This is a genomic window from Lapillicoccus sp., assembly GCF_025353065.1.
Taxonomy (GTDB): domain Bacteria; phylum Actinomycetota; class Actinomycetes; order Actinomycetales; family Dermatophilaceae; genus Lapillicoccus.
In genome coordinates, this window is the sequence record NZ_JANXRJ010000295.1 from 1 (window position 1) to 53,724 (window position 53,724).

The 53,724-nt window shown below is 70.8% G+C and carries 52 protein-coding genes and 3 pseudogenes; 24 read left to right on the forward strand and 31 right to left on the reverse strand.

The annotated features are described in order from the left end of the window. Both Q0R63_RS21590 and Q0R63_RS21595 read right to left on the reverse strand, forming a co-directional pair. A partial coding sequence (locus Q0R63_RS21590; protein WP_295702035.1) for a YhgE/Pip domain-containing protein occupies positions 1-818 on the reverse strand: 818 nt, incomplete at its 3' end. Beyond that, positions 815-1,441 carry a hypothetical protein gene (locus Q0R63_RS21595; RefSeq protein ID WP_295702037.1) on the reverse strand — a complete coding sequence of 209 codons (627 nt, stop codon included), beginning with the start codon at positions 1,439-1,441 and terminating at the stop codon, positions 815-817. The genes Q0R63_RS21590 and Q0R63_RS21595, both read right to left, overlap by 4 nt. Before the next feature lie 112 nt (positions 1,442-1,553). Here Q0R63_RS21595 and Q0R63_RS21600 point away from each other — a divergent pair, with 112 nt between their 5' ends. Beyond that, entirely contained in the window at positions 1,554-2,186 is a 633-nt protein-coding gene (locus tag Q0R63_RS21600) for a TetR/AcrR family transcriptional regulator (protein WP_295702039.1), read from the forward strand. A gap of 24 nt (positions 2,187-2,210) precedes the next feature. Here the strand turns inward: Q0R63_RS21600 and Q0R63_RS21605 are convergent, their stop codons facing one another. Both Q0R63_RS21605 and Q0R63_RS21610 read right to left on the reverse strand, forming a co-directional pair. Then, complete coding sequence (locus Q0R63_RS21605; protein ID WP_295702041.1) at positions 2,211-2,936, reverse strand: HAD family hydrolase; 726 nt, start codon at positions 2,934-2,936, stop codon at positions 2,211-2,213. A 73-nt stretch (positions 2,937-3,009) separates the two neighbouring features. After that, positions 3,010-3,945, reverse strand: coding sequence for a 2-hydroxyacid dehydrogenase (locus tag Q0R63_RS21610; protein WP_295702043.1), 936 nt, complete (start codon positions 3,943-3,945; stop codon positions 3,010-3,012). Positions 3,946-3,988: 43 nt separating this feature from the next. On the opposite strand from Q0R63_RS21610, the gene Q0R63_RS21615 reads away from it, so the two are divergent. Beyond that, positions 3,989-5,230 carry a PQQ-dependent sugar dehydrogenase gene (locus Q0R63_RS21615; protein WP_295702045.1) on the forward strand — a complete coding sequence of 414 codons (1,242 nt, stop codon included), beginning with the start codon at positions 3,989-3,991 and terminating at the stop codon, positions 5,228-5,230. A gap of 127 nt (positions 5,231-5,357) precedes the next feature. Here the strand turns inward: Q0R63_RS21615 and gatB are convergent, their stop codons facing one another. The 5 genes from gatB to Q0R63_RS21640 all read right to left on the reverse strand — a co-directional run bounded on the left by gatB (position 5,358) and on the right by Q0R63_RS21640 (position 10,189). Further along, complete coding sequence (gatB, locus tag Q0R63_RS21620) at positions 5,358-6,914, reverse strand: Asp-tRNA(Asn)/Glu-tRNA(Gln) amidotransferase subunit GatB (protein ID WP_295702047.1); 1,557 nt, start codon at positions 6,912-6,914, stop codon at positions 5,358-5,360. Position 6,915: 1 nt separating this feature from the next. Then, the gene (gene gatA, locus Q0R63_RS21625; RefSeq protein ID WP_295702049.1) at positions 6,916-8,463 is read right to left on the reverse strand and encodes an Asp-tRNA(Asn)/Glu-tRNA(Gln) amidotransferase subunit GatA; all 1,548 of its coding nucleotides are present in this window, start codon (positions 8,461-8,463) and stop codon (positions 6,916-6,918) included. Between the two features lie 97 nt (positions 8,464-8,560). Beyond that, positions 8,561-8,854 carry an Asp-tRNA(Asn)/Glu-tRNA(Gln) amidotransferase subunit GatC gene (gene gatC / locus Q0R63_RS21630; protein ID WP_295702051.1) on the reverse strand — a complete coding sequence of 98 codons (294 nt, stop codon included), beginning with the start codon at positions 8,852-8,854 and terminating at the stop codon, positions 8,561-8,563. Positions 8,855-8,875: 21 nt separating this feature from the next. Continuing rightward, positions 8,876-9,445, reverse strand: a complete 570-nt coding sequence (locus tag Q0R63_RS21635; RefSeq protein WP_295702054.1) for a hypothetical protein — start codon at positions 9,443-9,445, stop codon at positions 8,876-8,878. 213 nt (positions 9,446-9,658) lie between these two features. Continuing rightward, positions 9,659-10,189, reverse strand: a complete 531-nt coding sequence (locus Q0R63_RS21640; protein ID WP_295702056.1) for a hypothetical protein — start codon at positions 10,187-10,189, stop codon at positions 9,659-9,661. A gap of 113 nt (positions 10,190-10,302) precedes the next feature. Between Q0R63_RS21640 and Q0R63_RS21645 the strand changes: the two genes are divergently transcribed. The 4 genes and pseudogenes from Q0R63_RS21645 to Q0R63_RS21660 form a co-directional block, all read left to right on the forward strand. Further along, positions 10,303-10,701, forward strand: coding sequence for a metalloregulator ArsR/SmtB family transcription factor (locus Q0R63_RS21645; protein ID WP_295702058.1), 399 nt, complete (start codon positions 10,303-10,305; stop codon positions 10,699-10,701). Next, a complete protein-coding gene (locus tag Q0R63_RS21650; RefSeq protein ID WP_295702060.1) occupies positions 10,698-10,826 on the forward strand; it encodes a hypothetical protein in 129 nt (42 codons plus the stop codon). The genes Q0R63_RS21645 and Q0R63_RS21650 overlap by 4 nt, the downstream gene beginning before the upstream one ends. A 48-nt stretch (positions 10,827-10,874) precedes the next feature. Beyond that, a pseudogene (locus tag Q0R63_RS21655) lies at positions 10,875-11,096 on the forward strand (hypothetical protein); the annotation flags it as partial. Between the two features lie 58 nt (positions 11,097-11,154). Then, positions 11,155-11,559, forward strand: a pseudogene (locus Q0R63_RS21660) (SRPBCC domain-containing protein); the annotation flags it as partial. Positions 11,560-11,566: 7 nt separating this feature from the next. Here Q0R63_RS21660 and ligA read toward each other — a convergent pair. Continuing rightward, entirely contained in the window at positions 11,567-13,648 is a 2,082-nt protein-coding gene (gene ligA / locus Q0R63_RS21665) for an NAD-dependent DNA ligase LigA (RefSeq protein ID WP_295702119.1), read from the reverse strand. Positions 13,649-13,797: 149 nt separating this feature from the next. Here ligA and Q0R63_RS21670 point away from each other — a divergent pair, with 149 nt between their 5' ends. Then, positions 13,798-14,673: an NAD(P)-dependent oxidoreductase gene (locus Q0R63_RS21670; protein WP_295702062.1), complete on the forward strand. Its 876-nt coding sequence runs from the start codon at positions 13,798-13,800 to the stop codon at positions 14,671-14,673. A 190-nt stretch (positions 14,674-14,863) separates the two neighbouring features. Next, positions 14,864-16,099: an Ig-like domain-containing protein gene (locus Q0R63_RS21675; protein ID WP_295702064.1), complete on the forward strand. Its 1,236-nt coding sequence runs from the start codon at positions 14,864-14,866 to the stop codon at positions 16,097-16,099. 35 nt (positions 16,100-16,134) lie between these two features. Here Q0R63_RS21675 and Q0R63_RS21680 read toward each other — a convergent pair whose 3' ends face one another. From Q0R63_RS21680 to Q0R63_RS21705, 6 genes are all read right to left on the reverse strand, one after another. Continuing rightward, a complete protein-coding gene (locus Q0R63_RS21680) occupies positions 16,135-17,097 on the reverse strand; it encodes a DMT family transporter (RefSeq protein ID WP_295702065.1) in 963 nt (320 codons plus the stop codon). Positions 17,098-17,107: 10 nt separating this feature from the next. Then, positions 17,108-18,169: a methionine synthase gene (locus Q0R63_RS21685; protein ID WP_295702066.1), complete on the reverse strand. Its 1,062-nt coding sequence runs from the start codon at positions 18,167-18,169 to the stop codon at positions 17,108-17,110. Positions 18,170-18,270: 101 nt separating this feature from the next. Further along, positions 18,271-18,477, reverse strand: a complete 207-nt coding sequence (locus Q0R63_RS21690) for a DUF2945 domain-containing protein (protein WP_295702067.1) — start codon at positions 18,475-18,477, stop codon at positions 18,271-18,273. Between the two features lie 92 nt (positions 18,478-18,569). Continuing rightward, positions 18,570-19,097: a 2'-5' RNA ligase family protein gene (locus Q0R63_RS21695; protein ID WP_295702068.1), complete on the reverse strand. Its 528-nt coding sequence runs from the start codon at positions 19,095-19,097 to the stop codon at positions 18,570-18,572. Between the two features lie 27 nt (positions 19,098-19,124). Further along, entirely contained in the window at positions 19,125-19,454 is a 330-nt protein-coding gene (locus Q0R63_RS21700) for an MmcQ/YjbR family DNA-binding protein (protein WP_295702069.1), read from the reverse strand. Between the two features lie 218 nt (positions 19,455-19,672). Beyond that, positions 19,673-20,140 carry a PPOX class F420-dependent oxidoreductase gene (locus tag Q0R63_RS21705; RefSeq protein WP_295702070.1) on the reverse strand — a complete coding sequence of 156 codons (468 nt, stop codon included), beginning with the start codon at positions 20,138-20,140 and terminating at the stop codon, positions 19,673-19,675. An 18-nt stretch (positions 20,141-20,158) separates the two neighbouring features. On the opposite strand from Q0R63_RS21705, the gene Q0R63_RS21710 reads away from it, so the two are divergent. Further along, entirely contained in the window at positions 20,159-20,857 is a 699-nt protein-coding gene (locus Q0R63_RS21710) for a hypothetical protein (protein ID WP_295702071.1), read from the forward strand. A gap of 147 nt (positions 20,858-21,004) precedes the next feature. Here the strand turns inward: Q0R63_RS21710 and mnmA are convergent, their stop codons facing one another. The 3 genes from mnmA to Q0R63_RS21725 all read right to left on the reverse strand — a co-directional run bounded on the left by mnmA (position 21,005) and on the right by Q0R63_RS21725 (position 24,503). Continuing rightward, positions 21,005-22,099 carry a tRNA 2-thiouridine(34) synthase MnmA gene (gene mnmA / locus Q0R63_RS21715; RefSeq protein ID WP_295702072.1) on the reverse strand — a complete coding sequence of 365 codons (1,095 nt, stop codon included), beginning with the start codon at positions 22,097-22,099 and terminating at the stop codon, positions 21,005-21,007. Further along, positions 22,099-23,277: a cysteine desulfurase family protein gene (locus tag Q0R63_RS21720; protein WP_295702073.1), complete on the reverse strand. Its 1,179-nt coding sequence runs from the start codon at positions 23,275-23,277 to the stop codon at positions 22,099-22,101. The genes mnmA and Q0R63_RS21720 overlap by 1 nt, the downstream gene beginning before the upstream one ends. A 668-nt stretch (positions 23,278-23,945) precedes the next feature. After that, positions 23,946-24,503, reverse strand: a complete 558-nt coding sequence (locus Q0R63_RS21725; RefSeq protein ID WP_295702074.1) for a GNAT family protein — start codon at positions 24,501-24,503, stop codon at positions 23,946-23,948. A gap of 105 nt (positions 24,504-24,608) precedes the next feature. Here Q0R63_RS21725 and Q0R63_RS21730 point away from each other — a divergent pair, with 105 nt between their 5' ends. Further along, the gene (locus Q0R63_RS21730; protein WP_295702075.1) at positions 24,609-25,466 is read left to right on the forward strand and encodes a class I SAM-dependent methyltransferase; all 858 of its coding nucleotides are present in this window, start codon (positions 24,609-24,611) and stop codon (positions 25,464-25,466) included. Between the two features lie 150 nt (positions 25,467-25,616). Here the strand turns inward: Q0R63_RS21730 and Q0R63_RS21735 are convergent, their stop codons facing one another. From Q0R63_RS21735 to Q0R63_RS21765, 7 genes are all read right to left on the reverse strand, one after another. Continuing rightward, on the reverse strand, positions 25,617-26,573 hold the full coding sequence (locus Q0R63_RS21735) for an electron transfer flavoprotein subunit alpha/FixB family protein (RefSeq protein WP_295702076.1): 957 nt from the start codon (positions 26,571-26,573) through the stop codon (positions 25,617-25,619). Between the two features lie 76 nt (positions 26,574-26,649). Continuing rightward, entirely contained in the window at positions 26,650-27,432 is a 783-nt protein-coding gene (locus Q0R63_RS21740; protein WP_295702077.1) for an electron transfer flavoprotein subunit beta/FixA family protein, read from the reverse strand. A gap of 147 nt (positions 27,433-27,579) precedes the next feature. Then, the gene (xylB, locus tag Q0R63_RS21745; protein ID WP_295702078.1) at positions 27,580-28,998 is read right to left on the reverse strand and encodes a xylulokinase; all 1,419 of its coding nucleotides are present in this window, start codon (positions 28,996-28,998) and stop codon (positions 27,580-27,582) included. 17 nt (positions 28,999-29,015) lie between these two features. After that, positions 29,016-30,494, reverse strand: a complete 1,479-nt coding sequence (locus Q0R63_RS21750; protein WP_295702079.1) for a mannitol dehydrogenase family protein — start codon at positions 30,492-30,494, stop codon at positions 29,016-29,018. Positions 30,495-30,561: 67 nt separating this feature from the next. Further along, the gene (locus tag Q0R63_RS21755; RefSeq protein ID WP_295702080.1) at positions 30,562-31,521 is read right to left on the reverse strand and encodes a carbohydrate ABC transporter permease; all 960 of its coding nucleotides are present in this window, start codon (positions 31,519-31,521) and stop codon (positions 30,562-30,564) included. Continuing rightward, positions 31,518-32,465, reverse strand: coding sequence for a sugar ABC transporter permease (locus tag Q0R63_RS21760; protein ID WP_295702081.1), 948 nt, complete (start codon positions 32,463-32,465; stop codon positions 31,518-31,520). Before Q0R63_RS21760 ends, Q0R63_RS21755 begins: the two co-directional genes overlap by 4 nt. A gap of 9 nt (positions 32,466-32,474) precedes the next feature. Beyond that, positions 32,475-33,827 (reverse strand): sugar ABC transporter substrate-binding protein, encoded by a 1,353-nt coding sequence (locus Q0R63_RS21765; RefSeq protein WP_295702083.1) that lies wholly within the window; start codon positions 33,825-33,827, stop codon positions 32,475-32,477. 277 nt (positions 33,828-34,104) lie between these two features. Between Q0R63_RS21765 and Q0R63_RS21770 the strand changes: the two genes are divergently transcribed. After that, the gene (locus Q0R63_RS21770; protein ID WP_295702085.1) at positions 34,105-35,091 is read left to right on the forward strand and encodes a sugar-binding domain-containing protein; all 987 of its coding nucleotides are present in this window, start codon (positions 34,105-34,107) and stop codon (positions 35,089-35,091) included. Positions 35,092-36,040: 949 nt separating this feature from the next. Here Q0R63_RS21770 and Q0R63_RS21775 read toward each other — a convergent pair. From Q0R63_RS21775 to Q0R63_RS21795, 5 genes and pseudogenes are all read right to left on the reverse strand, one after another. Beyond that, positions 36,041-36,304, reverse strand: a complete 264-nt coding sequence (locus Q0R63_RS21775; RefSeq protein ID WP_295702087.1) for a type II toxin-antitoxin system RelE/ParE family toxin — start codon at positions 36,302-36,304, stop codon at positions 36,041-36,043. Next, the gene (locus tag Q0R63_RS21780) at positions 36,301-36,564 is read right to left on the reverse strand and encodes a type II toxin-antitoxin system Phd/YefM family antitoxin (protein ID WP_295702089.1); all 264 of its coding nucleotides are present in this window, start codon (positions 36,562-36,564) and stop codon (positions 36,301-36,303) included. Before Q0R63_RS21780 ends, Q0R63_RS21775 begins: the two co-directional genes overlap by 4 nt. Before the next feature lie 117 nt (positions 36,565-36,681). Then, a complete protein-coding gene (locus tag Q0R63_RS21785; protein ID WP_295702091.1) occupies positions 36,682-37,128 on the reverse strand; it encodes a hypothetical protein in 447 nt (148 codons plus the stop codon). Then, positions 37,125-37,903: pseudogene (locus Q0R63_RS21790) on the reverse strand (enoyl-CoA hydratase-related protein). Before Q0R63_RS21790 ends, Q0R63_RS21785 begins: the two are co-directional and overlap by 4 nt. A gap of 2 nt (positions 37,904-37,905) precedes the next feature. Then, positions 37,906-38,520, reverse strand: a complete 615-nt coding sequence (locus tag Q0R63_RS21795; protein ID WP_295702093.1) for a hypothetical protein — start codon at positions 38,518-38,520, stop codon at positions 37,906-37,908. Between the two features lie 34 nt (positions 38,521-38,554). Here Q0R63_RS21795 and glgX point away from each other — a divergent pair, with 34 nt between their 5' ends. From glgX to Q0R63_RS21860, 13 genes are all read left to right on the forward strand, one after another. Beyond that, positions 38,555-40,702, forward strand: a complete 2,148-nt coding sequence (glgX, locus tag Q0R63_RS21800; protein ID WP_295702095.1) for a glycogen debranching protein GlgX — start codon at positions 38,555-38,557, stop codon at positions 40,700-40,702. Positions 40,703-40,877: 175 nt separating this feature from the next. Next, the gene (locus tag Q0R63_RS21805; protein ID WP_295702097.1) at positions 40,878-42,443 is read left to right on the forward strand and encodes an ABC transporter substrate-binding protein; all 1,566 of its coding nucleotides are present in this window, start codon (positions 40,878-40,880) and stop codon (positions 42,441-42,443) included. Positions 42,444-42,445: 2 nt separating this feature from the next. Next, complete coding sequence (locus Q0R63_RS21810; protein ID WP_295702099.1) at positions 42,446-43,405, forward strand: ABC transporter permease; 960 nt, start codon at positions 42,446-42,448, stop codon at positions 43,403-43,405. Continuing rightward, positions 43,402-44,286, forward strand: coding sequence for an ABC transporter permease (locus Q0R63_RS21815; protein ID WP_295702101.1), 885 nt, complete (start codon positions 43,402-43,404; stop codon positions 44,284-44,286). The genes Q0R63_RS21810 and Q0R63_RS21815 overlap by 4 nt, the downstream gene beginning before the upstream one ends. 2 nt (positions 44,287-44,288) lie before the next feature. Beyond that, entirely contained in the window at positions 44,289-45,317 is a 1,029-nt protein-coding gene (locus Q0R63_RS21820; RefSeq protein WP_295702103.1) for an ABC transporter ATP-binding protein, read from the forward strand. Further along, entirely contained in the window at positions 45,314-46,465 is a 1,152-nt protein-coding gene (locus tag Q0R63_RS21825) for an ABC transporter ATP-binding protein (RefSeq protein ID WP_295702105.1), read from the forward strand. The genes Q0R63_RS21820 and Q0R63_RS21825 overlap by 4 nt, the downstream gene beginning before the upstream one ends. Continuing rightward, positions 46,462-47,295: a M55 family metallopeptidase gene (locus tag Q0R63_RS21830; protein ID WP_295702107.1), complete on the forward strand. Its 834-nt coding sequence runs from the start codon at positions 46,462-46,464 to the stop codon at positions 47,293-47,295. The genes Q0R63_RS21825 and Q0R63_RS21830 overlap by 4 nt, the downstream gene beginning before the upstream one ends. Next, positions 47,296-48,246, forward strand: coding sequence for an isoaspartyl peptidase/L-asparaginase (locus tag Q0R63_RS21835; RefSeq protein ID WP_295702109.1), 951 nt, complete (start codon positions 47,296-47,298; stop codon positions 48,244-48,246). A gap of 57 nt (positions 48,247-48,303) precedes the next feature. After that, complete coding sequence (locus Q0R63_RS21840; protein WP_295702111.1) at positions 48,304-49,215, forward strand: MurR/RpiR family transcriptional regulator; 912 nt, start codon at positions 48,304-48,306, stop codon at positions 49,213-49,215. Continuing rightward, entirely contained in the window at positions 49,212-49,910 is a 699-nt protein-coding gene (locus tag Q0R63_RS21845) for an SDR family NAD(P)-dependent oxidoreductase (protein ID WP_295702113.1), read from the forward strand. The genes Q0R63_RS21840 and Q0R63_RS21845 overlap by 4 nt, the downstream gene beginning before the upstream one ends. A gap of 12 nt (positions 49,911-49,922) precedes the next feature. Next, positions 49,923-51,641 carry a DUF885 family protein gene (locus Q0R63_RS21850; RefSeq protein ID WP_295702115.1) on the forward strand — a complete coding sequence of 573 codons (1,719 nt, stop codon included), beginning with the start codon at positions 49,923-49,925 and terminating at the stop codon, positions 51,639-51,641. After that, on the forward strand, positions 51,638-52,591 hold the full coding sequence (locus Q0R63_RS21855; protein ID WP_295702117.1) for a 2-dehydropantoate 2-reductase N-terminal domain-containing protein: 954 nt from the start codon (positions 51,638-51,640) through the stop codon (positions 52,589-52,591). Before Q0R63_RS21850 ends, Q0R63_RS21855 begins: the two co-directional genes overlap by 4 nt. Before the next feature lie 223 nt (positions 52,592-52,814). Beyond that, positions 52,815-53,660, forward strand: coding sequence for a zinc-binding dehydrogenase (locus tag Q0R63_RS21860; protein WP_366521194.1), 846 nt, complete (start codon positions 52,815-52,817; stop codon positions 53,658-53,660). The last annotated feature ends 64 nt before the right edge of the window (positions 53,661-53,724 follow it).

The window sequence follows — 53,724 nt, forward strand, 5'->3', positions numbered from 1 at the left end:
CCCGCGGCGAGCATCGCCGTCTGGGAGGGCAGGGACCCGGTCCCCGCGTCGAGCGTGCCGAGGCCGGTCGCCAGCGTGGAGGCACCCGACGCGAGCCGCGTCGCGCCCCCCGACGCGGTGCCGGCACCGGATGCGAGAGCAGCCGACCTGTCGACGAGCTTCTGTTGGCCGGTCGTGAGCGACGAAGCTCCAGAGGCCAGCTGGTCGGATCCGGTCCTTGCCGAGGCGATCCCGCCCTGCAGCTGGGTCGCCCCGTCGACGGCCTTCGCGACGCTGCTATGGACTGTGGTGAACCCGAGGAGCAGCTGCTGCGCGGTTGTCGAGCTGACCTGTCCTGCAACCGACTTCGTGACCTGCGCGACGAGCTGGTTGGCGATGGTCCGGGCCAGGTAGTTGTTGGCGTCGTTGGTCACCAGCTCGAGCCGAGCCTGGCGCGGGGTGAACTGCGCGCTCGAGGCGAGGTCGGCCGAGAACGTCGGAGGCACGACGATCGCGAAGTCGTAGGCGCCGGAGTCGACCCCCGCCTCCGCCTGGGAGCGCGAGACCTGCTGCCAGGCGAAGGACCTGGACGTCACCAGGTCATGGGCGACATGGGCTCCGACCGCCATCCGCTCGCCGTTCGCGAGGGTCGTGCCGCTGTCCTCGATGACGACGGCGGCAGGGACGTTGGGCAGGGAGCCGTAGGGGTCCTTGTTGGCGTAGAGATACAGACCCGCATAGATCATCGGGATGGTGATCATCGCAACGAGCGCGGCCCGGGCGAGCCGGCCGGCGGTGAGGCGTCGGAGCTCGGCCAGACCGAGTCGGAGGAAGGTCATGCTGCTGCTCCCGTTCGGGCGGTGTGCGAGGCGTGGATGTGGGTGGCCGAATCGGCACTGCAGAGCACGACGACGGTGAAGACGTCGGCGGCGGTGCGCTGCGCGGCGGCATACCAGTCCCGAGCCTCGCCTCCGTGACGGTCGGGGCCGGCGAGGACGATGACCTGCGTGGCGGGTCGGCGGGTCGCCAGCTCGAGCAGGATGTCGGTGCGTGTCCCCGCAGGGACGTGGTCCCAGCGCAGGCTGTGGTCGCGCACGTCGTGGGCATCGAGGAGCCGCTGGACATCGCGGCGGCGCGAGCCCTGGCGAGCCAGGGCGAGCTGCTCCTGGACGACGGCCCGCACCGACAGGGCGTCCTCCGGCGCGGTGATCCCTTCGACGTCGACGAGCGCCACGTGCTTCTGGAGGACCCGCGGGTCCGTGCTGCCCCAGAGGTCGACGGACCCGGCCGCGAGGGTCACGGCTCCACCGAGGGCGAGCGCGAGCGCAGTGATCGGCACTCCGGGGTCGCTCGCCACGACCGTCACCTCGCCCGGCTCGGCGACGAAGCTCGTCGGTCCGACGAGGAGGTCGCCGCGGCCGCTGGGGCCCGGGACCGAGAGGGTGTCGACGGTGAGCCGCATGGCTCGCTCCTTCCGAAGGGCTGAGGTGCGGATGCACTTGCATTTTGGATACACATATGTATTCAATACGAAAGTGTATGCTGATGAAATGACCGTGTCGAACCGTGGCAGCATGACCCGCATCACCCCGACCACTCCCCCGATCACCCGCCGCCGGGCCGCGACGCGGGACCGCCTGGTCGGGGCCGCGCAGGAGGTGTTCGCCGAACGCGGCTTCCACGGCGCCAGCGTCGAGGACATCTGCGAGCGCGCGCAGTTCACCCGCGGCGCCTTCTACTCGAACTTCTCCTCCAAGGACGAGCTCGTCGTCGAGATCGCCGCGCGATACTCCGAGCGCCTCCTGGCCGGCATCGCCGAGATCGCCGAGCGCGATGACCTCGACCTGGCCCAGATCGTCGACGCGGTGCTCGAGGTGTGGACGAGCGACCGCCGCGAGCGCGAGATGTGGTTCCTCCTGCACACGGAGTTCACCCTCTACACCATTCGCGACCGTCCGGTCGGGCGCTCCTGGGCGCGGCAGCAGGCCGGTGTCCGCAAGAGCCTGGCGGCGCTCATCGACCAGATCTGTGCGCGCCGGGGGCTTGCGCTCGACGTCGGGTCCGAGCAGATCGCGCGGGTCGCCATGGCGCTGTTCTCGTCAGGCACCTCGCAGCATCTGCTCGAGCCGCGCGCCATCGCCGATGGTGCCCTCGGAAGCACCTTCCTCCCGCTCATCCTCCAGGCAGTGGCCCACCCGCTCGCCTGATTTCGGCCTGCGCGAGAGCGCCGCTCAGCCCCGTGACCCGAGGACGAGGTCAGGCACCTCCGTGAGGTCGTCGACGGCATACGCCGGCTCCTGGGTGTCGGCGTCGACCCGCAGGTGCTCGACGCCGTATGCCGCGTTGCGCACGAGCACGGTCGTCATCCCGAGCCGGTTGGCGCCCCACAGCTCGCGGCTGCCGCCGTCGCCGACGTACCAGCAGTCGGCCGGGGCGACGTCGAGCGCCGACGTGACCTCGAGGAAGGCGCGGGGATCCGGCTTGCGGACGCCGAGGCGCCAGGAGAAGACGGCGGCGTCCATCCGCGCGGCGTAGGGCGTCGTCTCCCACGCCTCGGCCAGCTCGCTGCTGCAGTCGCTCAGGAGCCCGATCTGCAAGCCCGCCAGACGAATTCGGTCGAGTACCGCGAGCCCGCCGGGGCGTGGTGACCGCAGGGTCGCGGCGGTCCCGAGGTGGAGGACCAGCGCGTGGTCGAGCTGGTCCTCGCTCGGCCGCGAACCGCAGCGCAGAGCGATCGCGGCCAGCGTCTCGCGGGTGCCCCCGAGGCCGCCGACCACCCGCTCGGGGAAGCTCGTCCACATCTCGTGCCAGAAGTCGTCGCCGTCGACCCCGAGCGCACGACCCGTCGCGGCATACGCTGCGGCGCGGTCGAACTCGACGTGGGGATCGCTGAGGGTGCCGTAGAAGTCGAAGACCACGGCCTTGCCCTGCCCGGCCTCCAGTCGCTCTGCCGCCATGTCCCCAGTATCCCAGCCGGGCCCGAGGCCGCACCCCTCCCCCCCGCGCCCTCCACGTGCTCCTCGTGCGACCTCAGCGGGGGAGCACGACGTTGGCGAGCGGTGAGCCCGCGGCATACGCCTCGAGCTGGGCCCGCACGAGCCGCCGGGCCCGCGGCAGGAAGGCGCTGCTCGCGCCGCCGACGTGGGGGCTGACGAGGACGCCCGGCGTCTGCCAGAGCGGGTGGTCGGCCGGCAACGGCTCGGGGTCGGTGACGTCGAGGGCGGCGCGCAACCGACCGGACCGCGTCTCGGCCAGCAGGGCGTCTGTGTCGACGACCTTGCCGCGGGCGACGTTGACCAGGAGCGAGCCGTCCGGCATCGCCGCGAGGAAGGCGGCGTCGGCGAGGCCGGTGGTCGACGCCGTCAGCGGGACGATGAGGATGACGACGTCGGCCGCCGGCAGCAGCTGCGGCAGCTCGTCGATGCCGTGGACGATCTCGACGAGGTCGTCCCCGTCGCGCGAGCGGCTCGCGACCACGGCGACGTCCACCTCGAAGGGGAGCAACCGCTCGACGATGGCTCGACCGACGTTGCCGTAGCCGACCACGAGCACCTTGCGGTCGGCGAGAGCCGGCCACTCGCGGATCGGGAGCCACGTCGAGTCCTGTTGCGCCACAACGAACTCGGGTATGCCGCGGAGCGAAGCGAGCGTGAGGGCGAGGGCCAGCTCCGCGGTGGAGGCGTCGTGGACGCCGGCCGCGTTGCAGAGCCGGATGCCGTCGGGGACGTGGGGAGCCACGGACTCGTAACCTGCGGTGAGCAGCTGCACCACGGACAGCAAGGGCAGCGCCGCGAGGTGGGAGAGGTCGACGGCACTGTCGAGGTAGGGCGGGACGACGACCTCGATCTCGTCGGCTCGCGCCGGAGTCGCGTGGAGGTCCCAGGGGACGATCTCCAGCCCCTCGACCGGGCCGAGCCCGTCGAGCCAGCTCCGGTCGGGCAGCGTCACGAGGGGCAGGCGAGGCATGAAGGGAAACTACGCCGCACAGGAAACTTTCAGACACTGGGGTGTGACCGCCCCTCCGAGACGCTCCCGGCACCGGCCCGACGTCACCCTCGACCCGGCCCGCGCGGCCGCCAGGACCGTTACCGAATCCCTCTCGCGGCGCACGCTGCTCGCCGGGTTGGTCGGCGTGACCGGCGCCGGTGCCCTCGCCGCCTGCGGCGCGACGACGCAGGCGACAGGGAGCATCCCCTCCGGCATCTCGCCCGCGCCCACCACCGCCGGCAGCCCGACGACGCCGCTCCCGACCTCCGCCGCAGGCACACGCGTCGCCCTGACCGCTGCCGTGGACGTCGCCACGGGGCTCAAGGTCCCCTGGAGCGCGATCGTCCTGCCCGATCGCAGCGTCCTGCTCAGCGAGCGCGACACCGCCATGGTCCGCCGGATCGCGCCCGACGGATCCCTCGCCGACGTCGGCGCCGTCCCGGGGGTCAGCCCGAGCGGGGAGGGTGGGCTCCTCGGCCTCGCCATCGACCCACAGACCTTCACGACGACCCCGGTGCTCTACGCCTACTACTCCGCCGACGGAGAGAACCGGGTCGTCGCGATGCCGTATGCCGCGGGCGGACTCGGTGAGCAGCGGACGGTGCTCGGCGGCATACCGCGGGCGGGCAACCACAACGGCGGGCGGCTGCGCTTCGGGCCCGACGGCTACCTCTATGTCACGACGGGCGACACCGGCGAACGCGACCGGTCGCAGACGCGGGAGCAGCTCGGCGGCAGGATCCTGCGGGTCACGACGACGGGCGCGGCCGCGCCGGGCAACCCGTTCGGCACCGCGGTGTGGAGCTGGGGCCATCGCAACGTGCAGGGCATCGCGTGGAGTGCGGCCGGGACGATGTGGGCGAGCGATTTCGGGCAGGACACGTGGGACGAGCTCAACGTGATCACGCCCGGCTCGGACTACGGCTGGCCCACGGTCGAGGGCATCGCCGGCAGAGGCGGATTCACCGATCCGGCCCGGCAGTGGCGGACGAGCGACGCCTCCCCCAGCGGCATCTGCGTCGGTCCCGACGGGGCGGTCCTGATGGCCGCCCTCAGGGGCGAGTCGCTCTGGAAGATCCCCCTTGCTCCGGACGGGACGACCGGTGAGCCGCAGCGGCTGCTCCAGGGGACCTACGGGCGGCTGCGGGACGTCCTCGTCGGCCCGGACGGCAACGTGTGGGTCGTCACCAACAACACCTCGCGGGGCACACTGAGCGACGGCGATGACCGGATCGTCCGGCTCCCCGAGTCGCTGACCGGCTGACCCGCCCCGTCACGCGCCCACCCCTCCTCGTTCCAAGCACACGTTTTGTCAAGTCTCGGGGGCGGCTGCGCCGGAAAACTCAACAAAACGTGTGTTCGGAACGGAAGGGGTGTAGGGGGCGGATGGGTCAGGAGGCGCCGAGCTTGGCGAGGATCAGCTCCCGTGCCTTGGCTGCGTCGGCCTGCCCCTTCAGCTCCTTCATGACCTGGCCGATGAGGGCACCGGCGGCCGCCACCTTGCCCTCGCGGATCTTGTCGGCGACGCCGGCGTTGGCCGCGATGACCGCGTCAACGGCGGCCTCGAGGGCGCCGTCGTCCTGGACCAGCTCGAGACCGCGGGCGTCGGCGACCGCGGTCGGCGTGCCCTCGCCGTCGAGGACCCCGTCGAGGACCTGCCGGGCCATCGAGTCGTTGAGCCGGCCGCTGGCGACGAGCCCGTCGAGCTCGGCGATGTGCGCCGGCGTCACCCCCCGCTCCGCCGCGTATGCCGTGACGTCCATCGCGTCCGCGCTGGCCCGCCGGGCGATCTCGCCGAGCCACCACTTGCGGGCGGCGGTCGAGGACGCCCCGGCGGACACGGTCTCCTCGATGACCTCGAGCAGACCCGCGTTGACGACGTCCCGCATCTCGAGGTCGGCGTAGCCCCACGCGCTCTGGAGACGTTTGCGTCGGGCGGCCGGGGGCTCGGGCAACGTCGCCCGCAGCGCCTCGACCATCTCCGGGGTCGGCGCGACCGGCACGAGGTCGGGCTCGGGGAAGTAGCGATAGTCGTCGGCGTCGGACTTCTCGCGACCCGAGGTCGTGACACCGGTATCCTCGTGCCAGTGCCGCGTCTCCTGCAGGACCCTGCCGCCCTCGGCGAGCACCGCTGCGTGCCGAGTGATCTCGTAACGGACGGCGCGTTCGACGGACCGGAACGAGTTCACGTTCTTGGTCTCGCTGCGGGTGCCGAGCGGCACCGCGAGCTGGGCCTCCCCGGTGGCGTCCGCCGCCACCTTCGGCCGGAGCGAGAGGTTGACGTCGGCCCGCATCGACCCCTCCTCCATCTTCACGTCGGAGACGCCGAGCGACTTGAGGATGTCGCGGAGCGCCGAGACGTAGGCACGAGCGACCTCGGGCGCCCGTGCCCCGGCTCCCGGCATCGGCTTGGTGACGATCTCGATGAGCGGGATGCCGGCGCGGTTGTAGTCGACGAGCGAGTGGTCGGCGCCGTGGATGCGGCCGGTGGCGCCACCGACGTGCAGCGACTTGCCGGTGTCCTCCTCCATGTGCGCGCGCTCGATCTCGACGCGGTAGTAGGTGCCGTCCTCGAGCTCGACGTCGAGGTGACCGTCGACGGCGATCGGCTCGTCGTACTGCGAGGTCTGGAAGTTCTTCGGCATGTCCGGGTAGAAGTAGTTCTTCCGGGCGAACCGGCTCCACGGCGCGATCTTGCAGTCGAGCGCGAGCCCGATGCGGATCGCCGACTGCACGCCGATCTCGTTGACGACGGGAAGCGCGCCGGGCAGGCCGAGGCACACCGGGCAGACGTGGGTGTTGGGCGGCGCACCGAACTGGGTCGAGCAGCCACAGAACATCTTGGTCCGGGTGCCGAGCTCGACGTGCACCTCGAGGCCCATCACCGGGTCGAACTGCTCGAGCGCCTCCTCGTAGGAGAGGACGGGCTCCGCTGCGTGGGAGGACATCTCACGCCTCCTTCGGGTCGGCGGTCGGGTGGGCGGACGGGTGCGCGGTCAGGTCGGGAGCGCGGTCGAGCAGGGGGCCACCCCACTGCTCGACGAGGGCGCGCTCGAGAGCGGAGCCCACGGCATACAGGCGCTCGTCCATCGTTGCGGGAGCGAGGATCTGGATGCCGGTCGGCAGCCCGTCCTCGTCGGCGAGGCCGCTCGGCAGCGACATGCCGGGAACGCCGGCGAGGTTGGCCGGGATCGTCGCGACGTCGTTGAGGTACATCGCCATCGGTTCGTCGAGCTTCTCCCCGATGGGGAAGGCGGTCGTCGGCGCGGTCGGCGAGACGAGGACGTCGGCGACCTCGAAGGCCCGCGAGAAGTCGTCGGCGATGAGGCGGCGCACCTTCTGGGCCTGGCCGTAGTAAGCGTCGTAGTAGCCGGACGAGAGCGCGTAGGTGCCGAGGATGATCCGGCGCTTGACCTCGTCGCCGAAGCCGGCGTCCCGCGAGGCCGCCATGACCTGCTCGGCGCTCGGGTCGTCGACGCCTTCGGGGCGCACCCGCAGGCCGTAACGCATCGCGTCGAACTTCGCGAGGTTGCTCGACGCCTCGCTCGGGAGGATGAGGTAGTAGGCCGCGAGGGCGTAGTCGAAGTTGGGGCAGTCGACCTCGACGACCTTCGCACCACGGTCGACGAGCAGCTGCACCGACTCGTCGAACCGCGCTCGGACGCCGGCCTGGTATCCCGCGCCGCCGAGCTGCTTGACGACGCCGATGGTCAGGCCGGACACGTCGGCGGTCCGCGCGGCCTCGACGACGGGCGGCACGGGGGCATCGATCGACGTCGAGTCGCGCGGGTCGTGGCCGCCCATCACCGCGTGCAGCAGCGCCGTGTCGAGGACGGTCCGCGCGCAGGGTCCGGCCTGGTCGAGGCTGGACGCGAGCGCGACCAGGCCATATCGCGAGACGCCGCCGTAGGTCGGCTTGGTGCCGACCGTGCCTGTGACAGCGGCCGGCTGGCGGATCGACCCGCCGGTGTCGGTGCCGATCGCGAGCGGCGCCTGGAATGACGCGACGACGCTCGACGACCCACCGCCCGACCCACCGGGGATGCGGGTGAGGTCCCACGGGTTGTGGCTCGGGCCCCAGGCCGAGTGCTCGGTCGAGCTCCCCATCGCGAACTCGTCCATGTTGGTCTTGCCGAGGATCGGCATACCGGCGGCGCGCAGCTTGGTCACGAGCGTCGCGTCATAGGGCGGGATCCAGCCCTCGAGCATCTTCGAGCCGCAGGTCGTGGGAAGGCCCTTGGTGGCCATCACGTCCTTGACGGCGATCGGCACCCCGGCCATCAGGTGGAGGTCGGCGCCCGCGGCTCGCTTTTCGTCGACGGCCTTCGCCGCGGCGAGCGCGCCGGCGGTGTCGACGTGGAGGTAGGAGTGGACGGTGCCATCGACGGCGGCGGTGCGGTCGAGGTGCGCCTGGGTCAGCTCGACGGAGCTGATCTCCTTGCGGGACAACAGGTCTGACATCTCGGAGGCGGTCAGGCGGGTGAGGTCACTGGTCATCGGTGGTGCTGCCTTCGTGGTGGGTCGGCGAGTGGAGGTATGCCGGGTGGAGGCGATGCGGCCGGCCCGCGGCAGGGGCGGCGCGGCATCCGGGCGGCTAGTCCTCGGCGAGGATGCGCGGCACGAGGAAGCGTTGCTGCTCCTGCTCGGGGGCACCCGAGAGCGCCTCCTCGGCGGTGAGGCCGGGGCGCGGAACGTCGGGGCGCGTGACGTTGGTGAGGGGCAGCGGGTGCGACATCGGCTCGACCCCATCGGTCGGCGCCTGTTGGACCAGGGCCACCGCGTCGAGGATGACGGTGAGCTCGCCGAGCATGCGGTCGAGCTCGGCCTCGCTGAGGTCGATGCGCGCCAGAGAGGCGAGATGGGCCACGTCGTCGCGGGTGAGGGACATGTCCGGCAGTCTATGGGGTGCTCAGACGCCTCTCGGCGGGCCGTCGGTGAGCAGCCGGACGCCTTCCGCGCCCGAGAGCAGCAGCCGCGCCGCGGGGTAGTCGACGAGGTAGTCCAACGCCGCCGCCACCGCCGTCGGTGACCGCAACTCGTGGGCCTCGGCGAGAATCAGGAGGTGGCGCCGGGTGAGGTTGGCCAGTCCGGCCCGCACGGGCGCCAGACCCTGCACGTTGTCGAAGTCGGTGACCCGGACCGCGAGGAAGTTGAGGCTCCGCGGCTCGCCCAGCGGACCGGTGCCGATCGAGAAGCGGACGACCTTCTCGATCGAGCCCCACGGCACGGCCAGGTCGCCGGTGTGCAGGTGCGTCGTGGTCAGGGCGAGCGCGCCGGTGCGCCGGCTCCCGGCGACGACCACGCCGCTGCTGTAGAGCACGACGCCCCCGAAGCCGGCCGCGAGCACCCCTGGACCCCAGGCCGAGTGAGCCAGGCCCTGGACGGTCCACGAGAGGGCCATCACCCCCGGGAAGCCCATCCGTCCCAGCGCCAGGCGCCGGAACCCGAACTGCGTCGCCGGCGGGGACGTCTTGGGCACGAGGACACCGCGCCGCGACGGATCGCCGTGGGGTGCCGGTTGGGCCGACGGTCCGAGAGAGGTCAGCGGTCCGACGGACTTCCGTAGCTCGGGGGGTCTCGGTGGGCTGAGCGCTCCCAGCTCGGGTGGCCCGGCGGTGACCGAGCGACCGGGCGTGCGCCACCCGTTGCCGTCCGGGTCGCGTCGAGGGAGCCATTCGATGCTCACAAGGCATCAACGCTCCAGAGGTCGCGGGAGTGTCACCCGCGGTCGACGGAGGTCGTGACGATCGTCACCCACCGCATCGGTGGCGAGCGACCGCACAGGGATGGCTACGGCGGCCAGCACGGCGGTCAGCCCGGCGCTGCCTCCCGGCGGCGCCGGGACGACCCGCGTCCCGACCGACACGGCATACGCGATCTCGGCCTGGGTGCCGTCGGCCGGCGTCCCCGGTGGCGTGAGGTCGATCAGGACGTCCGCCATCTCGACCGCCGCGTCGTTGACCCGCTGGGCCTGCTCGCTCCAGGCTCCCTGCCAGGCCCGGTGGGGGCTGTAGACGAGGTGGCCCGCCTTGACGCAGGCGACCCGCACGGCATCCCGCCACTCGACATAGAGCCGGTGCGCGTCGGTGTCCCACATCCCCGGCTGCCACCACACCTTGATCGGCCCGGCGAGCATGACGATCAGGGGCTCCGTGGGGGGGAGGTCGACCTGGACGGCTCCCTCTCCCTCGCGGGCGAGCACGACGGGATCGAAAGCGCTCACCCTCACAGAGCCTACGTCGGGTGACCGGGTTTCGCCCGGGTGCTGTCGAAGTCCCCAACTCAGCTTAATTTCGCGCTCGACTTATTTACGCACAATTTGAAATACTCACACCCGTGCACGCCTTCGACGTCCTCGGTGACCCGGTCCGCCGGCGCATGCTGGAGCTCCTCGCCACGACCGGCGACCTCGCCGCCGGCGACATCGCCGCCACCATCCACGACGAGTTCGGTATCAGCCACCCCGCCGTCTCGCAGCACCTCAAGGTCCTGCGCGACGCCGGGTTCGCGACGGTGACGGTCGCCGGCACCCGCCGCCTGTATGCCGTGGGCGCCGAGCCATGGCGCGAGATCGACACCTGGCTGGGCAGCTACCGCAGGTTCTGGACCGGCCGGCTCGACGCCCTCGACTCGGAGGTCGCCCGCGGAAAGCGGACGCGGCCCCCGACACCCAGGGCGCCGACACCCAGGGCGCCGACACCCAGGGCGCCGACACCCAGGACACCGACGCCATGACAGCCTCGGAGGATCAGATGACGACGACCCACGACCGTAAGGACCTCACCGGGTTCGCTACCGGGACCACCCGCGAGATCACCACTGCCGCAGACTGTTTCGGGCTCAGTGTGAGCCGCACCTAGACGACCGACGTCCGGGACCTGTGGTCCGCCTGGACCGACCCGGACCGGCTGGCCCGCTGGCTCGGGCGATCCTTCGGGGAGCTCCGGGAGGGCGGCTCGGTGCGACTCGTCATGGCCGGGCCCGACTCGGTCGAGCCCCCGCCCGGTGTCACCGACTCGTGCGCCGACATCGTCGTCCTCCACTGCCGGGCTCCCGAACGACTCACCGTCCGCCGGGCCTGGGGCGACGAGCCGGCCTCGATCGTGGACCTCGTCCTCACGCCGGTCGACGCCACGAGCACCGTGCTGCAGCTCGACCACGTGGTCCTCGAAAGGGACGACGCCCCACGGACTGCGGCGGTGGGCCGTCCACGAGGTCACGGGCACCCTGTCCCCCGGGGACAGCTTCCGGTGCGTCTTCGACCAGGGCGCCGCGAGCGGCGAGATCCTGCGCTGCGACCCCCAGCACGAGCTGTCGGCGAGCTGGCAGTGGGACGGGACCGACCGGGCCTCACGGATGACGGTCACCCTCACCCCCGAGCGGCGGGACGGGGCCCTCGGCACCCACGTCGTGTGGCGCGAGGACGACGCGACGGGCGACGTCGCGGCATACACGGCCGGGCTGCACGCGCACCTCGCGGGTCTCGACCGAGCCGCCCGGGGCCTGCCCTCGACCGTCACCCGCTGGGGCGCCGACCTCGTCATCGCCCTCAGTGAGCTGCAAGGTCGTTATATCGCCCCCCGCATCGGCTGACGGCGGGTCAGTCGGCCGACCCGGTCTCGAGCAGCCGGCGGAACCCGTCCTCGTCGAGCGTGGTCACCCCGAGCTCCTGCGCCTTCTCGGCCTTGGTGCCGGCGTTCTCGCCGACGACGACGTAGTCGGTCTTCTTCGACACCGACCCGGACGCCTTGCCGCCGCGGCTCAGGATCGCCTCCTTCGCCTCGTCGCGCGAGAAACCCGGAAGGGATCCGGTGACGACCACCGTCTTGCCCTCCAGGGTCCGGGGAGTCGACTCGTCGCGCTCGTCCGCCATCACGACGCCGTCGCGCTTCCAGTGATCGACGATCTCCGCGTGCCACTCGACGTCGAACCACGCGACGACCGCCTCGGCGATGATCGGCCCGACGCCCTCCGTGTCCGACAACGTCTCGGGGCGGTCGCGCACCGCCTCTCGCAGGGCGTCCATCGTGCCGAACTCCTGCGCGAGCGCCCTTGCCGCCGTAGGCCCGACATGCCGGATCGACAGCGCGACGACGACCCGCCAGAGCGGCTGCTTCCTTGCTTTGTCGAGGTTGTCGAAGAACCGCTCGCCGTTGGCCGAGAGCACCTTGCCGTCTACGACGGCGTCGCCCGGGTCCGTCTTCTTCGCAGCGCGGGTGAAGAGCGGCACGGTGATCAGCTGCTCGCGGGTCAGCGCGAAGAGGTCACCCTCGTCGGCGACGACACCGGCGTCGAGCAGCGCGGCGGCGCCCTCCCAGCCGAGCACCTCGATGTCGAAGGCCCCCCGACCGGCGAGGCTGGAGAGCCGTTCGCGCAGCTGTGACGGGCAGTAGCGCGTGTTGGGGCATCGGATGTCCTTGTCCGCCTCCTTCTCGGGGGCGAGCGGCGTGCCGCACGAGGGACATTCGGTCGGCATGACGAACGCCCGCTCGGACCCGTCACGCAGCTCGACCACCGGCCCGACGATCTCGGGGATGACGTCGCCGGCCTTGCGGAGCACGACCGTGTCGCCGATCAGCACGCCCTTGCGGTGCACCTCGTCGGCGTTGTGGAGGGTGGCGCGCTCGACCGTCGACCCCGCGACGACGACCGGCTCCATCACCCCGAACGGCGTCACCCGGCCGGTGCGTCCGACGTTGACCTGGATGTCGAGGAGCCGGGTGTTGACCTCCTCGGGCGGGTACTTGAAGGCGATCGCCCAGCGGGGGGCCCGTGAGGTCGAACCGAGCTGCCGCTGGACGGAGACCTCGTCGACCTTGACGACGACACCGTCGAGCTCGTGCTCGAGCGAATGTCGGTGCTCGCCGAACCAGGCGATGTAGTCCTCGACCTCGGCCATGGTGTCGAGGACCCTGACGTGGCTGGAGGTGGGCAGGCCCCAGTCGTGCAGCGCGGCATACGCCTCGCTCTGGCGGGTGATGTCGAAGCCGACCCGCGCGCCGATGCCGTGCACGAGCATCTGCAGCGGCCGTGACGCGGTGACCCGGGAGTCCTTCATCCGCAGCGAGCCGGCCGCGGCGTTGCGCGGGTTGGCGAAGGGGGCCCTGCCCGACTCGACCAGTGCGGCGTTGAGCGCCTCGAAGCCCTCGAGCGGGAAGAACACCTCGCCGCGGATCTCGACCCGCTCGGGGACGTCGGCCCCCGACAGCTGGTGGGGTATGCCGTGAATCGTGCGGACGTTGGTGGTCACGTCCTCACCGGTGCGGCCGTCGCCGCGGGTGAGGGCGCGGACCAGGCGGCCCCGGTCGTAGAGCAGGTTGATCGCCAACCCGTCGATCTTGGGCTCGGCCAGGTAGTGGAAGTCGGAGCCGGAGTCCCGGCGCACGCGCGCGTCCCACGCCGCGAGCTCCTCGGCCGAGAAGGCGTTGTCGAGGCTGAGCATCCGCTCGAGGTGGTCGACCGGCGTGAAGTCGGACGAGAAGCTCGCTCCGCCCACCTGCTGGGTGGGGCTGTGCGGCGTCCGGAGCGAGGGGTGCGCGTCCTCGAGGGTGTTGAGGCGACGCATCAGCAGGTCGTAGTCACCGTCGCTGATCGTCGGACGGTCCTGCACGTGGTAAGCAAACTGGTGACCGCGGGCCTCCTCCGCGAGGTCGGTCCACTCGTGCAGGACCGTGGCGGGCACCCCGGTGCCGGCCTGCTGCGACGTCTGATCTGCGGTGTCCACTCCTGCGGTGTCCACTCCTGCTGCGCCCTCTGCTGCTGCGTCCGCTGCTGTCACGGGTGTCATCCTGCCGCACCGGGGTGACAGGGGATGGCGCCATCATGGTCGGCATGTCGACCATCGCGATCGTGTCGCCGGGGGCCATGGGATCAGCGCTCGGCCGGTGCTGGCAGGCCGGCGGGCACCGGGTCGTGGCCACGGTCTCGGGTCGGAGCGAGCGCACCCGCCTGCTCGCCGAGGACCTCGAGCTCCTGCCCGACCTCGACGCCGTCGTCGCGGTCGCCGACCTCGTGGTGAGCATCTGCCCGCCGGACCGGGCGGGGCCGGTGCTCGAGGCGGTCCTCGCAGCCGCGAACCGGAGCGGCGTCGCTCCGGTGGTCCTCGACGCCAACGCCCTCTCCCCCACGACCGTCGCCGGCCTGGCGTCGCGGACGACCGGTGCCGGGTGCGGGTTCGTCGACGGCGCCGTGAGCGGAGGGCCACCCGTGTCCGGCGCCGACCCGACGCAGTCGACGATGGTCTACCTCTCGGGCGAGCGGGCCGACTGGGTCGCGGGTCTCGCCCGCGACGGCTTCCGCACCCGTGTGGTGGGGCCCGATCCGGGCCAGGCCTCGGGCGTCAAGATGTGCACGGCGTCGGTCTACAAGGGGACGACGGCGCTCTGGCTCCAGGCGCTGGAGACGGCGCACGCGCTCGGGGTCACCGACGTCGTCCTGGCGGACCTCGCCGAGTCCGAGCCCGACCGGGCGCGGCAGGCGGGCCGCGCGATCGCCCTCGCCGCGTCCAAGAGCAGCCGGTTCGTCGCCGAGATGGAGCAGATCGCGCAGACCCAGGGAGTGGCCGGAGCGAGTCCGGAGCTCTTCGAGGGGATGGCGGCGGTCTACGCCCGGGTCGCCCGCTCCGAGCTCGCGCGGCTCTCACCCGAGGCGGCCCGGTCGTTGGGCGACCTGGAGAGGGTGCTCGCCCTGCTGGCGCGAGGGGACTGACCACCGGCAGGAGGACCTCGCACACCCGTCGCAGGAGGATCCCGTCACGTTCGACACGCGACACGGCAGAGGGTCCCACAGATTTGGACATCGGCCTTCCGGGGCTCACACTGGCGGGGTGGGCGGGGTCCGCTCACGGTCCATCCGTGTTGTCCGTTGCCTTGCCGCCGTTCCGGAGAGTTGGTCCCAGGTGTCCGCCACCCATCCCCGCCGCCTCGTCCTGCTCGGCGTGGCCGTGGCCCTCACCGGCACCCTGGGCGCCTGCTCGGTGGTGTCGCCGTCCAGCGCCTCGAACGCCCCGACGACGCGCACGACGACCGCGTCCGGTCCGACGACAACCACGAGCGCGCCCGCGGTGGCCCTCACGGCGAGCGTCACGTCGGGCCAGGCCGTGCCCGTCGACACCGTCGTCAAGGTCGGCGCCGCCGGAGGGACCGTTACCGGCGTCGCGATGACCTACCGCGACCCGAAGAAGGGCACGACCGTCGCCGTCGAGGGCACCCTCGACCCCGCCGGCGCCACGTGGACGGCCAACAGCCTCCTCGAGCCGGGAGCCACCTACGCCCTCGCGATGACCGGGAAGAACGTCGACGGGGTCACCGCGACGCAGAGCTCGACCTTCACCACCCAGAAGCTCTCGCTGAAGCAGCAGACCTACCCCACCCTCACGGCCAACGGCGCCACGGTCGGCATCGCGATGCCGGTCATCGTCCGCTTCGACGTGCCGGTCACCGACCGCAAGAGCATCGAGCAGCATCTCACCGTCACCTCGACGCCGGTGCAGGTGGGGTCGTGGAGCTGGGTCAGCAACAACGAGGTCCACTACCGTCCCGCGACCTACTGGCAGCCGGGCACGAAGGTCAAGGTCGACGTCGCCATCAAGAGCGTGTCCGCCGGCAACGGCATCTACGGGCAGACATCGCTCAGCGGCGGGTTCACCGTCGGGCGCTCGGTCGTCATGCAGGCCAACCTCGCCACCGACCAGCTGAACGTCGTCATCGACGGCCAGGTCGCCAAGACGATCCCCGTCACCGGGGGCAAGAACGGGTTCTCGTCGCGCAGCGGCACCAAGGTCATCATGGAGAAGTTCTCGACCCTCCGGATGGACGCCAACACGGTGGGCATCGAGCCCGGCGACCCGAACTACTACAACATCCCCGACGTGCGGTTCGCGATGCGCGAGACCAACTCCGGCGAGTTCCTCCACGCGGCGCCGTGGTCCGTGGGCAGCCAGGGGCACGCCAACGTCAGCCACGGCTGCATCGGCATGAGCACGAGCAACGCCGCGTGGCTGTTCGGGCAGGTCCAGGTGGGCGACCCCGTCGTCGTCACGGGCACGAGCCGCACCCTGGAGCCGGGCAACGGCTGGACCGACTGGAACATCCCCTTCGCCCAGTTCAAGAAGGGGTCGGCACTCGCCGCCTGACCGTCACCGCGCTCGCCGCCTGACCCTCATCACCCTCACTGCCTGATGGTCTCGGCTGCGGCCGGCCGCGACGGCTGGCGTCGCGGCGGCATACCGATGACGACGGCCGCGGCGAGGACGATAGCGGCACCGACGACCTGCGGCCACTGGAGGCGCTCGTGGAGGAAGGTGACCCCCAGCCCCACGGCGACGACGGGGATGACGTAGGTCACCGAGGCCCCCACGGTCGGTCCGACCGCCCGGACGACGTCGAACTGCAGGGCGAAGGCGAGTCCGGTCCCGACGACGCCGAGGGCCAGGACCGCGACGACGGACGCCACCACGTGGGTGCTTCCGCCGACGGGTGACCACGGGGCCGCAAGGCCGTCGGGGTGGAGCACCCACCAGACCGTGGTCACGACGACGAGCTGGACCGACGACATCGTCAGCTGGGCCGCCGGGAGGCCGAGCCCCCCGACGTCTGCGGGACCGAGACTGCGCTTGAGGTAGGTCCAGCCCAGTCCGTAGGACGCCCCCGCGACCAGCGTCATCCCGAAACCGAACAGGTCGGGGCGGCCCGAAGTCTGCCAGGGCTGCAGGATGACGACGACCCCGACGAAGCCGATGAGCACGGACAGGATCCTTCGGGCGCCCAACCGGTCGGCGGGGATGAGCAGCATCGAGAAGACCACCGTGGCCAGGGGTGTCGTCGCGTTGCCGATGCCGGCGAGGGCGGAGGAGACGCGCTGCTCCCCCAGCGGGAAGAGGGTGAACGGCAGGGAGCACAGGCACAGGCCCGACACCGCGAGATGCAACCAGATCCGTCGCTCCCGGGGCAGCTTCGCGCCGAGGAGGGACCCGACCAGGAGCACGGTGACGGCCCCGGAGAGCACCCGGAGGGTGGCGATCTGGAGGGGTGCGAGGGACTCCAGGCCGACCTTCATCAGCAGGAAGCTCGCGCCCCAGATCAACGCCAGGGCAACGAACTTGGCCTGCCAGGGGATGCGCGGGACGGTCATCGGGGCAGGCTCAGGCGAGAGCGCGTTCGGTCAGGGCGGTGGCGGTGTCGATGCATGTCTGGGAGACGCTGCGGGCGGCCGGAAGTGTGAGGGTGCCGAGCCCGCAGGCCGGGGTGACGACGAGGTCGTCGAGACCGCGCGGGGCCAGGCCGACCCGCGACCAGGCCTCGGCGAGGGTGTCGGCGAGGTCGGTCGCGCGGGCGGTCCCGGACGTGGGGACGCACCCGGCATACAGGCGCAGGCCGTCCTCCAGAGCCAGCGCCACGCCCTCCCAGCCGCGGGGGGTGAGCAGGCTGGTGTCGGTAGAGATCCCGGCACCGGTCTGGCGCAGCAGCGGCAGGGGAAGGTCGGGTGCGCAGCAATGGATCACCGTCTCGCCCCCGCCGGCGGCGCCGACCACGGCCCGCAGCCCGGCCAGAGCCTCCTGCGGGTCGAGCGCTCGCACCCTCCCGAAGCCCGAGGCGGTCGTGACCCGGCCTTCGAGCACGGCGGGCAGGGACGGTTCGTCGATCTGCAGGACGACCTCGGCCCCGGGGACCAGCCGTCGGACGTCCTCGAGGTGCACCCGCACGCCTTCGGCGAGGGACTCGACGAGGTCGCGGCGGCCGCCCTCGTCGACGAGGACCCGGTCGCCGCGCGGCAACCAGACCCCGGCGGCGAGGGTCCACGGCCCGGCGACCTGGACCTTGAACGGACCCACCCACCCGTCGAAGGCCTCGGCGAGCTCGTCGAGGTCCTGACGGAGCAGGGACGCGGTGCGGCCGGCGTCCCGACCGGGTCGGTCGGTGAGCCGCCAGCCGGACGGTTGGAGATCGACCGGGAGCTCCACGAGGAGGCCGAGGGAGCGGCCGATGAGGTCAGCGCCGGGCCCGCGCTCGGGGAGCTCGGGGAGGTAGGGGAGACCGTGGACGTCGGGGGCGTCGCGGTCCTGGGCCCGGTCTCGGGCCTCGCTGGCCCCACGGGTGGTCGGGCGCTCGGAGGGCCCCAGCCCGCCGAGGGTGTCGCGCACCTGCCGCAGCGTCTCGCGGATGTCCGTGCCCGGCCAGGACCCGATGCCGCTCGCCGTCGTCACATTGTGACTCTAGCGGCCGTCGCGGGCTGGCCCGGGAGCGCGCGCAGAAGTGGTCACGTGATGAGAAACGCACCGGCCCTGGGCCCGGGAGCGCGTGCGCTTCACGTCCGCGTCAGGGCGGACTCCTTGTGCGCGGCTTTGGCGCCGGTCTTCTCCGACTCGACGATCCAGTAGGGGTCGTCGTCGGTGGGTGTGAAGTGCTGGCCGTCGAAGGTGAAGTCGGAGGTGTGCTTCTTGACCACCTTCCCGTGGGTCGGACCCTGAGAGGTGTTCCAGCTGACCTTGGTGCCGGTGCGAATCGTTGCCATGCCCCCTCTCATACCCACTTGTTGCGGCTGGCGACGGCGAGTCGTCCCGCGCATGGCCGAACTGCCCGGATCTCACCGCCACACGTCGAGGGTCAGAGGCGCCACTCGCGGCGGGCGACAGCGTCCCACCGCCGGGCGGAGGCCCACGTCAGGACCGCGCTCGCCTCCGGCGCCGGCTCGGACAGGCAGGCGACGACCGCGTCGCGCTGGTCCGCCGGGACGCGCATGGCGAAGGACACGTGCGGTGTCCAGCGGGCCGGCGCCGTGAGCTCGCCGTCCGGGATCTCGAGTATGCCGGCCAGCTCGCCGTGCAGGGCGAGCATCTCGGGCGAGGGACGCACGAGGCGCACCGCGGCATACGGGCCTGGACCGAAGGTCGTCACCGCACCCCACCCCGTCCGGATCGGGAGGTGCCCGCTCACGATGGCCGCGAGCTGCCGCTCCTGATCGGGAGTGATGACGGGCGAGGTGACGAGGGTGAGGTGCGGACGGTTGGACGATGACCGATGGTCGTGCAGGCTCGGCAGCCCAGCTTGCGAAAGTCGTTGCCAGACAACGCGAATCGCCTCGTCGTCAGCCCTCGCGAGGACGAGCTCGAGGGACTGCCGTGGCTGGCTCACCGCTGGCTCCGGCTCAACGCGCTCAACTCACCGCTGGGTGTCGTGGGCCTTGACCAGGCGCGGCCCGGCGATCCAGCGCCAGGCCTCGTCCACGAGCAGCTCGACGCGGTCCCAGTCGACCCCCGGACGGTCGAGCCACACCCCGATCCAGCCCCGGGCGCCGACGTAGGGCGGCAGGAAGAAGGCGGCGGGCTGGTCCTCGAGAAGGTGGCGCTGGACGCCGTCCTCGGCCGCCGCCCAGAAGGCGACCCGGTCGTCGTGATGGTGGTCGGCGAACATGAGGAACATCCTCTTCCCGCCGACGAACCAAGCGGGCTCGCCGTGGCTCAGCCGCTCCTGCGTCGAAGGAAAAGCCATACACAGCTTGCGAACCGGCCGGACGAGCTCGTGCTCACGGGTGCGGGGCGCACCGGCACCTGGCGAGTCGATCGTCCCGTGGGCGTCCATCCCTGCCGCCGTCCTCGTCGCTCCGTTACCCCTCGTGCGCTCGTCACCCTACCGCCGCCGCACCACCCGTAGTCGGGTTAGCCGTGACTGACCTCGCTGTCGCTGTCCGACCCCTTCCGTCCGGTCCGTCAGTCGTTCGGCAGCCGGGGCGGGAAGCCGCCCGTCGCGATCGGACCCCACCGCTCAGGGGTGACCCGGATGAGGCATTTGCCCTGCTCCACCATCGCCCGGCGGTAGTCGTCCCAGTCCGAGTGCTCCCCCGAGATCGAGCGGAAGTAGTCGACGAGCGGCTCGACGGCGTCAGGGAGCTCGATGACCTCGGCGCGGCCGTCGACCTGGACCCAGGCGCCGCCGAAGTCGTCCGACAGCACCAGCACGCTCGCGCGCGGATCGCGGGTCGCGTTGCGGGACTTGGCTCGTTCGGGATAGCTCGCGACGACGATCCGGCCTGCCTCGTCGACACCGGCGGTCACCGGCGAGCTCTGCGGGAACCCGTCCCGACGGAAGGTCGACAGCACCATCTGGTGGCGCGGACGGATGAAGTCGAGCATCGCCTCGCGGTCGACGGAGGTGTTCGTGGCAACGGTTCGCGGCATGCCCCCACCGTATGCCGGGTGCCTCACCGGCTGCTCGCGGGCGTCACCCCCGCGAGGGCACCCGGCGGATACGGCGGCGTGATGACGAGCGCGTGGGAGCCCGACGAGGAGGACCTCGCCTTCTGGCGGCTCTACGGCCCGTGGGAACCCCTCGATCTCGACGGCATCGCCCGGCTGCTCGCGGGGTTCGACGAGCCGTGGTGGGTGGTCGGCGGTCAGGCGATCGAAGCGTTCTCCGGCGTGCACCGCGTCCACGAGGATCTCGACATCTCGTTCTTCCCCAACGCTTTTCCGGCCTTCCGCGATCAGGTCAAGGACCGGTACCACGTGTGGTGCAACGACGGCGGCACCCTCCGGGTCGCCTCCGACACCTCGCCCGCGCCCCTCGAACCCCTCGCCCAGGTGTGGCTGCGCGAACACGCCCTGGCCCCATGGGTGCTCGACGCCATCCCGACTCCCCAGGTCGACGGCCGATGGCAGTCGCGCCGGCACGAGTGGTTCACCGCCGACCTCGACGACGTGACGTGGGTCGACGACGCCGGCGTCTGTTTCCTCGTTCCCGAGGTGGTCCTCCTCTTCAAGGCGCGTCAGCAGCGACCCAAGGACGAGCTCGACCTGCGGGCGGCCCTGCCGCGGATGTCCGCCGGGCAACGAGCAGCGTTGCGGGAGAACATCGCCCGCGCCCACCCCGGTCACGACTGGCTCGACGTCGTCTGAGCCAACCCTCGCCGCGACCCCCCACCCCACCTCCGTTCCGAACACACGTTCTGTCAAGTCTCAGGGTCTGCGGATCCCGGGAACTCGACAGAACAGGTGTTCGGAACGAGGCGGGTGGGCGGTGGTGTGCCCACGGCATACCGGCGATCAGGGCTTCGGGCGGGTGCTGAGCGCCGCGTCGGTGATCGTCGCGGAACCGACGACGCGCGTGCCGTCGTAGAGCACGACCGACTGCCCGGGGGCGACGCCACGGACCCGCTCGTCGAGGCGCACGTGCACGACCTCGCCGTCCGCCCAGGCGGTCGCGGGCACCTCCTCGCCGTGGGCGCGCACCTGCGCGCCGACGGAGATGACACCCTCGGGCGGCGGACCGCACCACCGGGCGTGCGACCCCGTGACAGCATCGACGCCGAGCAGGTCGCGGGTGCCGATGACGACGGTGTTGGTGCTGGCCTCGACCTGCAGGACGTAGCGCGGCTCGCCGTCCAGGGTGTCCTTCGCCAGGCCGAGCCCACGGCGCTGTCCGACGGTGTAGGAGTAGGCGCCGGTATGCCGCCCCACGACCGCGCCGTCGGCATCGACGATGTCGCCGGGCTGCTCTCCGAGACGCGCGGTCAGCCAGCCCTTCGTGTCACCGTCGGCGATGAAGCAGACGTCGTGGCTGTCGGGCTTGCTCGCGACGAAGAAGCCTCTGGCGCGGGCCTCCTCGCGGATCTCGGGCTTCGTCGTGTCGCCGAGTGGGAAGAACGATCGGGCCAGCTGCGCGGCGTCGAGGACGCCGAGGACGTAGGACTGGTCCTTCGCCGGGTCGACCGCCCGGTGCAGCTCACGGCGACCACCGGGGGTCTCGACGACCTGCGCGTAGTGTCCCGTCGCGACGGCGTCGAACCCGAGAGCGAGCGCCTTGTCGAGGAGCGCCGCGAACTTGATCTTCTCATTGCAGCGCAGGCAGGGGTTGGGCGTCCGCCCCGCGGCATACTCCGCGACGAAGTCGTCCACGACGTCGCGGCGGAACCGAGTGGCCATGTCCCACACGTAGAACGGGATGCCGAGCACGTCGGCGACCCGGCGCGCGTCGCCGGCGTCCTCGATGGTGCAGCACCCGCGGGCGCTCTCGCGCAGGGTCGCGGCGTTCTGGCTCAACGCCAGGTGCACGCCGACGACCTCGTGGCCGGCTTCGACCATCCGCGAGGCGGCGACGGCCGAGTCGACCCCGCCGCTCATCGCGGCGACGACGCGCATCAGCGCGACCCGGCGGCCCGGCGGGCGCGCTCGACGGCGGCGGGCAGCGCGCCGAGGAAGGCCTCGACGTCGTCGCTGGTGGACGTGTGCCCCAGCGTCACGCGGAGGGCGCCGCGAGCCCGCTGCTCGGTCAGACCCATCGCCAGCAGCACATGGCTCGGCTGCGGCACACCGGCCTGGCAGGCCGAGCCGGTCGAGCACTCGATGCCGGCCGCGTCGAGGAGGTAGAGCAGGGAGTCGCCCTCGCACCCCGGCACGATGAGGTGGGCGTTGCCCGGGAGCCGGGTGGTCGCGTCACCGGCGACCCAGGTCCCGCCCGCCTCGATGTCGTAGCCGAGCGCCATCGCCCCGGAGATGAGCCAGTCGCGCAACCCGACGAGGCGCGAGCTCTCAGAGAGCAGTTCGCGGGCCGCGGCATCGACCGCCACCGCGAAGGCCCGGATGGCGGCGACGTCGAGGGTCCCGCTGCGCACCCCCCGCTCCTGGCCACCACCGTGGCTGAGGGGGACGATCGTCGCACTTCGCTTGAGCACCAGGGCCCCCACGCCGACGGGGCCGCCGACCTTGTGACCGGTCAGCGACATCAGGTCGACGTCCGAGGACGCGACGTCGAGAGGCAGGTGCCCCAGGGCCTGCACCGCGTCGGTGTGCAGGGGGATGCCGAACTCGTGGGCGACCGCCGCCGCCGCCGCGACGTCCTGCACCGTGCCGACCTCGTTGTTGGCCCACATGAGCGACACGAGTGCCACCGAGTCGGGATCCTCCTCGACGGCCCGCTGCACGGTCTCGGGATGGACCACCCCGGACGCGTCGCAGTCCAGCCAGGTGACCTTGGCCCCCTCGTGGGCGACGAGGAAGTCGACGCAGTCGAGCACCGCATGGTGCTCGATCGCGCTGACGAGCAAGCGGACGCGCCCGGCGTCGCGTCGCGCGGCGAACGTGCCCTGGATCGCGAGGTTGTCGGACTCCGTGCCCCCCGAGGTGAAGACCACCTCGGACGGACGGCAGCCGATCGCTCCGGCGATGGACTCCCGCGACTCCTCGACCACGCGACGGGCCGCGCGTCCCGACGTGTGCAGTGACGAGGCGTTGCCGACGAGCTGCTGCTGCGCCGCCATCGCCTCGATCGCCGCGGCGCGCATGGGCGTCGTCGCCGCGTGGTCGAGGTAGTGGCGCACCCTGTAGATCTTAGACTTCGCGGCGTATGCTCGCGCCCGGCCACTCCACGAGAGGGGCCCGTCGAGCCGGGTCATCCTCGCCGGCACGAGTCCTCAGCTGGGTTGAAGAGTTCAGACGAGTCCCGTTCCGACGGTCGGTGCCGCCTTTCCGGGGTCGCTTGAACAATAGTGGGTATCTCAGACATAACTCATTGCCGTCCTCGTCGTTGGAAGGGTACGAGCGGTGAGTCCAGAGTCGGGCCCGCCTCCTTGGGCGAAGGAGCACACCATGCGATCAGTGGTTCACAACACGTGCGTCCGACACTTCGTGTCCGAACATCGACGTCGGCGTCGCCTGCGCAGCATCCGACCGACCCACGGCACCACCGGGTGCCGCGACGTGTCCCTCTACCGTCCGGCCGGGCAGCACATCGGCGCCGACTGAGGTCGGTTCTCGACCCTCGTCGATCCTCGTCGACCCCCGTCGGCCGACGTCGCCCGGTCGATCCCCCAGCCGGGGGCGGCACCCCCGCCCGCCCCCTTCCGAGGCCCCCGCCCTGACCCGCAGCCCGAGACCTCTGCTCCCCCCCATGGAGCGGACCCGGGTGGGCGGGGGCCTCATCTACCGCGATGACCAGGGACGGCGAGCCCGTGGCCCACTCGACTCGGAGTCGAGCCACTTCGCAGCCTCAGGGGCGGGGGTCGGTCACGAGCATCGCCATGTCGTGGACGTCGTACCACTCGCCGTCGCGGTGCGCGGCGTCCCGTCGGACCCCTTCGAGGACAAAACCGACCTTGGTGTAAACCGCGATCGCCGCGGCGTTGAAGGCGTTGACCTCGAGCGCGAGACGGTGCAGCCCGAGCGGTCCGAGGGCGAAGTCGCGGACGAGCCGCGTCGTCTCCGTGCCGTACCCGTGCCCGAAGACCTCGGGCCCGAGCAGCGCGATCCGGAAGGTCATCGACCCGTTGTCCTCGTCGAGGTCCATCAGGACGACTTCGCCGAGCACGACTCCGTCCTCGAGACGCACGATCGCCCAGTCGGCCCGGTCCTCCCGGCCGCGCGCCTTGGCCAGCCCGGCCCGGATCTGCTCCCGTGCGAAGTGGTGCATCGTGCCCGTCCCGGCCCGCACGTCCTCGTCGGCGAACATCGGCCACAGCCCGTCGAGGTGCTGCACCCCCATCGGCTCGAGACGCACCCGGTCGCCGCAGAGCGTGGGCTGCGCGGTGAGGAGGTTGACGTCGATCACGGGTCGAGCCCACCACCTCCGCGACCCCACGGCAAGCGACTCGCCGTGGGCCGCTGCGGGTCAAACCGCTGGCGGCACGGCCGGACAGCGCCATACCGTTCGGTCGTGACGTCCGCCGACCCCGCCGCCGACTACCTCGCCATCAACCGCGCCAACTGGGACGACCGCGCGCCGATCCACGCGGCAGCTCCGGACTACGACGTGCAGAGGTTCCTCGACGACCCCGACTTCCTGTCCGGTGTCGTCCGCTTCGACCGGCCGCGCCTCGGCGACGTCGCCGGGCTCGAGGGCGTGCACCTCCAGTGCCACATCGGGACCGACACCCTGTCCCTCTCCCGGCTCGGCGCCACCATGACCGGCCTCGACCTGTCCGGCGCCTCACTCGCCGAGGCACGCCGGATCGCAGCAGCGGTCGGAGCCGACATCGACTACGTCGAGTCCGATGTGTATGCCGCGGCCGCCGCCCTCGGCGGGCGCACCTTCGACCTCGTCTACGTCAGCCTCGGGGCCCGGTGCTGGCTCCCCTCCGTCGACCGGTGGGCCGAGGTGGTGGCCAGCGTGCTGAGGCCCGGGGGCCGGTTGTTCATCCGCGATTCCCACCCGGTGCTCGATACCCTCGACGTCGACGAGTCGTCCGGTCTGCTCACCGCCACCCACGCCTACTTCGAGACCGCCGAGCCGGTCGTCTGGGACCAGGCGAGCACCTACGTGGCCCCGGCCGACGACGAGGATCGACACATCGCGCATACGACGACGCACTCATGGGGCCACGGGCTCGGCGAGACGGTGAGCGCGCTGCTGCGGCACGGACTGCGCCTCGACCTGCTCGAGGAGCACGACAGCGTGCCGTTCTGCCCGTTCGCCGGGCGGATGACCGGTGACGACCTCGGTGAGTGGCGTCTGACCCACCACCCCGAACGCGTCCCCCTGAGCTTCTCGCTGGGCGCGACCAAGGTCAGCTGAGCCCCATGACGTCGGCGGCAACGGGCTCACCCGACATGGGGACGCTTCGCTGGAAAACCGTCCTCGCAGGGAGCGTCCCTTTATCGGGTGACCCGATAAAGGGACGGCGGGTGCGGGAACGGTCCTCGCGCGAAGCGTCCCCTTGTCGAGTCAGCCCTTGGCGGTCTTGACGGCCTCGGTGGCCTGGGGCAGGACGTTGAAGAGGTCGCCGACGACGCCGAAGTCGACGAGCTCGAAGATCGGCGCCTCCTCGTCCTTGTTGACCGCGATGATCGTCTTCGAGGTCTGCATGCCGGCGCGGTGCTGGATGGCGCCGGAGATGCCGACGGCGACATACAGCTGCGGCGAGACCTGCTTGCCGGTCTGGCCGACCTGCGAGGTGTGGGGATACCACCCGGCGTCGACCGCGGCGCGGCTCGCACCGACCGCGGCGCCGAGGCTGTCGGCGAACTCCTCGACCTTGGAGAAGTCGCCAGAGGTCCCACGGCCGCCGGAGACCACGATGGCGGCCTCGGTGAGCTCGGGCCGTCCGGACTTCGCCTTCGGGGAGCTCGCGGTGATCCGTGCCGTCTTGGCCAGGTCGGAGGCCGCGAACTCGACAGGGGTGTCCACGCTCTCGGCCGGCTGCTGCTGCGGGGGCGCGGAGTTCGGCTTGACGGTGATGATCGCGGTGCCGGTCGTGGCGGTCGCGGCGACGGTGTAGGAGCCGGCGAAGACCGACTGGGTCGTGACGATCTTGCCGTCGGCCAGCTGGACGTCGACCGCGTCGGTGATCAGCCCGGAGTCGGTCTTGACCGCGAGGCGGGCGGCGACCTCCTTGCCCTCCGGCGAGGAGGGGATGAGGACCGCCACCGGCGAGGACTGCGCGACGATCTGCGCGAGGAACTCGGCCTGGGGCACGACGAGGTAGTCCGCGAGGTCGGCCGAGTCGGAGTGGTAGATCTTCGTCGCGCCGTACTTCGCGAGCACGTCCGTCGCCTGCGCGACGTTGCTCCCGACGAACACGGCCGCCGGCTCTCCCAGTCGACGGGCGATGGTCAGCAGCTCGGCGGTCGTCTTGCGGACCCGACCGTCGATGTGTTCGACGAGGACGAGTACTTCAGCCATGGTGTCTCGATCTCCTAAATGCGGGATGTCGTGGTGCAGGTGTCGTGGGTGTCGAACCGGCCGGTGCCAGGACCGGTCAGAGGAACTTGTGCTCGCCGAGGAAGACCGCGAGCTTGGAGCCGCCATCGCCCTCGTCGGTGACGATCTGGCCCTTCTGGCGCGGCGGGCGCGCCGAGAACGACTCGACGGTCGTCCAGGCCGCGGTAAGGCCGACGAGCTCCGCGTCGACGCCGAGGTCGGCGAGCGTCCACGTGTCGACCGGCTTCTTCTTCGCCGCCATGATCCCCTTGAACGAGGGGTAGCGCGGCTCGTTGATCTGGTCGGTCACCGACACCAGCGCGGGCAACGTGGCCTCGATGGTCTGCGAGGCGAGGTCACCGTCACGGCGAACCGACACCTTGCCGTCGGCGACGGTGAGCTCCGAGGCGTAGGTCACCGCGGGCAGGCCGAGGCGCTCGGCGAGCATCGTCGGGACGACACCCATCGTGCCGTCGGTCGACGCCATACCGGTGAGCACGAGGTCGGGCTGGGGGTCGAGCTTCTGGATCGCTTTGGCGAGGACGAGCGAGGTGGCGATCGCGTCGGAACCGTGGATGGCCGCGTCGTTGACGTGGACGGCCCTGTGTGCGCCCATCTGCAGCGCCTTCTTGAGGGCGTCGGCGGCGCGGTCGGGGCCGATGGTGAGGATGGTGACCTCACCGTCGTTGGCCTCGGCGATCTTGAGCGCCTCCTCGACGGCATACTCGTCGAGCTCGGACAGCAGACCGTCGACGCCGGCGCGGTCGGTGGTGTTGTCGACGCTGAAGGTGCGGTCGGCCTGGGCGTCCGGCACGTACTTGACGCAGACGACGATGTTCATGGTGGAACGTCCTCTTCCGGTTGCTCGGAGGCGCCCCAGTGGTCGGTGCACCCCGTCGTGGTGATGAGTCTCGTGAACACCTCATCCTCTCAGCCGTGGGGCGGTTTCCCTACAGACAGACCGCGTGACGCGCGTGACACTGCGGGCTCAGAGGCCGTGGACCGTGTGCCGCAGCCGCCCGTATGCCGCCCTCACGTCGGCGGCCCAGTCGCCCTCCGAGTCGGGCAGCGCGGTCGAACGCAACGCCCACACCGGGGGGTCGGGCGCCTCACCGCGCGACGCCGCCAGAGCCCAGGCGGCCTGGCGGGCCGCGCCGAGCGCGACGTACTCCCCTGGGTCGGGCACCTCGATAGGCGCCCCGAAGATGCCGGTCGCGACGGCCTGGACCGCGGTCGACCGTGCAGCGCCCCCGATGAGGAGGATGCGAGCAACGGGAACCCCGTTGTCCCGCAACGCATCCAAGCCATCAGCGAGCCCGCAGAGCATCCCTTCGACGGCGGCGCGGGCGAGGTTCTTCGGCGTCATGTTGGCCCGGGTCATGCCCCCGAGCGTCCCTGTCGCCGAGGGGAGGTCGGGGGTGCGCTCACCGTCGAGGTAAGGCAGCAGGGACAGCCCCCCGGCACCCGGGGCGGCAGCCAGGGCAAGTCGTTCGAGGCCGGCCAGGTCGGTGCCCACCATGACGGCGACCGAGGTGAGGACACGGGCGGCGTTGAGTGTGCAGACGAGCGGGAGGAAGCGGCCGGTGGCGTCGGCAAAACCTGCGACCAGTCCGCTCGGGTCAGCCGTCGAGGACTCCGAGACCCCGAAGACGGTGCCGCTGGTGCCGAGCGAAACGACGATGTCACCGGGGCCGAGGCTGAGCCCGAGGGCGGCGCCCATGTTGTCGCCGGTGCCGGCGCCCACGAGCAGTCCGCCGGCCGTGGTGCCGGCGGCCTCGGCCGGGCCGAGCACGTCGGGCAGGTCGGGCACGTGCCCGAGTCCGAGCTCGAGCAGGTCTGTGCGGTAACGCTCCTCGTGCGGTGACCAGTAGCCCGTACCCGACGCGTCACCCCGGTCGGTCACGAGTCGGACGCCGGCGAGGTCGCCGCCGCCGACGATCTTGGCGGTCAGCCAGTCGTGCGGCAGCAGGACGGTCCGCACCCGAGCGGCGGCCTCGGGCTCGTGCTCGGCCAGCCAGCGCAGCTTGGTGACCGTGATGCTGGCGATCGGCACGGTGCCGGTGGCGTCGGCCCAGACCTGCCCACCACCGAGCTCGGTGATGAGCTGCGTTGCGGCACCTGCTGATCGGGTGTCGTTCCAGAGCACGGCCGGGCGGATGACCTCGCGCGCCTCGTCGAGGACGACCATGCCGTGCTGCTGCCCGGCGACCGCGATCGCGGAGACCCCGTCGAGCAGTCCGCCGGCCGTCGCCTCCTCGTACGCGCGCCACCAGAGCGAGGGGTCGACCTCCGTCGCGTCGGGGTGGGCCGCCCGCTGCTCGCGCAGGACCTCCCCGGTCGCGGCGTCGCAGACGATGACCTTGGTGGACTGTGTCGACGAGTCGACTCCGGCAACGAGGGTGGGCACGGCTCGATCCTGCCGTGTCACGCCCCGTCGCGCAGCCGCTCGAGGGTCGCACGCGCGCCGATCTCGTGCAGAGAGGTCAGCGACCGCGTGTAGACGTCCGTGAAGGCCTCGTGCTGCGCGAGGTCGCCGAACAGCTGCTCGTCCTCGACGAACGCCAGCGGGTCGTCCTTCTGCCGCGCCGCGGCGGCCATCACCCGCTCCTTGAGCTGGTCGACCACCTCGATGGGCTCACCCTGCTCGTCGACCCCCTCGGCATACCGGGCCCAGGCGGCGACGACGAGCGCCGACCGCGTGACCTCTCCCCCGTGCTCGAGGTTGGCGCGGATGACCGGCACGAGCCACTTGGGGATGCGGTCGGAGCTCTCTGCGCAGAGACGGGCCAGGGTGTCGCGGACCTCGGGGTTGGCGAACCGCTCGATGAGCTGGTGCTTGTATGCCGTGAGGTCGACGCCCGGGACCTCGTGCAACGTCGGGGTCGCCTCGTCGTCCATGTAGGCGAGCAGGAACTGGGTGAACAGCGGGTCCTGGCAGACCTCGTGGGCGTAGCGGTAGCCGCTGAGGTAGCCCAGGTAGGAGAGGGCCTGGTGGCTGGCGTTGAGGAGCCGCAGCTTCATCAGCTCGTAGGGCTCGACGTCGGGCACGAGCTGCACGCCGACGTCCTCGAACGGCGGCCGGCCGGCGGGGAAGGCGTCCTCGAGGCACCACTGGGTGAAGGGCTCGCAGACGACCGGCCAGCTGTCCTGGACGTCGAACTCGGCGGACAGCGCGGCGATGTCCTCGGCCGCCGTCACCGGGGTGATCCGGTCGACCATGCAGTTGGGGAACGAGACCGTGGCGGCGATCCATCCGCCGAGCTCGGGGTCCTTGAGGTGCGCGAAGGCGGTGATCATCTTCTTCGCGACCTCGCCGTTGCCGGGGATGTTGTCGCAGGACATCACCGTGAAGGCCGGAGTGCCCGCCTCACGACGACGCCGCAGCGCTTCGGTGATGTAGCCGAACGGCGTCGAGGGCGTCGCGCCCACGACGAGGTCGGGGGCGATGCTCGCCGCCGAGGCGTCGAACTCGCCGGTCGACGGGTGGAAGAGGTAGCCCCCCTCCGTGATCGTGAGCGAGACGATCCGGGTGCGCGGGTCGGTCAGGGCCCCGAGGACCTTCTCCGGGTCGTCGGCCGCCAGAAGGACCTCGCAGATCGAGCCGATCACGCGTGGCTCGCGACGTCCGTCCGGGTGCTTGACCACCAGGGTGTAGAGCCCCCCCTGCGGCCCCAGGGCGTCCCGCATCCGCGCGTCCTGGGGCAGCGTCCCCACACCGACGATGCCCCAGTCCATCGCCTTGCCCTCGTTCATCAGGGCGTCGAGATACATCGCCTGGTGCGCGCGGTGGAACCCGCCGACACCGAAGTGGACGATGCCGGGAGTGACCTTCGAGCGGTCATAGCTAGGCCGGGCAACCGCCTCCGGAAGAGACGCGAGGGTGTCGGGGCGCACGTGCGGCATACCTCATCCTTCTCCCCGGCGATCGGCCGGATCAAGCTGGTGGCGTTGGTTGCTGAGGGCTTCCGGCTCAGCGGACGGCCCCCATCGACAACCCTTGGACGAGCTTGTCCTGGGCCGCGAAGCCAGCGATGAGCACCGGCAGGGACACCACGAGCGAGGCTGCGCAGACCTTGGCGAGGAAGAGGCCCTGGCTCGTGACGAAGCCGGTCAGGAAGACGGGCGCGGTCTCCGCGATGGTACCGGTGAGCACGCGCGCGAAGAGCAGCTCGTTCCAACTGAAGATGAAGCAGATCAGGGCGGCAGCCGCGATGCCCGGCGTGACCACCGGCGCGATGATCTTGCGCATCGTCGTGATCACTCCGGCGCCGTCGATCTGCGCGGCCTCCAGCATCTCGACGGGGACCTCGGAGAGGAAGGACCGCAGCATCCACACGGCGATCGGGAGGTTCATCACGGTGTAGAAGACGACGAGAAGCCAGATGTTGTCGAGGAGGTTCACCTGCTGGGCGAAGAGGTAGATCGGCAGCAGGCCGGCGACGACCGGCAGGAACTTCGTCGAGAGGAAGAAGAACAGCACGTCGGTCCACTTGCGCACCGGCCGGATCGACAGCGCGTATGCCGCGGGGAAGGCGAGCAGGATCACGAAGGCCGTCGAGAAGAGGCTGGCGGTCGCCGAGTTGATCAGGGGTGGCAGTGGGCCGGCACTGAAGAACGCCTGGTAGCCGTCGAGGCTCAGGGGGGCGAAGAGCTTCGGCGGGTTCGAGGCGGCGTCGACCTCCCTGTGGAAGGAGGTGAGGACCATCCACAGGACCGGGGAGACGAAGAGGAGGCCGATGACCCAGGCGAGCAGACCGAGGAGCTTGGCGCTCCACGGCTGCCTGCGGTGCACGATCTTGATCGAGGACCGCGGAGGTCGGGTCGCGGGGGCCGGACGGCCGTCCGTGCCCGACGTGCCCGACGTGCCCGACGTGCCCGACGTGCTCGGGGTCCGCGGCATACCGGACGTGCTGGCGGTGTCGGCGCTCATCGCGACTCCTCCTTGAAGAGGCTGAAGACCGTCCGCAGGGCGATGGTCGCGACGATCATCGTCAGGACCACGACGATGACGCCGGCCGCGGAGGCCAGCCCGTAGTCGTGGGCGGTGTAGAAGGTCTGGTAGATGTAGTACGGCAGGTTGGCCGTGCCGAGGCCGCCCGAGGTGATGGTGAAGACGTGGTCGAAGTTCTGGACCACGTAGATCGTGCCCAGCAGGCCCGCCAGCTCGATGTAGGGACGCAGGTGCGGCAGGGTCATCTTCGTGAAGATCTGCCACGCGTTGGCACCGTCGATCTTGGCGGCCTCCACCACGTCGAGCGGTCGGCTCTGCAGCCCGGCCAGCAGGATGAGCATCATGAACGGCGTCCACTGCCAGACGATCGCGAACATCACGGCGAAGAACGGAAACCGCCCGATCCAGTCCACCTGGGGTGCGTTGTCGCCGAACACCCCCTTGAGGAGTCCGTCGAACAGGCCGTACTCGGGGTTGTAGAGCGCGTGCTTCCACAGCAGCGCGGCGGCGACCGGCACGATGAGGAACGGAGTGATCATCATCGTGCGGACCACGCTGCGTCCGAGGAACTTCCGGTCGAGCAGCAGCGCGATCGCGAGGCCGAGCAGCAGGGACACCACGACGACCGAGAGGGTCAGCCCGACGGTGACCACGATCGCGTGGCGGGCGTCCGGGTCCGAGAGCACCGTCGTGAAGTTGTCGATGCCCGCGAACCGGCGCTGGTCGGGGTAGTACGCGTTCCACTTGACGAACGACGTCACGATGGTCACGACGAAGGGGAGCTGCGTGACGATGACGACGAGGATCAGGGCCGGCAGGAGCGGTGTCCGCCGCGCCCAGTCGCCCGAGCGCTGCAGGCGTCGGCCGGTCGTCGCCCGCGGTCTCGGGGCTTCCTTCGTGGGGGCCGTCTTCGTGGCTGACATGATGTCAGGTCACTTCTTGTAGTTCTTGGCCACGGCCTCGGCGAGCGTCTGCCCTTGGTTGAGGGCGTCGTCGACGGTGCCCTGACCGGCGATGGCCGCGCTGACGTACTGGCTCACCTTGGTGCCGAGGTTGGGGAACTCGGGGATGTCGACGAACTGGATGCCGGGCGCGGGACGCGGCTGCACACCGGGGTCGGTCGGCTTGGCCGACTCGATGGCGGACTTGGTCTGGGGGCCGAACGCCTCGGCGCTCTTGATGTAGTCGGCGTTGCTGTAGGTGGAGGAGCGCTTGCCGGCGGGCACGCGGGACCAGCCGAGCTGCTTGCCCACGAGGGCCTCGTAGTCCTTGCCGGACGCCCACGAGATGAACTTCCAGGCGGCGTCCTTCTTCGTGCTCTTCTGCTCGGCCGCCCAGGCCCAGGTGTAGAGCCAGCCGGAGGAGTCGGTCTTGACGACCGGTGCCGGCGCGTAGCCCATCTTGCCCTTGACCGGGGAGTCGGACGCCTCGAGCGAGCCGGCGGCCGAGGTGGCGTCGTACCACATCGCCGTCTTGCCCTGCGTCATGTTGTTGAGGCACTCGGTGAAGCCGGCCTGGGAGGCGCCGGTCTCGCCGTGCGCCTTGACGAGGTCGACGTAGAAGTTGGTCGCCTCCTTGAACTCGGTCGCGTTGACCTTGGCGTTCCAGTCCTTGTCGAACCAGGTGCCGCCGAAGGTGTTGACCACTGTCGTGAGCGGGGCGAACAGCTGCCCCCAACCGGGTTGTCCACGCAGGCAGATCCCCCGCATACCCTTCGGGTCGTCGATCTTGGCCGCGATGTCCGCGACCTGCTGCCACGTCGGCTTGTCCGGCATGGTGACGCTCTTGGCCGCGAGGACGTCCTTGCGGTACATGAGGAACGAGGACTCCCCGTAGAACGGTTCGCCGTAGACCTTCCCGTCGACGGACAGGGCGCTCGTCATCGGCTTGAGGATGTCGCCCTGGTCGAAGGCGGTGTCGGACTGGGTGTAGGACGTGAGGTCGGCGACCCACTTGTTCTTGGCGTAGATCGGGATCTCGAAGTTCGACAGGGTCGCGACGTCGTACTGGCCCGCCTGGCTGGAGAACTCCTGGCTCGTCTTGTCGCGCAGGTCGTTCTCGGGCAGCACGGTGAAGTTGACCGTGATCCCGGTCTGCTTCGTGAAGTTGTCTGCCGTGAGCTTCTGCAGGTCGACCATCTGCGGGTTGTTGACCATCAGCACGCTGATCGAGCTCGCGGATCCGCCGCCGCTGCTCCCTCCACCTCCGGCGCCGGAACAGGCCGAGAGTCCGGCCCCCAGCGCCAGGACACCCACGACCACCGGGGTCAACTTCATCCGCGACATGAATTCTCCTCGTTGAGTTACGTCGATGGCGTCGCCGACGCCTATGCTCATATGAGCAGCAAGTTGCTCATATGCTCAGGCAGGAGTTAAACGCCGTCCGCGGCCCGTGTCAAGAGGTCGACGGGGCCGAGGCGGTCGCTGGTGCTGGGGTTGCCCAGAACCGACACCGAACCGTGACCCGGACGGGTAGCCTGCGGCACGAGCCGGCCCGGCAACGGTGACGGCTCACCTACCGGTCCCCCACCACCGACGCCCCGAGGCAAGGAGTGCACTCACCGTGGAGACGCGCGAATTCTTCGGTGGCCCGGCCCAGCTCGTGCTCACCGCCACCGTCGCGCGCAGGTACTACATCGATGCGCGCTCCAAGGTCGAGATCGCGGACGAGCTGGGGATCAGCCGGTTCAAGGTGGCTCGCCTCCTCGAGCAGGCGCTGTCCAGCGGGCTCGTCCGGATCGAGATCGGACACCCCGGGAGCATCGACGTCGACCTCTCGAGCCGGCTGCGCAGCCACCTCGGGCTCCACACGGCGATCGTCGTCGACACGGCCGAGGAGGACCCGACCGTCCTGCGCGAGCTGCTGGGCAAAGCTGCCGGCGACCTGCTCGGCGAGACGGTGACCTGCGACGACGTGCTCGGGCTGGCGTGGGCGCGGGCGGTCGCCAGCACGGTCGCGATGATCACCTCGATGCCTGCCGTGCCGGTCGTCCAGCTCACCGGATCCCTGCCACGCGAGGACCTCGCGATGACCTCGATCGAGATCGTCCGTGACATCGCCCGCCACACCGGCGCCGCGGTCTTCTTCTTCTACGCGCCGTTCCTGCTGCCCGACACCGCGACCGCCGCGACCCTGCGCAAGCAGCCCGACATCGCCCGGGCGATGGCGCGGTTCGCCTCGGTCACCAAGGCGGTCGTCGGTCTCGGCGCCTGGCGGGAGGGGCAGAGCACGATCTACGACGCGATGTCGCCCGCCGAACGCGGCCGGCTCGACGACGCCGGCGTGGTGGCAGACGTCTCCGGCGTCTTCCTCGACGCGGACGGCGTCGTCGTCGGCCGGCACGAGACCGCCCGGATGATCTGCATGGACGCCGACCAGCTCGCCCGTGTCCCCGAGGTGATCGCCCTCCCCTACGGCGCCGCCAAGGCACCCGCCGTGCTGGCCGCCGTCCGGAGCGGCCTCGTGACGACGCTCGTCACGCATACCGAGATGGCGGAGGCCCTGCTCGCCGGACCGGCGCCGCCACAGCGCGACCGGGGCCACGCCTGAGGCACCCTTACGACGAGCCTCAGGCGCACGTCGGCAGTGGCGTCCGGCAGGGTCGGGAGTCCACCCTTCGCGGCGGTCGCTGGCCTGCTCGACGTGGTCATGGAGCGCTCGGAGGCCACGCCACTTCATCGAGGCCGTCCGGCAGGCTGGCGGGGAGCGGTTGTCCTGGTGGGCAATTGGCGCCGTGGTCGGAACCAGCGGGGAGTCCGCCCGCCACGGCACTTCGACACGGTCGCCTGACACTCCCGGACGCGGGGCTCGGTCGGACCATCAAGTCCGCCAGATGCGGAGCTTGGTCGCGAAGTAGCCGGGTCACCATTCGCAGCTCTGGGACAGCATCAGCCGCGGCAGAGGAGTCTGGACTCATCCGGACATGATTGTCGACACGCGCAGCAAGCCACCACTCGATTTCGTCGCTCGCACATGCCGCGAAAAGCCCGCACGCAGAGAGATCGGTCTCGACAACGGTTCACCCACCACAGCGTCAGTTGACCCGCCTCGAGCGAAGGGGCCAACCAGACTCGACCCCTGAGGGGAACATCGACGCATCGCCCGTCGTCGCCCCCGTCTGACCCATGTGGTCGTCGGAGCGATCATTTCGCTCCCTGCGCCATACCCGGGCTGTTCTTCGTCATGCTCCTCGGACTCTCGTCCAACCCCTGCGTGCAGATCGGTGACCCAGTCGAGCGACGGCATCCCGAAACCGACAGAGTAGCTCCTGGTGTCGACCCGAGACAGCGACGCGTCCACTGGAACCGTGGACTCTGAGGACGTGTACGCCGCCATGACTCACGGATTCCATTGCTCCACGTGGAGTCGGGTGCACGTGTTTTGGAGGGGACTCAAGAACGACCCCACGGTCCATCACCGGGAGAACCGTGAGCGCGCGCCGCGCCCCACAAGCGGCGAGAAGAGGCGCTTCACGCAATGCGGCAGGACTGGTCGTTCGTCAGCGGCGCTCGTAGGTGTCGCGGCGGTGGCCGACGGCGACCACCAGGACGAGGAGGACGTCGTCGTGGACCTCATAGACGATTCGGTAGTCGCCGGTGCGGACCCGCCACTCGCCCTCGCCACCGACCAGTTTCTTGGCCCCGCTCGGCCGTGGCTGATCGGCGAGGAGCTCAATTGCTGCTTGGACGCGCCGACGGGCGGGCGGGTCGAGTTTGCGCAGCTGACGCAGCGCCGCCAGCGCGATCTCGACCCGGTAGGTCATGCCAGTCCGAGGTCGACCTTGACCTGATCCCATGGGATCGTCGCCTCACCGCTGGCGATCTCGGCCCGGGCGGCCCTGGTGGCTTCGATGTCGGCCAGGTCCTCGGCGGAGGCGATCAGACGGTCGAGGTCGTCGGCGTCGATCACCGCGGCCACCCGCTGCCCCCGACGGGTCAGGTACACCGGGTCATGCCCCACACGAGCTGCATCCACAACACCGGCCAACCGGGCGCGCGCATCGCTGACAGTAATCTCACTCATGGTCCGATGATATCGCTGGCAGCGCTGTTATGTACATCTACGTCAATTCGGCGTTGAGCCTCCGTCCGATACTCGCAACGTCGGGCCACGGCGTGTCCGTCGGGCGTCGTGGCGGCATCAAGCGCCCGACCGTGGGTCAACACCTGAGCCGAAGGGTCGTACGGTCTCGAGGACGTGGAACGCGGGCACCTCGTAGGGGTGGGCCTCCAGCAGCGCCGCCACGACCTCGTCGCGCAGGCGTCTCGGCAGGACGAGCTCCACCCGGTGCTCCAGCACGTGTTCGAGCTCCCCGAGGTGCCCGATCACCGGGCTGGCGTCGCGGACCGGGCGGAACTGTCCGGTGCCCTCGCTGACGAAGCACGCCTCCTCGTAGTCACTGATCCGTCCCGCGCCGGCCGCGAAGACCGCCTCGAGCACCTCCCGGGTCGACTCCCGCGGCGTGAAGAAGACGAGGACGTCCAGCGGCTCAGGCCCGACAGCGTCCTGGACGTCGTCGGCATCCGGTCCGCTCAGGGCGTCGACCTGGATGTCGGCGACGCCGAAAGCGTCGCTGTCGTCGCTCACTTGCCCTCGAAGACCGCCTTGCCCGGCCCCTGCTCGACGAACGAGGTCATCCCGGCCGCACGGTCACGCGTCGCGAACAGACCGGCGAAGAGCATCCGCTCGATCTCGAGACCGGTGTCGAGGTCGGCCTCGAGCCCGCGGTCGATGGCCTCCTTGGCGGCGCGGAGGGCGTAGGCCGGGCCGTCGACGAAGCGGCCCATCCACTCCCTCGCCGCGGTGTAGACGTCGCCCGCGGGGACCACCTTGTCGACGAGACCGATCGCGAGCGCCTCGTCAGCCGCGACGAAGCGACCGGAGAAGATAATCTCCTTGGCTTTCGCCGGTCCGACGAGGCGCGAGAGCCGTTGTGTCCCACCGGCCCCCGGGATGATGCCCAGGAGGATCTCCGGCTGCCCGAGCTTGGCGTTCTCGCCGGCGATCCGGAAGTCGCACGCGAGCGCGAGCTCGCAGCCACCTCCGAGGGCATAGCCCGTGACGGCAGCGACGGTCGGCTTGGGGATCCGCGCGACGGCGGTCAACGAGCTCTGCAGGGCCGCGCCCCGGTCGACCATGTCGGTGTAGGATATGGCCTGCATCTCCTTGATGTCCGCACCGGCAGCGAAGACCTTCTCGCCGCCGTAGACGATGACGGCCGAGACGTCGTCGCGGGCGGATGCCTCGGCGGCGGCCGCCCGGATCTCCTCCTCACCTGCACCGACAGCGGGTTCATCGGTGGCCGGTCGAGCCGGATGGTGCCGATGCCGCCCTCGACCTCGAGACTCACGAAGTCAGCCATGATCAGACCTCGTCGCTCGGGCGGTGGCGGGGTTGGTAGTCGTCTCCCGGCGACGACGACAACGGGCCCTCGGTGCCGTCGGTGCCCCCGACACCCTCGGCCCCGCCGCTCCCGTTGGTGCCGGGGTCGCCGGGGCTGCCTGCGTTGCCGGCCTGCTCGGCCAGCTGCTGCTGCTCCTCGGGCGAGAGGAACGAGGTGTGCCACATCTGCACGACCTCCATGATGATGTTCACGGTGATCTGGATGAGCATGGGGATGTCGCCGCCCATCGGGACGACGTGCTCGCCGCTGACGATGAGGTTGTCGTTCGCGATGCCGACCTTGACCAGGTTGAGCTGCAGCGAGAAGTCGTTGCAGCGCTGGAGGCGGAGCAGCGGGTCGGGCGGCACCCGGTCGCTGATCATCCACTGCCCGAAGATCCGCATGATCGGGAAGTCGCCGTCCTGGCAGCGGACGAACAGCTGCTGCGCCGGCTCGCCGACCGTGAAGGCGACGTCGCCGTCGGCATCGATGTTGGGGTCCAGTCCCAGGTCCTTGAGGGCGTCCAGGACACGCCCGCGCAAGGGGTGCTCGTCCGCCGGCGGCGGGAAGTTGGGAAGGCTCGTGGGATCGCTCATGGGGCCACCGTAACGGCCCCTTACGCTTGGGGCCATGCGACCCCCGCCGCCCCCGAGACCGCTGCGGGACCTACCTCCTCCCACCGGAATGACGCTCGTCGAGGGCGGCGCCGAGTTCTGCGTCTTCGCCGACGACGCTGACAGCGTGGACGTCTGCCTGTTCGCCATCGGGGACACCACCGGGGCGAGCGAGACCCGCATCCCGCTCATGGAGCGCGCCCACGGCCACTGGTTCGGGTTCCTACCGGGCGTCGGACCCGGGCAGCGCTACGGCCTGCGGGTCGCGGGGCCGTGGCACCCGGAGAACGGCCAGCGGCACAACCCCGCGAAGCTGCTCCTCGACCCCTACGCGCGCGCCATCGAGGGCGACGTCACCTGGCGTCCCGAGGTCTTCGGCCACCGCGTCGGGCGCACGCTCGTCGGCGACCCGAGCCTGCCCGACGACCGGGACTCCGCGGCATACGTGCCGCGGGGTGTCGTCGTCGACGACCGCTTCGACTGGGAGGGCGACCGGCCGCCCCAGCACCCGCTCACCGACTCCGTCGTCTACGAGACCCACGTCCGCAACCTCACGCGGCAGCTGCCGGGGGTCCCGGAGAAATTGCGCGGCACGTATGCCGGGCTGGCGCACGAGGCGACCATCGACCACCTCACGGCGCTCGGGGTCACCGCGGTCGAGCTGTTGCCCGTGCATGCCTTCACGAGCGAACCGGCGCTCGTGCAGCGGGGACTGACCAACCACTGGGGCTACAACACCATCGGCTTCTTCGCCCCCCACGCCCCGTATGCCGCGGCCTCGGACCCGCAGGGCGCGATGGACGAATTCAAGGGCATGGTCAAGCTGCTCCACCGCGCCGGCATCGAGGTGATCCTCGACGTCGTCTACAACCACACCTGCGAGCAGGGTGCTGACGGCGCGACGCTCAGCTGGCGAGGCCTCGACTCGCGCTCCTACTACCGGCTCGACGAGCGCGGTCGCGACATCGACGTCACGGGCTGCGGCAACACCCTCGACCTGCGCCATCCCGTCGTCGCGCGGATGGTCCTCGACTCCTTGCGCTACTGGGTGCAGGAGTGTCACGTCGACGGCTTCCGCTTCGACCTCGCCGTGGCCCTCGCCCGGGGTCGGAACGACGACTACGACATCAACCACCCGTTCCTCGTCGCCCTGCGCACCGACCCGGTCCTGTCGCGCGTGAAGAACATCGCGGAGCCCTGGGACGTCGGCCTGCACGGTTGGCGCACAGGGCAGTTCCCCCCGCCGTTCAGCGAGTGGAACGACCGCTACCGCGACGCGCTGCGCTCCTTCTGGCTGGCCGACCTCGGTCTCGGCGACCCGCGGCACGGGCACGGCGTCCAGGACCTCGCCACCCGCCTGGCCGGCTCGCAGGACCTCTTCGGGCACCGGGACCGTGGGCCCATCGCGTCGATCAACTTCTTCGCGGCCCACGACGGCTTCACGGGCTGGGACCTCACCGTCTACGACGTCAAGCACAACGGGGCCAACGGCGAGGGCAACCGCGACGGCTCCGACCACAACCTCTCGTGGAACCACGGCGTCGAGGGACCGAGTGGCGACGAGGGCATCGAGGACGCCCGTCGGCGCTCGCTGCGCAACCTCCTCGGCACCCTGCTCACCTCCACCGGCGTGCCGATGATCAACGCGGGCGACGAGTTCGGGCGCACGCAGCACGGCTCGAACAACCCCTACTGCCAAGACAACTCGATCTCGTGGTTCGACTGGGAGCTCGAGCCGTGGCGGGCCGACCTGCTCGAGACGTCGCGCTTCCTCACCCGGTTGCGGCGCGACTACCGCGTGCTGCGGCAGCGCTCGTTCTTCTCCGGCCGCGCGGTCTCGGACGACGGGTCCGAGGACATTGCGTGGTACGACGGGGACGGCCGGACGATGAGCAGGCAGGCCTGGGGCGACCCCGCCTCGCGGACCCTGTCGATGTACCTCGACGGGGCCTGGCTCGGCGAGCCGTCTCTGCTGGTGACCTACCACGGTGGGACGGAGGACACCGCGGTGACGCTGCCACGGCCGCCGGGGCTCACGGCATACGCGCTGCTCTGGGACAGTGCCTGGCCCCGCCCGCAGGAGCCCAGCGACATCGACCTCGAGGTGCCGGTGACGATGACGGCCGCCTCGATCCGGGTGTATCGGGCGACCGACCCCACCTGAGCGGTGGGGTCCCGTCACGGGCCGGTCGGCTCCGGGAGAAGCCGTCGCGCTCTGGGAGCAAACGCGTGACCTCCTTGTGATGCGAACGTAACAAATCTCGGGCAATATGACTCCCTGTAACTAATGAAACGGAGCCAGGGCGCACTGACCTGGCCGTCGCGGAGAGAGTAACCCGATGAGCAGACGTGTGGGAGCAGCAGCAACAGCGATCGTGACGGCGCTGGCACTGGCCGGCTGCAGCGGCGGTGGCACCGCAGCCGGGGGGGCTGGGGGCGCGACCGGCGCTCCGGTCAAGGGCGGCACCCTGACCATGGCCCGGTCGGCCGACATCATCTCGATGGACAAGACGACGACCTTCGACAACAACTCCATCCGCGTGATGGAGCAGATCATGGAGCCGCTGTTCCACGCGAGCCCCGACGGCACGAAGGTCGAGCCCTGGCTCGCCACGGGCTACCAGGCCTCGGCGGACGGACTGACCTACACGATCACCCTGCGGGACGGCATCACCTTCTCGAACGGCAGCCCGATGACCTCTGCCGACGTGAAGTTCTCGATCGACGAGAACACCAAGACGGCCGAGACCGGGTGGGGCTTCATCAACTCCGCCATCGCGTCGGTGGCCGCGACCACCCCCAAGACGGTCACGGTCACGCTGAAGTACGCCTGGGCCCCGCTCATCGCCGATCTCGCGCTCTTCGCCAACGGCATCGTCCCGAACAACTACGGCGGCAAGACCTCCGCGCAGTTCTACGACGCGCCGGTCGGGACCGGTCCCTTCGTCTGGGGCGGCTGGAAGAAGGGTCAGTCCGTGTCGGTCAAGGCCAACCCGACGTACTGGCAGGCGGGCAAGCCCCACCTCGACGGGGTGACCTGGACCGTCGTCGCCGACGCGAGCACGCGCAAGCTGCAGGTCCAGGGTGGTCAGGTCGACATCGACGACACCCCCGACTGGTCGAGCCTCGCCTCGCTCAAGAGCGCCTCGGGCGTCAAGGCAGTGACCTACCCCTCGACGCAGATCGACTACATCGCCTTCAACCAGAAGCGCGCCCCCTTCGACGACGTCCACGTGCGCCGGGCGGTCTCGATGGTCATCGACCGCGACGCCCTGGTCAAGGCGGTCCTCTTCGGCAACGGCCAACCCGCCTACTCGCTGCTGAGCCCCGGCACTCCCTACTTCGACAAGGCCGCCGGGGGCGCCAAGCTCGACGTCGCGGGCGCCAAGGCCGAGCTGGCGAAGTCCAGCAAGCCGAACGGCTTCACGACATCGCTCCTGATCCCCTCGGGCAACCCGAACCAGGCCTCCGTCGCCCAGATCATGCAGTCCGAGCTGTCGGCGATCGGGATCACGATGACCATCAAGCCGCTGGACCCGACGGCGAACAAGCAGGCCCGCCTGGCCTCGGACTTCGACATGACGACCTCGGCCTGGACGATGGACATCCCCGATCCCGACGAGTGGACGTCCTTCGCCGTCGACCCGACCGGCGGCTCGCACTCGGCGTTCACCTACTACAACAACCAGGACGTCATCGCCATCAACAAGCAGGCGCAGAAGGTCAACGACCCGACGAAGCGCCAGGACCTCTACTCCCAGCTGCAGAAGCAGGTCAGCCAGGACGCCTTCCTCGCCTACCTCTACTACTCGCCCTACGTCTACGCCACGACCGACAAGGTCGAGGGGTTCACGGTGACGCCCCTCGGCACCTACCCGCTGCAAGACGTCTACAAGACGAAGTAGCCGTGCTCCACCGACTGAGCTTCGTCCCCGGACGCCTCCTCCAGTCCGTCCCGGTGGCGTTCGGGGTGACGCTCCTCGTCTTCTTCCTCGCGCACCTCCTGCCGGGCAACGCCGCACTCGCCCTGCTCGGTCAGCGAGCGACCCCCGAGAGCGTCGCCGCGCTGACCGAGCAGCTCGGGCTCAACAAGCCGCTGTGGGAGCAGTACCTCTTGTTCCTCAAGCAGCTGGGCCAGGGCAACCTCGGGACCAGCCTCACCTACCAGTCCCCCGTGACGGGCCTCGTGCTGGGCGCGATCCCCGTGACCCTGACCCTGCTCGCCTACGCGCTCGTGCTCTCCCTCGCGATCAGCATCCCCCTCTCGGCCCTCGCCTCGTTCCGGCCGGGCGGTGGCCGGGACCTCGGGGTGCGAGCCTTCACGCTCCTCGGTCAGGGCATGCCGCAGTTCTGGGTGGGCATCATGCTCATCCTGCTGCTCGCCGTCGGGCTGCGGACGTTTCCCGTGGGCGGCTACGGCGAGACGGCCGGCGAGCACCTCTACTTCCTCTTCCTCCCCTCCCTCACCCTCGCGATCGCCATGTCTCCCACCATCATCCGCAGCCTGCGCTCCTCGATGATCACCGTCCTGGAGTCCGACTACGTCGGCACCGCCAAGTCGAAGGGTGCGTCCGGCGTCTCGCTGCTGACGGGTCACGTCCTGCGCAACGCCGCCATCCCGACCGTCTCGGTGATCGGGGTCAACCTCGGCTACCTCGTCGGCGGCTCCCTCGTGATCGAACGGGTCTTCGCCCTCCCCGGCCTCGGGTCGTTGATGATCAACTCGATCTTCACGCGCGACTTCCCCACCGTGCAGGGCGTCACGCTCTTCGTCGCCCTCTTCGTCGTCGTCGTCGGGATCCTCACCGACGTCATCTACACGATCCTCGACCCCCGGGTCGACCTCGGACGGGCGTCCAGCGCATGACCACAGTCACCACCCTGTATGCCGCTCGCCGCGCCCGCCGAAGCACGGCCGGCTCCCGCTCGCTCAAGCCCTGGTACCGCAACGGGTCACTCGTCGCCGGCATCGTCATCGTCGGGCTCCTCGTCCTGGCCGCCCTGCTCGCTCCTGTCCTGTCGCCCTACGACCCCATCAAGCAGGACCTCGTCAACGCCCTCGCCCCGCCCTCGTCCACGCACCTGCTGGGCACCGACAAGTTCGGCCGGGACGTCCTCAGCCGGCTCCTGTGGGGCGCCCGCGTCGACCTGCGCGTGGGCTTCATCGCCGTGCTCATCCCCTTCGTCATCGGGACCGTCGTCGGCGGCGTCGCCGGCTACTTCGGCGGCTGGCTCGACACGGTGCTCATGCGCATCGTCGACGTCTTCTTCGCCTTCCCGTTCTACGTCATGGTCATCGTGCTCGTCTTCGTCCTCGGATCGGGTGAGGCGAGCATCTACATCGCCATCGCGGCGGTCTCGTGGGTGTCCTACGCCAAGATCGTGCGCGGGGAGGTGCTCGTCGCCAAGGAGCAGGACTACGTCGTCGCCGCCCGTCTCGGCGGACTGTCGCACGCGCGAATCCTGGTGCGCCACATCGGTCCCAACGTCCTGTCGCAGGCGATCATCTACGGCATGAGCGACATCGTCATGGACATCATGGCCATCGTGACGCTGGGCTACCTCGGCCTGGGCATCGCGCCGCCCACCGCAGAGTGGGGCAGCATCATCAGCGACGGCCAGGAGTTCATCACCACGCAGTGGCAGCAGGCGACCATTCCCGGCCTCGCCGTCGTCGTGACCAGCCTCGGGCTCTCGTGGCTCGGCGACGGCCTGTCCGACCTGCTCAGCCCCGAGAGGCGGAAGTGACCGTGCGCACGTCCTCGGCAGCCGGCACCGCGGCCTCCACCGCGCTGTCCCTCCTGCGCGTCACCGACCTGCGCATCGGCATCCGCCGCCGTCGGGGCGACGACACCGTCATCGTCGACGACGTCTCCTTCGACATCGCCGCCGGCCAGCGCTTCGGCGTCGTCGGCGAGTCCGGATCGGGCAAGTCGCTCACCCTGCGCGCCGTCGCCGACCTCCTTCCGAAGGGCGTCGAGGTGCTCTCCGGCAGCATCCTCTACGACGGCCGCGAGCTCGTCGGCATGCCCGGCGCCGAGCGGCGACGGCTCATGGGTCCGGAGATCGCGATGATCTTCCAGGAGCCGATGACCGCGCTGAACCCGGTCGTGCGCGTCGGCGACCAGATCGCCGAGGGTCCGCGGCGGCACCTCGGGCTGTCGAAGCGGACCGCGCACTCCCTCGCCGTCGAGATGATGGCGAAGACCGGCATACCCGACCCCGAGCGCCGCTCGCGCGCCTACGCCCACGAGCTCTCGGGCGGCCTGCGCCAGCGGATCATGATCGCCATGGCGGTCTCCTGCAGCCCGCGCCTGCTGCTGTGCGACGAGCCGACGACGGCCCTCGACGTCACCGTGCAGCACCAGGTGCTCAGGGTGCTCGAGGACCTCTGCGCCGACACCGGCACCGCTCTCGCCTTCGTGACCCACGACCTCGCGGTCGTCAACCAGACCTGCACGAGCATGGCGGTGATGTACTCCGGGCGCATCGCCGAGTCCGGCTCAGTCGTCGAGGTGCTCAGCAACCCTCGGCACCCCTATACGAGAGGGTTGCTCGACTCGGCGCCCGACTTCGACCAGCCGGAGCGGCAGCTGATCCCGATCGCCGGCTTCCCGCCCAGCGTGACCGGCCGGCCGGTAGGCTGTGCGTTCGCACCCCGATGCCCCTTCGCTGTCGAGCGCTGCCGGACCGCGGTCCCGCCGCGGGAGGAGATCACCCCTGGTCACGACACCGCGTGCTTCGAGTCGGAGCGGATCTTCGCCGGGGTGCCGGCATGACCGCGGCCCGGCAGGACGCCACGCAGGACTCGACCGACGTGCTGCGGGTCGCCGACCTCACGAAGGTGTACGCCCTGCACTCACCGGTCATCTCGAGACTCACGCGCGGAGGCGCGCGCGACGGCCAGCTGCGCGCACTCGACGGCGTCGATCTCGAGCTGCGCCGGGGCGAGATCCTCGCCCTCGTCGGGGAGTCGGGATCCGGCAAGTCGACCCTCGCGAAGATCCTCGTCGGTGGCCAGACCGCGACCTCGGGCAGCGTGCACCACGACGGGCACCCGATGCCGGCCCACCGCGACCGTGACCAGCGGCGCCGGATCCAGATGGTTTTCCAGGACCCCTACTCCTCACTCAACCCCCGGATCTCGGTCGGCTCCATGCTGCGTGAGCTGCTCCTCCTCCACAGGGTCGTGCCCCGCCGCGACGTCCGGGCCGAGAGCGTGCGGCTGCTCAACCTCGTGGGGTTGGAGGAGGACGCGCTCGAGGCCTATCCCAGCCAGTTCTCCGGTGGGCAGCGGCAACGGCTCGCCATCGCCCGAGCCCTGGCCGTCCGTCCCGACGTCCTGATCGCCGACGAACCCGTCTCGGCCCTCGACGTCTCGGTGCAGGCCACGATCCTCGAGCTCTTCGCGTCCCTGCAGCGCGAGCTCGGCCTCAGCATCCTGTTCGTCGCCCACAACCTGGCGGTCGTGCAGCACCTGAGCCACCGGGTCGCCGTCATGTATCTCGGCCGCATCGTCGAGGTGGCCGAGACGGCCGAGCTCTTCGCCAACCCCCGGCACCCCTACACCCGGGCGCTGATCGACTCGATCCCGCGGATGAGCGTCGGCAGCATCAACGAGGAGTTCGTCCTCGAGGGGGAACCGCCCAGCCCCTTCGACGTCCCCGCCGGATGCCGCTTCCACCCGCGCTGCCCCTACGCCACCGACGCCTGCCGCACGACCGACCCGGCGCTCGCCGACGTGGCCCGCGAGCACCGGTCCGCGTGCCTGCACGCCAGTGACCTCGACGCCTTCGACGCCGCCCCCGACCCTCGTCGCTCGCTCGAGTTCGGCTCTCCCACAACGGCGGACCTCGAGCGGGTCGCCACCACCACCACCGTCACCACCACCGTCACCACCACGAAGGACAGGAGCACGTCGGCATGAAGGTCTGGATGTCGTTGGACATGGAGGGCGTCGCCGGCGTCGTCGACTGGGACCAGTGCCGACCGGGCAGCGCCTCCTACGCTCTCGGCTGCGCGCTCCTCCAGGACGAGGTCAACGCAGCGATCGAGGGCGCGATCGCCGGCGGCGCGACGCAGGTCGTGCTCAACGACTCGCACAGCCGGATGGCCAACCTCGACCCCCGCAGGATCGTGGGCGAGGCCCACTACATCTCCGGCGGCCACAAGCCGATGTACATGATGCAGGGGCTCGACGCGTCGTTCGACGCCGTCTTCCTCGTCGGCTACCACGGCTCGATCTCGGGAAAACCGTCGACCTTGTCGCACACCTACAACCCCGAGGTCTTCACCCGGGCGCAGGTGGGTGGCATCGACGTCGGCGAGAGCGGCATCAACGCCCTCGTCGCTGAGCACCACCGGGTGCCGATCGCCTTCGTCACCGGCGACGTCGTGACGTGGGAGGAGACCGAGCCCTTCGCGCCCGGCGCCGCCCACGTCGTCACCAAGGAGTCGATCACCAGGGGGAGCGCCCACAGCCTCCACCCGACCGAGTCCTGCCGCCTCATCCGGGCCGGAGCGGAGGACGCGATGGCCCGGGTTGCGGCCGGGTCGGTCGGGCTCCCGGGGATCACCCGTCCCGGGGTCCTCGACCTCGAGCTCGCGACCGCCGACATGGCCGACATCGCGACCTGGGCCCGGGGCGTCGACCGGACCGGCCAGCGCAGCGTGCGGATCTCCGGGGACGACCTGCTGGAGGTCTACCGCTCATTCGTCGCGGTCACCTACATCACCCGCCAGGCCGGAGGGCGCTGAGTGCCTCACGCCGAGGAGTCGGTCGCACCGCCCGGCACCACCCGTCTCTGGGACCTCCCTCCACGGGGTCCCGTCGCGCTGGCGCTCCACGGAGGGGCGGGTGGGCGCATCGAAGAGCTCGGGGCGGAGCTGCGCGAGGCGTTCGAGGCCGGCCTGGCCGCGGCATACAGGGCGGGGAAGGCGGTACTCGAAGAGGGTGGCAGCGCGCTCGATGCGGTGTGCGCGTGCGTTGCCCGGCTGGAGGACGACCCACTGTTCAACGCCGGCCGTGGCGCCGCACTCACCATCGACGGCGTGGCCGAGCACGACGCGGCCGTCATGGACGGTAGCGGAGCAGCCGGCGCCGTCGCCGCCTCACGCCACGCGCGCAACCCCGTCCTCGCCGCCCGGAGCGTCCTCGAGGAAGGCCCCCACGTCTTCCTCGTCGCTCCGAGCGCCGAGCTCGTCGCCGGCTGGGGCCTGCAGACCGCCGACCAGGAGTACTTCGTCACCGAGGCACGGGTCGCCCAGCTCGGCCGCATCCGGTCGCTGCGGCTCACCGGCCCCCGACACGGGACGGTCGGGGCCGTCGCCCGTGACGCCCTCGGCCACGTCGCCGCGGCGACCTCGACCGGGGGGATGGCCGGCCAGGCGGGCGGGCGGATCGGGGACACGCCGCTGGTCGGCGCGGGGACCTACGCCCGGGACGACTCGGTCGCCGTGTCGTGCACCGGTGAGGGGGAGGCCTTCATCCGCGGCGTCGTGTCGCACGACATCGCCGCCCGGGTCCGCTACCTCAACTGCGACGTGGCGCAGGCCGTGACCTCGACCATCGCGGAGGAGCTCACGGCGCGAGGCGCCAGCGGCGGGCTCGTCGCCGTCTCCGCGGACGGGCGGGTCGTCGTGGCCCACAACTCCCCCACGATGTTCGCGGCCTTCGAGCAGGACGGCCGGCTGGTCCTGCTGACCTGACACGACGACCCGACCAAATCCGACATCGACACCACGAAGCGAGGAGCACGGCCCGAGATGGCGATCGACGACCAGATCTTCGCCCGGATGGGCGAGCTCAGCCCGGCCGAGAAGAAGGTCGCGCGGGCCCTGCTGTCGACCTACCCCAGCTCGGGACTGCAGAGCGCGGCCGCTCTCGCGAAGGAGGCGGGCACGAGCACCCCCACCGTCCTGCGGCTCGTCGCCCGGCTCGGCATCGGCAGCTATCCCGACTTCCAGCGGCGGCTGCGCGAGGAGATCACGCACCACATGAGCAGCCCGGTGAGCCGCACCGAGCGAGGGGTACGCGAGCACGAGGAGACGGGCTCCTTCACCGCAGCCGTGGCCGGCAAGATCGGGCTCGTGGGGGCGCTCGCCTCGAGCATCCCACCGAGCGAGTTCGACCACGCCGTAGGGCTCCTCGCCGCGCGTCCGAAGCAGGTGGCCGTCTGCGGGGGCTACTTCAGCCGCTACCTCGCGATGCTGTTCGCCACCCAGCTCGACCAGGCGATCCCGCACGTCATCTTCGTGGCTGAGCCACTCGGCCACGACATCGGGCGGCTGCTGGGGCTCACGAGCGGCACCGTGGCGATCATCATCGACTTCCGCCGTTACGAGCTGACCGCGAAGCAGGCGGCGGACATCGCGAAGCAGCGAGGAGCGACGGTGATCGTCATCACCGACCAAGGGCTCTCCCCCGCAGCCGAGAGCGCCGACATCGTCCTGCCGGTGCCCGTCGACGGCATCCCCTTCGACTCCTTCATCGGTCTCCTGGCCCTGCTCGAGACCCTCGTCGAGGCCGTCCTCGCCGCCTCGGACGGTGACGGGCTGGCGCGCATGAAGGAGTGGGAGCAGACCGTCCAGATCGCCCGGGCCTACCGCGCGACCGCGCTCTCCGAGCTGAACCCGGCCGCAGCCACCCACGGGCCCGACCTGCGAGGGGGGGCATGAGCCCCCTCGGCGCCCGGGTGGCCGTCGTCACCGGCACGGCGCAGGGCATCGGGGCGGCCATCGCGGACCGCCTCGAGCTGGCGGGGGCGACCGTGCACCGGGTCGACCGTGACGAGGTCGACCTGAGCGACACCCGCGCGACCGAGGCGTTCTTCGCGTCCGTCGGCGACGTCGACGTCCTGGTCAACAACGCCGGCGGCGTCGTCGGGCAGACCCACGTGCCGCTCGACGAGCTCGACGACGCGGCCTGGGATGCGGTTCTCGCGGCGAACCTCACGACCACCCGCAACTGCACCCGGGCGGCGGTCCGCACGATGAAGCCGCGGGGCTGGGGGCGGATCGTGATCATCTCCTCCGGGGCCGGCCGCAGCGTCAGCCTCACTGGCATCCAGGCCTACGCGACGGCCAAGGCGGCGCAGATCGGCTTCACCCGACAGCTGGCCCACGAGCTCGGTCCCCACGGCATCACCGTCAACTGCATCGCCCCGGGGTTCGTCCTGTCCAATCCCACGACGCGGGCCCAGTGGGAGTCCTACGGCGAGGTCGGTCAGCAGGCCCTCGTCGCCGGCATCGCCGTGCGGAGGACCGGCACGCCCGAGGACATCGCGCGCGGCGTGGAGTTCTTCGTGGTCCCGGACGCCGGTTGGGTCACCGGCCAGACACTCTCGATCGACGGAGGACACTCGCTCTTCTGAGCGAGACAGCAGATGACGCCAACGACCAGTTCCGCTCTCTCACAGACCCTTACCGGCCTCGGCGAGAGATACTTCGACGTCCAGCACCGCTACGACCCCTACAACGCCACCCTCCTCGGCATCTCCGACGTCGACCACCTCGCGGGCGACCCCCGCCTCGCGGCGAGTGAGCAGGCTGCCGCCGACCTCGACGCCATCGGTCGCGAGGTCGCGCGGCTCGACCTCTCGGGCGCCACCGAGGCCGAGCTCGTCGACCACGGTGTGATGACGTCCCTGGTGCGCGGGGCCGGCGACGACGCCCGGCACGCGCTCTGGGCCACCAACGCCTCCCCCAACGGCTACGTCAGCCGGCAGGGTCTCGTCTTCCAGGCGGTGCCGGCGATGACGACCGGTGACGACGAGAGCCGCGGGCGCTACCTCGAGCGCCTGTCCGGGCTCGGCGGCTACTTCACCGCACTCGGTGAGCGGTATGCCATGGAGGCCTCCCGCGGGCGCGTGCCCACCCGGCTCGGGGTCCTGCGGTCGGTGCAACAGCTCGAGGGCTATCTCGCGCTCGCGGTCGCGGACGACGTCCTCCTCGGCCCCGCCCGCGCGTCGGGGGACGCGGAGACGCTGTCCCGCGCCACGGCCCTCGTCGAGCGCGAGGTGCGACCCGCCATGGCCGACCTCGCGGCTCGCCTCACCGCGGAGCTGCTTCCGGTCGGCCGCGTCGGCGACCGGGTCGGCATCCACGCGGTCCCCGGTGGCGCCGAGGGCTACCAGGCGGCGGTGCGCCGGCATACGACGACCGATCTCACCGCCGACGAGATCCACCGCCTCGGCCTCGACGAGCTCGAGCAGATGCGGGCGGAGTGGAGCGCGATCGGCCGACGAGCCCTCGGCGAGGAGGACGTGTCGCGGATCGCCGCCCGGATGCGGGGGGACCGCTCTCTCCGTTTCGAGACGACCGACGAGATCGTCGCCGTCGCCCGTGGCGCGCTCGCACGGGCCGAAGCCGTGCGCGGCGACTGGTTCCCGGCGACCGCCATCCCTGAGTGCGTCATCGAGCAGATCAACCCGATCGACGCCGGCAACAGCGCCCTCGGCTACTACCGCCCACCCGCCGTCGACGGCAGCCGACCCGGCGCATACTGCGTTCTGGCTGCCGACCCCACCAGCCACTACCGCTACGAGTACGAGGCGCTGTCCTTCCACGAGTCGGTGCCCGGACACCACCTGCAGCTCGCGACGGCCCAGCTGCTCGACATCCCCCGCTACCGCCGTCACCTCGACGTCGAGGCCTGCAGCTTCAACGAGGGCTGGGGCCTCTACTCCGAGCAGCTCGCCGACGAGATGGGGCTCTACAGCGACGACCTCTCGCGCCTCGGGATGCTGTCGTTCCGCGCCCTGCGGGCGTGCCGGCTCGTCGTCGACACCGGACTGCACCACCTCGGCTGGACCCGGGATAAGGCCATCGACTTCATGTTCGACCACACGGCCACGACGCGGGAGCACGTCACGAGCGAGGTCGACCGCTATATCGCGTGGCCGGGCCAGGCCCTCGCCTACCTCATCGGCCGCCGCGAGATCGTCCGACTGCGCGCCGGGGCCGAGCAGCAGCTCGGGACCCGCTTCTCGGTCATCGACTTCCACGCCGCGCTGCTCGGCCACGGCGCCGTGCCCCTGACCGTGCTCGCCGAGATCGTCGAACGCTGGACCGCCAGCACCGTTGCCCCCAGGAGGAATTCGTGAAGATCACCGTCATCGGCGCCGGAGCGATCGGCGGGACCCTCGGGGCGCTGATGGCCCGCGACGGGCACGACGTCACGCTCTGCGACGCGGACGAGGCGCACGTCGCGGCGATCCGCGAGCACGGGCTGCGGATCGAGGGACCGGTCAACTCCTTCACCGTCGCCGTCCCCGTGCTCACCCCGGCGCAACTGCCGGACACCATCGAGCACGCACTCGTCGCGGTGAAGAGCCTGCACACCGCATCGGCGGCCGCGCTGCTCGTCGACCGCCTCACGGCCGACGGCGACGTGCTCACCGTGCAGAACGGTCTGACGGCCGACGTGCTCGTTGCTGCTGTCGGGGCCGACCGGGTGCTCTCGAGCTTCGTCAACATCGGCGCCGACGTCATGGGACCCGGCGTCGTGATGCAGGGCAACGTCGCCACGTTCCGGGTGGGCGAGCTCGCAGGCGGCGACATCACTCCGCGCGTGCAGGCCCTCGCCGACGCCCTCCCGTATGCCGAGGCGACCGACAACGTGCTCGGCTACCTCTGGGGCAAGGAGGCCTACGGCGCGATGCTGTGGGCCGGCGCGGTCTCCGACCTGCCCATCGCCCAGACCCTAGACAGGGCCGAGTACCGCTCTCTCATGGTCGCGCTCGCGCGGGAGGTGCTGGCCCAGGCACCCGTGCGGGTCGAGTCCTTCGACGGCTTCGTGCCCGACGACCTCGAGGGGTCCCTGGACCGCCTGGCGGCCTTCAACCGCCGGAGCGCCAAGACGCACAGCGGTATCTACCGCGACCTGATGGTGCGCCGCCGCAAGACCGAGGTCGACGAGGTCCACAAGGACATCTCGGGCCCGATCTTCGACCGCATCGTCGAGATCGTCCACGACATCGAAGAGGGACGCCGCACCTGCGAAGTCGCCAACCTCGACGAGCTGGCGGCGTTCGCCGCCAGACTTCCGGCCTGACTCCCCCACCCGAAAGGAACCCCGTGCGCGCCGCCGTCTACCAGTCCGCCGGTCACGTCGAGATCCAGGACGTCACCGACGCCAGCATCCAGCAGCATGGCGACGCGCTCGTGCGCGTGGTCCGATCCTGCATCTGCGGCTCCGACCTGTGGTCCTACCGCGGGGTGATCACCCGCGTTGCCGCTCGAGGCTCGGGCACGAGTTCATCGGGGTCATCGAGGCCGTGGGCGCGGACGTCACGACCCTCAGCGTGGGCGACCTCGTCGTGGCCCCCTTCCAGTGGTCCGACAACACCTGCCCGGCCTGCCTCGACGGCATCCAGACCCGGTGCGAGCACGGCGGCACCTTCGGGGCGCCAGGCACCGACGGCGGGCAGGGCGAGGCGGTCCGTGTCCCGGAGGGCGACGGGACGCTCGTTGCCGTCCCCGGCGGTCTCGAGGGCACCGACCCGGCCCTGTTGACAGGGCTGCTCGCTCTGACCGACGTCGCCGCAACCGGCCTGCACGGGGCAGTCCTCGCCGGCGTGACGCAGGGGTCGACCGTGGCCGTCGTCGGTGACGGCGCCGTCGGCCTCTCCGCGGTGCTCGGCGCCACCACGGTGCTCGGTGCCGAGCGCGTCATCCTGATGAGCCGGCATACCGACCGGGCCGAGCTCGGCCGCCGCTTCGGTGCGACCGATGTCGTCGCCGAGCGCGGCGAGGAGGGCGTGGCCAAGGTGCTCGAGCTGACCGGCGGTCTCGGTGTCCGTCACGTCGTCGAGGCCGTGGGCACGCCGGAGTCCTGGGAGATGTCGCTGGGCATGGCTCGGGTCGGCGGCCGGGTCGGGGCCGTCGGGGTGCCCCACACCAGCCCCCAGCTCGGGATCTTCACCCCGTTCCGGCAGCACCTCACCCTGAGCTTCGGCGTCGCCCCCGCACGGCGCTACCTGCCCGACCTACTCACCCGCGTGCTGGCCGGGACCTACGACGCCGGCGCCGTCTTCGACCTGACGATCCCCCTGGACTCCGTCGCTGACGGCTACCGCGCGATGGACGAGCGCCGGTCGATCAAGACCGTCCTCGTCCCCTGAGGTGGCGGGCGCGCCAACTCGGTGGGGTTGACGCTGCGTCATCGGGGTTGACGCCCGTCATCAC

Bases quoted from the DNA above. Each gene is read 5' to 3' on its own strand.
- Q0R63_RS21595 (WP_295702037.1), bottom strand. From the start codon at position 1,441: ATGCGGCTCACCGTCGACACCCTCTCGGTCCCGGGCCCCAGCGGCCGC.
- Q0R63_RS21600 (WP_295702039.1), top strand. From the start codon at position 1,554: ATGACCCGCATCACCCCGACCACTCCCCCGATCACCCGCCGCCGGGCC.
- Q0R63_RS21605 (WP_295702041.1), bottom strand. From the start codon at position 2,936: ATGGCGGCAGAGCGACTGGAGGCCGGGCAGGGCAAGGCCGTGGTCTTC.
- Q0R63_RS21610 (WP_295702043.1), bottom strand. From the start codon at position 3,945: ATGCCTCGCCTGCCCCTCGTGACGCTGCCCGACCGGAGCTGGCTCGAC.
- gatB (WP_295702047.1), bottom strand. From the start codon at position 6,914: ATGTCCTCCCACGCAGCGGAGCCCGTCCTCTCCTACGAGGAGGCGCTC.
- gatA (WP_295702049.1), bottom strand. From the start codon at position 8,463: ATGACCAGTGACCTCACCCGCCTGACCGCCTCCGAGATGTCAGACCTG.
- gatC (WP_295702051.1), bottom strand. From the start codon at position 8,854: ATGTCCCTCACCCGCGACGACGTGGCCCATCTCGCCTCTCTGGCGCGC.
- Q0R63_RS21650 (WP_295702060.1), top strand. From the start codon at position 10,698: ATGACAGCCTCGGAGGATCAGATGACGACGACCCACGACCGTAAGGAC.
- Q0R63_RS21670 (WP_295702062.1), top strand. From the start codon at position 13,798: ATGTCGACCATCGCGATCGTGTCGCCGGGGGCCATGGGATCAGCGCTC.
- Q0R63_RS21680 (WP_295702065.1), bottom strand. From the start codon at position 17,097: ATGACCGTCCCGCGCATCCCCTGGCAGGCCAAGTTCGTTGCCCTGGCG.
- Q0R63_RS21690 (WP_295702067.1), bottom strand. From the start codon at position 18,477: ATGGCAACGATTCGCACCGGCACCAAGGTCAGCTGGAACACCTCTCAG.
- Q0R63_RS21700 (WP_295702069.1), bottom strand. From the start codon at position 19,454: ATGGCTTTTCCTTCGACGCAGGAGCGGCTGAGCCACGGCGAGCCCGCT.
- Q0R63_RS21705 (WP_295702070.1), bottom strand. From the start codon at position 20,140: ATGCCGCGAACCGTTGCCACGAACACCTCCGTCGACCGCGAGGCGATG.
- mnmA (WP_295702072.1), bottom strand. From the start codon at position 22,099: ATGCGCGTCGTCGCCGCGATGAGCGGCGGGGTCGACTCGGCCGTCGCC.
- Q0R63_RS21735 (WP_295702076.1), bottom strand. From the start codon at position 26,573: ATGGCTGAAGTACTCGTCCTCGTCGAACACATCGACGGTCGGGTCCGC.
- Q0R63_RS21740 (WP_295702077.1), bottom strand. From the start codon at position 27,432: ATGAACATCGTCGTCTGCGTCAAGTACGTGCCGGACGCCCAGGCCGAC.
- Q0R63_RS21750 (WP_295702079.1), bottom strand. From the start codon at position 30,494: ATGCCGCACGTGCGCCCCGACACCCTCGCGTCTCTTCCGGAGGCGGTT.
- Q0R63_RS21755 (WP_295702080.1), bottom strand. From the start codon at position 31,521: ATGAGCGCCGACACCGCCAGCACGTCCGGTATGCCGCGGACCCCGAGC.
- Q0R63_RS21760 (WP_295702081.1), bottom strand. From the start codon at position 32,465: ATGTCAGCCACGAAGACGGCCCCCACGAAGGAAGCCCCGAGACCGCGG.
- Q0R63_RS21765 (WP_295702083.1), bottom strand. From the start codon at position 33,827: ATGTCGCGGATGAAGTTGACCCCGGTGGTCGTGGGTGTCCTGGCGCTG.
- Q0R63_RS21775 (WP_295702087.1), bottom strand. From the start codon at position 36,304: ATGACCTACCGGGTCGAGATCGCGCTGGCGGCGCTGCGTCAGCTGCGC.
- Q0R63_RS21780 (WP_295702089.1), bottom strand. From the start codon at position 36,564: ATGAGTGAGATTACTGTCAGCGATGCGCGCGCCCGGTTGGCCGGTGTT.
- Q0R63_RS21795 (WP_295702093.1), bottom strand. From the start codon at position 38,520: ATGAGCGATCCCACGAGCCTTCCCAACTTCCCGCCGCCGGCGGACGAG.
- glgX (WP_295702095.1), top strand. From the start codon at position 38,555: ATGCGACCCCCGCCGCCCCCGAGACCGCTGCGGGACCTACCTCCTCCC.
- Q0R63_RS21805 (WP_295702097.1), top strand. From the start codon at position 40,878: ATGAGCAGACGTGTGGGAGCAGCAGCAACAGCGATCGTGACGGCGCTG.
- Q0R63_RS21815 (WP_295702101.1), top strand. From the start codon at position 43,402: ATGACCACAGTCACCACCCTGTATGCCGCTCGCCGCGCCCGCCGAAGC.
- Q0R63_RS21825 (WP_295702105.1), top strand. From the start codon at position 45,314: ATGACCGCGGCCCGGCAGGACGCCACGCAGGACTCGACCGACGTGCTG.
- Q0R63_RS21830 (WP_295702107.1), top strand. From the start codon at position 46,462: ATGAAGGTCTGGATGTCGTTGGACATGGAGGGCGTCGCCGGCGTCGTC.
- Q0R63_RS21840 (WP_295702111.1), top strand. From the start codon at position 48,304: ATGGCGATCGACGACCAGATCTTCGCCCGGATGGGCGAGCTCAGCCCG.
- Q0R63_RS21845 (WP_295702113.1), top strand. From the start codon at position 49,212: ATGAGCCCCCTCGGCGCCCGGGTGGCCGTCGTCACCGGCACGGCGCAG.
- Q0R63_RS21850 (WP_295702115.1), top strand. From the start codon at position 49,923: ATGACGCCAACGACCAGTTCCGCTCTCTCACAGACCCTTACCGGCCTC.